The sequence below is a fragment of the Caldimonas tepidiphila genome, from assembly GCF_003569765.1.
GTDB classification, from domain to species: Bacteria; Pseudomonadota; Gammaproteobacteria; order Burkholderiales; family Burkholderiaceae_C; genus Caldimonas; species Caldimonas tepidiphila.
On record NZ_QXMG01000028.1, the window covers coordinates 1 to 55633 of the forward strand.

The window sequence follows — 55633 nt, forward strand, 5'->3', positions numbered from 1 at the left end:
GTGTTCTTGAGCTCCAGGATCTCGCCCTTGACGTCCACCGTGATCTTCTTGGACAGGTCCCCGGCGGCCACCGCCGTCGTCACCTCGGCGATGTTGCGCACCTGGCTGGTCAGGTTGCCGGCCATATCGGCCTGGCCGCCGAGCTTGCCCTCGGTGCCCACTTCCCGGGCCACGCGGGTGACCTCTGCGGCGAAGGAGCGCAGCTGGTCCACCAGCGTGTTGACGGTGTTCTTCAGCTCCAGGATCTCGCCCTTGCCGTCCACCGTGATCTTCTTGGACAGGTCGCCCGCGGCCACCGCCTTCGTCACGTCGGCGATGTTGCGCACCTGGCTGGTCAGGTTGCCCGCCATCGAGTTCACCGAGTCGGTCAGGTCCTTCCAGGTGCCGGAGACGCCCTCCACGCGCGCCTGGCCGCCCAGGATGCCCTCGGTGCCCACCTCGCGCGCCACGCGCGTCACCTCGGACGCGAAGGAGCGCAGCTGGTCCACCATCGTGTTGATCGTGTTCTTCAGCGTCAGGAACTCGCCCTTGACGTCCACCTCGATCTTCTTGGACAGGTCGCCCTTGGCCACCGCGGTAGTCACGTCGGCGATGTTGCGCACCTGCGAGGTCAGGTTCGAGGCCATCGAGTTGACCGAGTCGGTCAGGTCCTTCCAGGTGCCGGCCACGCCCTTCACGGTGGCCTGGCCGCCGAGCTTGCCCTCGGTGCCCACTTCGCGCGCCACGCGCGTGACCTCCGCGGAGAAGTCGCCGAGCTGCTCGACCATCGTGTTGATGGTCTTGGCGGTACGCAGGAACTCGCCCTGCAGCGGCCGGCCCTCGACCTCGAGCGCCATGCTCTTGGAGAGGTCGCCCTGCGCCACGGCGCCGATCACGCGCGCCACTTCGGAAGTGGGGTGCACCAGGTCATCGATCAGCGAGTTGATGCTGTCGACGGATTCGGCCCAGAAACCACGGGGTGCACGCAGTGCGGCGCGCTGCTTGAGCTTGCCTTCCTTGCCGACCACCTGGCGTAGCCGCGCGAGCTCCTGCGCCATGTCGGCGTTCTGCTCGACGACCTGGTTGAAGACCTCGGCCACCCGTCCCGCCAGCCCGGACCAGTGAAGCGGCAACCGCACGTCGGCCCGGCCATCGCGCAGCGAGGTCAATGCGCACAGCAGCGCGGCCAGTTCGTCGGCCGGTGCCAGCACGGGATGATCTTCGATGACGTTCATGGTGCTCCCTGTCAAAGTCGTGGGCGCACGACACCGCATTCCAGCGACTGTGGAAACAGGGAGACAACAGGTTCGAGACGCCGCGAACCCGCGCAAGCAGGGCAACGACGCAGCAGGATCCGTCGTCTTCGCGGTAATTTCTGCCGTCCGGCTTACCGGTTCGACGCCGCCAAACGTCTCGACGCCCCCTCTCCTCCCGGCGCGGCGCGCGCATGCCGCTTTCGAGCGGCGGAGGGGGATAGCAAGTGGTGTGCCGTTGTGGAGCAAGCCAGGTTTCCCTGCTGGCTCCAAAGGACGGGAGCGCGCGGCAGGGAGGCTGTCGCGAGGCCCGCAAGCATTTCCCGCTCGCCCATCGGCTGCCGACCTACTCTCCAACCAACAATCCAATCTTTTCAGGTAGTAGTCGTAGTGGATGCGGCCCTTTCCTGTGGACAAGTGGATTTTCTTTTGTTTATCAACAACTTACGTGGCCGCAGGCCTGTGCAGCCGGGCCTTGCGGCAGGAACGCGGAACGAGAACAACTCGCCCGCATCGGCTTTTCCTGTGGATAACTGCCCGGTTGTCCGGGATCTGTCCACAGACTTGTCCCGGGGGCACTTCACGATCCGGGATTCCGGGGAGGGGCGAAGAGGTTTCGGCGGGAAAGAGGCAGCGGTGAGGAGCCCGAGGCAACTGCTTTTCACGCAGGCAGCATTCAGATGCTGCCCCTTCAAGCGTACGCCCCTGAAAAGTTCTCCCGCACATCGGCGATGATTTCCTGGAAGTACCACTTGATCTTGGTTGCACCTTTAGGTCGGATGGTCCTGGGATGCCAAGTGCGGTAGCACCGGATGCGTCCGATGTTGAATCTCCATAGCGCTCGGGGCTCAATCACAACATCGGTCTTGTACTCCGGGAAGTACCTCTTAATGAGGTGATCGTAGTTCGGCCCGCACGCGAAGATGATGACGTCGGGCTGGAGGAGTTCGACCTCGTAGCGGAAAAGCTTATCGGAGAAAGCGTCCAGATGGTCCGAATATTTCCTGGAATTCCTTGAGCGTCCTGCGCCTCGGTCCACGTCCATCCTCTGAAGGTTGCTCCAGACGATTGAGCCCCGGATTCCTCCCCCCAGCTTCTGCTCGACGAGGCGGTACTTCTTGAGGAAAGCACTACGCCACCTCGGCATCCGCATCAATCTCGCGTAGTTCTCCAGCAGCGGGATGAGCGGCTCCTCTTTCTGGAGCGTGCTCCCCAGCTTCCCGACCCATCCGGCTGTTTCCTGTCCGACGAAGAGGATGCGTACCGGCGCCTTGAAGTACTCGTCAGAAATGTTCAGGAGGAAGGGGGAAGACAGCTTTGCCTGCTGCGCCTCCGTGAAGCCGCCGGCCTCCTTGAGTTCATGGAGGGCCTGCCGGTAGAAGGCATTGAGTTTTTCTTGGACTTCGCCCGCACTCATTCTTGACTCCCTGAGCGGCACATGCCGCACCGGGGAGCATCGCACACTTGTAAGCGCAGTTACAAATCCTGAGTACCCGGCCTCATCGTCCGCTTTGAGGGACCGCAGAAGCGCCCAGGACAAGCGCTCTGTATACCCTGCACACACCTCAGCAGGAGAAACGAAGAGGGAGCACAGAAACTCAGCGTGCGAGGCGCTCCAACTGCCCTACTGTGTCGGTCAGAGCCCTTGCCATGGGGACAGCTCGCTCGCCGAAGATCCGCGCCAGCTCGGCGTAGTACCACAGCGTTCCCTCCCGACCGGCCGTGAAGCGGTCAAAGACGGCCGGGCCGATGCCCTGCAAATCCGACAAGATCGCTCGCGCGTTGCTGAGCTTGTCGCAGCCGGACACCAGCAGCACGTCGTCGCCGATCTCAGCCAGATGGGTGAGGTAGGCTCTCTTGCGCTCAACCCACGGTGCCTTGGTGCCGTTCTCGTCGGGCATCCCGTCGGTGCAGCCGCGCACCAGCGCCAGCACTCTCCCGCCGAAGGCCGCCTCGATTTCAGGCTCGTACTGCGGCCCTCCGTCTTCCAGCACGTCATGCAGTAGGGCTGCGATCTGCTGATCCTCATCGCCGCCGTACTCGGCCACCAGGGCGGCCACGGCAACGGGATGCGTGATGTAGGGGATCGCAGTGCCCTTGCGACTCTGGCCCTCGTGGGCTCGCGCGGCCAGGGCAATGGCTTGGGTGTAGCGGGGGGTCATGTTCCTCCTCGGGGATCGTCCCAGGCAGTTTGCCTGCACGACAAGCTCCGTCGCGGCATCGCCGGGCTGGGCAGTCGGCTCTGAAACGAACTTGGAGAGTTCTGGCCGGACGGGAGGGAGGGAGGGAGGGAGGAAACCGGAAGCTCCGGGGCAGAACCGGAGCGTCCCGGAAATGGACCAGACACGCGGACTTCCGGACGCACAAAGCAAAACGCCAACCCGTGTAGGTTGGCGTTAATGCTAGGAAATTCCTGGTGGCCAAGGGCGGAATCGAACCACCGACACGCGGATTTTCAATCCGCTGCTCTACCAACTGAGCTACTTGGCCGAAGAAGTGCAACTATACATCAATTCCCGGCCGTGCGTCTAGTCCTCGAGAAATCGACGCCCAGCTGCTTGAGCTTGCGGTACAGGTGCGTGCGCTCCAGCCCGGTCTTCTCGGCCACGCGCGTCATGCTGCCGTTCTCCTTGGCCAGGTGGTACTCGAAGTAGGCCTTCTCGAAGGCGTCGCGCGCCTCGCGCAGCGGGCGGTCGAGCCCGAAGCTCTGCTCGGGCTGCGGACCGAGCAGCGGCGCGAGGTCGGGCATCGTGGCGCCGCCCGGCAGCGCCGCCACCTCCACGGCCAGCTCGACCTCCCGCACCACCGGCGCGGGGCGGGTGCTCGGACGCGCCAGGCCCTGCTCCACCGCGCGCAGCAGCTTCTGCAGCGTCACCGGCTTCTCCAGGAAGGCGAGCGCGCCGTACTTCGTGGCCTCGACCGCGGTGTCGATCGTGCCGTGTCCGGACATCATGATGACGGGCATCGTCAGCTGCGCCGTGGCACCCCACTCCTTGAGCAGCGTGATGCCGTCCACGTCGGGCATCCAGATGTCCAGCAGCACCAAGTCGGGCCGCTGCCGCTCGCGGAAGGCGCGCGCCTGCGCGGCGTTCTCGGCCAGCTCGACCTGATGGCCTTCGTCGGAGAGGATCTCCGACAGCAGCGCGCGGATGCCGTGTTCGTCGTCTACAACCAGTATCGTGGCCATGGGGCATCAACCTTCTCGGCAAGCGGCGCCTTCGATTCCGGGCTCAGAGGGCGGTACGTGAGGAATGGCAAATTTTGAAAATGATATAGAAACCTGCGCGCCCGCCGGCGCGGTGCCTTCGCCCTCGCCCAGGTTGCCGAGGCGGATGCGGGCAAAGTGCTCGTCGGCGATCTTCTTGACGACGGCCAGCCCGAGCCCGGTGCCGCGCGTCTTGGTCGTGACGTAGGGCTCGAAGGCGCGCTTGAGCACCTTGTCGGAGAAGCCGGGGCCGTTGTCGCTCAGCACCAGCCTGACGGCGCGCGGCGCGCCGTCCTCGTGGCGCGCGACCTCGGTGCGCAGCAGCACATGGCCGTCGCTGCGCTCGGCCACCGCGTCGAGGGCGTTCTGGAGCAGATTGTGGATCACCTGGCGCAGCTGGCTGGCGTCGCCGAGCACCGGCGGGACGTCCGCCCCGGGCTCGAAGCGCAGCGTGCCCGCCTCCTGCGCCGCGCCGTAGAGGCCGAGCACCTCCAGCGCGAGCGCGTTGAGGTCCACCGGCTGCATCTGCGCCGAGGGCAGGCGCGCGTAGTCGCGGAACTCGTTGACGAGGCGCTGCATCGCACCGACCTGGCTGACGATGGTCGCCACCGAGCGCACCAGCATCTGGCGGTCGACGCCCTCGAGCTTGGCCTCGAGCTTGTGCTGCAGCCGCTCGGCCGAGAGCTGGATCGGCGTGAGCGGGTTCTTGATCTCGTGCGCGACGCGGCGCGCCACCTCGCTCCAGGCGAGCGAGCGCTGCGCGCTGACGACGCCGGAGATGTCGTCGAACACGATCAGCCGCGCGTCGCCGGGCAGCCAGGCACCGCGCACCAGCAGCGTGACCGGCTCGCGCTCGCCCTTCGCATCGGGCGGCGGCTGGAGCTGGAAGGACTGCTGCCACGGCTCGCTCGCGCCCTCCCCGCGGCCGGCGGCATGCTGCTCGAACTGTTGCGCGATCTCGGCGGCGAATTCGGCGAGCCCGGGCACCAGCGCGAGCGGGCGGCCGGCCCAGGCCGACAAGGGCAGGCGCAGGATGCGGGTGGCGCCGGGGTTGACCGACTCGATCAGCCCGTCGCGGCTGAACACGATCACGCCGGCGGTCAGGTTGTCCAGGATGGTCTGCAGGTGGGTGCGCGCGGCGTCGAGCTCGACGAGGCTGCGCTGCGCGGTCGTGCGCGCCTCGGCGAGCTGCTCGGTCATCAGCGCGAACGAGCGCGTCAGGCCGCCGAGCTCGTCGCGCGACGCGAACACCTGGGTGGGGCGCAGGTCGCCGCGCGCGACCTGGCGCACGCCCTCGGCCAGCAGCAGCAGCGGCCGCGCCAGCTGGTTGCCGAGCACCACCGCGAGCAGCACCGCGCCGAACACCGCCAGGATCAGCGCCAGCGTCAGCGTGCCGATGTACATGCGCTTGAGCCCGTCGCGGGCGAGCGCGCGCTGCTGGTACTCGCGGTAGGCGTTCTGCACCGCCAGCGCGTTGGCCGCCAGCGTCGGCGGCAGCGCCTGCGTGAACTGCAGGAAGCGGTCGCCCTCGGCGAGCGCGAAGCGGGAGGACGGCAGGTGCACGAGGGCGCGGATGCGGGGCCTGCCGCCGTCCTCGTCGAGCCCCTCGATCTGCGCGACGACGCGCTGGCCGCGGGCCTCGCGCAGCTGGGCCGCGGAGGGCCGCTCGGGCGCGAAGCTCAGCCGGTTGACGCCGGCGGTGGCGAGCGTCTGGCCGCTGCCGCCGAACAGCGTCGCGTCCTGCGCGCCGAGTTGCTCGCGCAGGCGCTCGAGCACGAGCGGGTGCGCCGCGTCGCGGCTGTCGGGGAGCCGGTCCACGGCCTGGCGCGTCTTGGCGGCGAAGTCGTTGACGAGCGTGTCGAGCGTGACGCGGCCGAGGCTCAGCCCGGCGTCGAGCGCGCTCTCCATCTCGACGTCGAACCAGCTCTCGATCGAGCGCGACACGAACTGGTAGGACACGGTGTAGATCAGCAGCCCCGGCATCAGGCCGACCACTGCGAAGATGCCGGCGAGCTTGAGCAGCAGCCGGCTGCCGAACTTGCCCCGCCACACCCGCGCGAGCAGCCGCGCCGCGGCGATGCCGATGACGAGCACGAGCACCACCGCGACGCCGACGTTGACCCACAACAGCCACTCGTAGTGCTGCTCGTAGAGCTGCCGGTTGTTGGTGGCGATCGCCAGCAGGAAGGCCAGCACCAGGACACCGCCGGTGACGGCTACCAGCGAGATGATCCAGGCCCAGCGGGTCGCTTTGGTCATGGAAGGGAGGGCAGGAACAGGGGCGCCGCGCGCTCAGCGCGACACGTCTTGGAGCGGCACGGTCTCCGAGGCCTCGAGCTGCCAGTCCGCCTGGCCGCCGATGCCGATCTGGAAGGGACGCGGCAGTTGCGAGGTGTCGAGCCGGTAGTCGAGCTCGACGTAGTGGCGCTCGCCGCTCCTGATGCGCTCCGGCTCGGCGATCTTCCAGCCGATCGTACGATGGATTGCGCCGAGGGCCTCGGGCAGCGCGTCGTAGTTCTGCCCCAGGCTGCCGAAATTGACACGGTAACGGCGCGTCAGCGGCTGGTAGGACAGCCGCCAGGAGCGCATCGCGCCCGCCACCTGACGGTCGCGCCAGTACCAGCGCGAGCGGTAGACCCGCGCCTCGGCGACGAAGTACAGCGGCACGCCCTTGAGCAGTGCGTCCTCGACGACGCGCGGCAGCGCGAAGTGCGCCGCGAAGGACAGCTGCACGCCGTCCTCGCCGAGCAGCGCCCTCACCTCCCGCAGCTCCAGCGTCGCGGCGCGCACCGGCAGCGCGGCAAGAGCCGCCAGCAGCCACAGCGCCAGCAGGCGGGCGAGCCGCCCGCCGCCCGGGCCGCCCGCCCGACCGCACGCGGCAACGGGGGAAGGACGGCGGAAAACCCGGAAGGCGTGCTGCAAGGCGGGACTCTTCGTGAACGGAGCGTCAGGCGCCACCCTTCTCGAGCAGCGCGTAGAAGAAACCGTCGTGGACGGCCGCGGCGGCGGTCGCGGCCGCCTCGCCGCCATTCTCGGGCAAGGGCAGGCAGTGACCGGGTGCCGGCAGCGCCACGGCATTGGCATGACGTTGCAAAAAAGCATCGATCTGCGCCTCGCCCTCGGCGCGGAACACCGAGCAGGTGCAGTACAGCAGCCGCCCGCCGGGCTTGAGCAGCGGCCACAGCGCGTCGAGCATGTCGCGCTGGATCTGCGCGAGCTGCGCGATGTCGCTGTCGCGGCGCAGCCAGCGCACGTCCGGATGGCGGCGCACGATGCCCGAGGCGCTGCAGGGCGCGTCCATCAGGATCGCGTCGAACAGGCGGCCGTCCCACCACAGCGCCGGCTCGCGCGCGTCGGCCGCCTTCAGCTCGGCGGCGAGGCCGAGCCGCCCGAGCGTGTCGCCCACGCGCGCGAGGCGCGCGGGGTCGCTGTCGAGCGCGAGCAGGTCGAGCTCGGCGAGCTCCAGCAGGTGCGCGGTCTTGCCCCCCGGCGCGGCGCAGGCGTCGAGCACGCGCGCGCGCGGCGCAAGCGGGGCGCCCTCGAGCAGCAGCGGCGCCGCCCACTGCGCGGCGAGGTCCTGCACCGAGACCTCGCCCTCGGCGAAGCCGGGAATCTGCGTCACCGGGCGCGGCGCGGCGAGCTTCAATCCCCAGGGTCCGACCCGCTCGGCCTCGATGCCGGCCCGCGCGAAGCGCTCGGCGATGCGCTCGACGCTGGTGCGGCGCGCGTTGACGCGCAGCGTCATCGGCGGCTGGCGGTTGTTGGCCGCGAGCAGCGCCTCGGCCTCGCGCGGCCAGTCGCGGCGCAGCCGCTCGATCCACCAGCGCGGATGGTTGAAGCGCGCCACCGGGTCGCCCTCGGTGGCGGCGACGAGCGCGTCGCGCTCGCGCAGGAAGCGCCGCAGCACCGCGTTGACGAAGGAGGCGCTGGCGCGCTCGCGGCGCTTGACCGCGTCCACTGCCTGGTCGACCAGCGTGTGCGGCGCGTAGGGCGCGGCCTCGGGCTGCCACAGCAGCGCGAGCGCCGTGGTCAGCAGCGCGTCGACCGCCGGCGGCGGTGCGCGCTTGGCGAGGCGGCGGCGCAGCGCGTCGGCGCGGCCGAGCTGGCGCATCACCTGGAAGCTCAGCGCCTGCGTGCCGGGGCGGGCGGCGGCAGGGCAGGCGGCCAGCGCCTCGTTGAGCGAGCGGCCGGCGCGCACGGCCGCCAGCGCATCGGCGGTGTGTTGGAGCAACTGCCACAGCGGCAGGCTGGAAGGGGGGGAGGCAATCACGGGCGGCAGTCTAAGCGCCCGCCGCCGCTTGCAAGCGGCGAGGGGCATCGGCGCCGGGCCGCCGCGCCGGCCTCGTGTCCTTGCAGCGAGGCTTCGGACCGGCTCAGAAGGGCATGCGCGCGGCCGCCCGCCCGGCCTCCTCGTCCGCGACCTTCAGCAGGCCGGCCCTGCGGAAGCCGAACACGCGCGAGAGCAGTCGCGTCGGGAACTGCTGCGCGGCGGCGTTGTAGTCCTGCACTGCGCCGTTGAAGGCCTGGCGCGCGAAGGCGATGCGGCCCTCGGTGCCGGAGAGCTCCTCGCCGAGCCGGCTCAGCGTCTCGTCGGCCTTGAGCTCCGGGTAGTTCTCGGCCATCGCCGTCAGGCGCTCGAGCGAATTGCCGAGCGCCTGCTCCGCCACCGTCAGCGCGCCGAGCGCGGCGGCACGGGTCGGGCGGGCGCGGGCATGGTCGGCCGCGACGCTGGCCTGGTCACGCGCCGCGAGCACCGCCTCCAGCGTCTCGCGCTCGTGCTCGACATGCTGCCGCGCGGTCTCCACCAGATTCGCGATCAGCTCGTAGCGGCGCTTGAGCGGCACGTCGAGCTGCGCGAAGGCCTCGTCGATGCGGCTGCGCAGCCGCACCAGCCGGTTGTAGGCCCCGACCGCCCAGAACAGGAGCACGGCCAGCACGCCCCAGCCGATCATCTCCTTGATGCTCACATGTGTCTCCTCTCCGCTGGAGAGGCAACTATACGCAAGGGACGCGCGCTGCCCTGCCCTCTTCGGACAGGGCGCGCGCCGGGCTCAGGTCCGGCGTGCGACGAAGGCGGCGTGGCCGCGCGCGCGCAGCTCGCACGCCGGGCACTGCCCGCAACCGTAGCCCCAGTCGTGGCGCTGCGAGCGGTCGCCGAGATAGCAGGTGTGGGTGTGCTCGACGATCAGCGCGTCGAGCGCCTCGCCGCCCAGCGCATGCGACAGCGCCCAGGTGTCGGCCTTGTCGAGCCACATCAGCGGCGTCTCGATCGTCATCGGCGCGTCCATGCCGAGGCTGAGCGCGACCTGCAGCGCCTTGAGCGTGTTGTCGCGGCAGTCCGGGTAGCCGGAATAGTCGGTCTCGCACATGCCGCCGACCAGCACCGAGGCGCCGCGCCGGTAGGCCAGGGCGCCTGCGAAGCCGAGGAACAGCAGGTTGCGCCCGGGCACGAAGGTGTTGGGCAGGCCGCTTCGCGCCATCTCGATCGCGCGGCCGTCGGTCAGCGCGGTGTCCGAGATCTGGCCGAGCAGGCCGAGGTCGAGCAGGTGGTCCTCGCCGAGCTTCGCGGCCCACTGCGGGAACGCCGCGCGCAACTCGGCCAGCACGCGCTGCCGGCAGTCGAGCTCGACGCGGTGGCGCTGGCCGTAGTCGAAGCCGATCGTCTCGACGCGCGCGTAGCGGCTCAGCGCCCAGGCGAGGCAGACGGTGGAGTCCTGCCCGCCGGAGAACAGCACGAGCGCGGTGCGCGGGTCGCTCATCGCCGCCGCGCTCAGGAGCGCACCTCGCCCTGGCCGAGCACCACGTACTTCAGCGAGGTCAGGCCCTCGAGGCCGACGGGGCCGCGCGCGTGGAACTTGTCGGTCGAGATGCCGATCTCGGCGCCCAGCCCGTACTCGAAGCCGTCGGCGAAGCGGGTGCTCGCGTTGACCATCACGCTGCTGGAATCGACCTCGCGCAGGAAGCGCATCGCGCTCGGGTGGTGCTCGGTGAGGATCGCGTCGGTGTGGTGCGAACCCCAGCGGTTGATGTGCGCGATCGCCTCGTCGAGGTCGCGCACGACCTTCACGCTGATGACCGGCGCGAGGTACTCCTCGGCCCAGTCTGTTTCAAGCGCATCCACGAGCCTTGCGCCCGCCACGTCGGCGAGGATCGCCTTCGAAGCGGGGTCGCAGCGCATCTCCACGCCCTTGGCGGCGAAGACGGCGCCGATCGCAGGAAGAAAACGCGGCGCGATCGCCTCGTGCACCAGCAGCGACTCGGCCGCGTTGCAGGGGCTGTACTTCTGCGTCTTGGCGTTGTCGGTGACCTTGACCGCAAGCTGCAGGTCGGCCGTCGCGTCGACGAAGACATGGCAGTTGCCGTCGAGGTGCTTGATCACCGGCACGGTCGCCTCGCGGCTGATGCGCTCGATCAGGCCCTTGCCGCCGCGCGGGATGATCACGTCGACGTATTCGGGCATCGCGATCAGCCGGCCCACGGCGGCGCGGTCGGTGGTCTCGATCAGCTGCACGCCCGCGGCCGGCAGCCCGGCGGCTTCCAGCGCCCGCTGCACCAGCTTCCACAGCGCGAGGTTGGAGTGGATGGCCTCGGAGCCGCCGCGCAGCACGCAGGCGTTGCCGCTCTTGATGCCGAGCGCCGCGGCCTCGATCGTCACGTTCGGGCGGCTCTCGTAGATCATGCCGAACACGCCCAGCGGCACGCGCATCTGGCCGACCGTGATGCCGGTCGGGCGCCGCCGCAGGTTCGTCATCTCGCCCACCGGGTCCGGCAGCGCGGCGACCTGCGTGCAGTTCTCGGCCATCTGCTCGACCACCTTGGCGGTGATGCGCAGCCGGTCCACCATCGGCGCGGCGAGACCATTGGCCTCGGCGGCGGCGATGTCCTTGGCGTTCTCGGCCTGCAGCGCCTCGCCGCTGGCGCGGATCAGCGCGGCGAGCGCATTCAGCGCGTCGTTCTTCGCGGCGGTGGAGGCGCGCGCCATCAGCGTGGCGGCGGCGCGGGCGGCGGTGCCCACGCGGGCCATGTAGGCCGGGATGTCGGCCTGGAGATCGGAGGCAGTCATGCCCGGCATTGTCCCAAAAAGTCCCGCCGCCCGGCGCCCGCGGGGCCGCCGCGGCGGGACCCGCTCAGGCGCTCAGGCGCGCGTACTGCGCGGTGATGCGGTCCATCAGTTCGAGCAGGATCTCGCTCGAGCCGAAGACCTGCGCGGCGCGGGCGCTGCCGACCGCGCCGTCGGTGCCGCGCTCCATCGCGTTCTCGAAGAACACCCACTGCTGCTGCGCGAGGTCGAGGTCGCCGCGGATCGACGCGTTGGCCTCCGGCGCGTCGTGCAGCACCTTGAGCGCCTGCACGAACTCCGCACGCGCGTTATCGACCTCCGCCTTCGCGGTCGACACGGGCGCCTTCCAGCTCTGCGCCAGGAAGTACTTGGCGGTGCGCTGCGACAGCATGCGCTGGCGGCCGGCGATGTTGACGAGGCGGCCGACCGACTGGCCCGAATGCTTCTCGAGCTGCGTCGCGCCCTGGTTGGCGAGTTGCAGCACGCGGTTGTCGAGCGTGATCAGCGAGGGCGCGGCCGACTGCGAGGGGGCGGTCCCGACCAGCGCGGTCTTGTACTCGCCCCATGCCGCGTCGAGCGAGACATAGGTGGCCTTGATCTCCGGCGTCGGCGCGAAGGCCTTGAGCTCGACGAGCTGGCGGTCGAACAGCGCCATCGAGTCCTGCAGCACGCGCTCGGCCCGCTTGACCTCGACCCCCTGCCCCACCGCCAGCCAGGCCTTCGAGAGGCGCTGCGACAGCATGCGCTGGCGGCCGGCCTTGTTGATCGCGTCGTTCATGCTGACCACCTGCGCCTGCGACACCGGCAGCGCGGACAGCAGCAGGCCGGCGCCCCCGGCCTTCAGCAGCATGCGGCGCGAGGCGCGGGCGGAGGAGAGGTGCGTGTCGTTGTGCGTCTTGTGCGTCATGGTTGGACTCTCTGCTGGCTAATTGCTTCTTCGGGGAATAGCGGGCCGCTTCGTGCGCCGTGCCGCCGTGTCAGGCGGACCGGCGCAGGAAATGTCCCGTGATGCGGTGCCTCGGTCCGGGCAGGAGTTCTCCAGCGCCGAACAGCCGGGCGGCGTCCGCGATGCGGGCGTTTCCGGGGCTTTCATTGGCGATCTCCTTGTCCGGCCTCCCGCTCGGATCGCGCCGCGCGGGCGACGGCCTCGAACAGGATGTCGTTCTCCAGGTGCATGTGCCGGCGCAGCTCGTCCTCGAACTGCGCCAGGCCCTTGTAGAGCGTGCGCCAGGCCTCGCCGGCCTCGTGCGGCAGCCGGCCGCCGTCCAGGAGCTGCCGGACCCGCTGCACCGCGGCGTCCAGCTCCCCGTGCTCGGCATGGATCACCGCCATCGGCCCTTGGCAGACGGCGCCCGGGTTCCTCTCGAGCAGCGGAAAGAGGATCTGCTCCTCCTTCATCATGTGGCTCTCGAGTTGCTGCTGCATCGCCATCAGCAGCTCGGCGAGGCCGTGCGGGCAGTCCGCATGCGCGCCGTGCAACTGCTCGACCCGCCCCGCCAGCCGCACCAGTGCAGGCAGCTGCTCGCGGTGGCGGGCATGGAAGTGCCGCTGGATGTGCTCGATCAGCGCCGTGACCGACGCGCGGGACCAGTCGCGCTCTCCGGGCGGCAGCTCGCGCAGTTCCCGGCCCCGGTCGGGGGCCTGGCGGGTCAGGCGGGCAGTCGTTTCGTCGGGCAGGTCCACGCTCGGATTCCGGAGGTCTGTCACTGACCCCGGGAACGCAAGGGCGATGCCATCCGCAAGTGCTTGATTGATCAGGGTTGACCCGGATCAGACGGTATGCGCGACCCTCCCTGCCCGGGTTAATACCACCGTGATAAGGTGGAAATCACCATGATCCTCGACTCGCTGCTCGCCGACCTGATCAACGAGCTGCCGCACGCGGTGCGCTTCCAGCGCCTGGTGCGCGCGCTGCGCCAGCACTTCCGCTGCGATGCCGCCTGCCTGTTGCGGCTCGACAGCGAGAGCCTGCGGCCGGTGGCGGCGGAGGGCTTGGTGCGCGAGGCGCTCGGCCGGCGCTTCCTGCTCGAGCGCCATCCGCGGCTGGCGGCGATCCTCGCGAGCCGCCAGCCGGTGCGCTTCGAGGCCTGCGATCCGCGGCCCGACCCCTACGAGGGCCTGGTCGACATGCCGGGCGGCAGCGGGCTGCAGGTGCACGACTGCATGGGCGTGAGCCTGCATGTCGAGGGGCGGCCCTGGGGCGCGCTGACGCTCGACGCGCTCGCGCCCGGCACCTTCGACGCCGCGGCGCGGCAGGAGCTGCAGCGCCGCTCGCTGGTGGTCGAGGCGGCGGTGCGCGTCAGCCTGCTCGAGCAGCGCGCGCGCAGCGAACGGCAGGCGCAGGCGACGCAGCCGGCGCAGGGCCTCGCGCCCGCCGCGGACGACGAGATCCTCGGCCACAGCGCGGCGATGCGGCAGCTGCTGCGCGAGATCGACGTGGTGGCGGATTCGGAGCTGCCGGTGCTGCTGCTCGGCGAGACCGGCGTCGGCAAGGAGCTGTTCGCGCGCCGGCTGCACCGCAGCTCGCGCCGCAGCGCCAGGCCGCTGGTGCACGTGAACTGCGCGGCGCTGCCCGAGTCGCTCGCCGAGAGCGAGCTGTTCGGCCACATGAAGGGCGCGTTCTCGGGCGCCACCGCCGAGCGCGCCGGGCGCTTCGAGGCGGCGCACGGCGGCACGCTGTTCCTCGACGAGGTCGGCGAGCTGCCGCTGGCGGTGCAGGCGAAGCTTTTGCGCGCGCTGCAGAGCGGCGAGGTGCAGCGCCTCGGCGCCGACCAGCCGCGGCGCGTGGACGTGCGCGTGATCGCCGCCACCAACCGCGACCTCGGCGCCTGCGTGCACGAGGGCCACTTCCGCGCCGATCTCTACCATCGGCTGTCGGTCTACCCGGTGCACATCCCGCCGCTGCGCGAGCGCGAGGGCGACGCGCTGACGATCGCCGGTCACTTCCTGGAGCTCAACCGCACGCGGCTCGGGCTGCGCGCGCTGCGGCTCGCGCCCGAGGCGGAGGCCGCGGTGCTGTCCTACCGCTGGCCCGGCAACGTGCGCGAGCTCGAGCACGCCATCAGCCGCGCGGCGGTCAAGGCGCTGAGCCGCGGCGCGGGGCGCGGCGAGATCGTCAGCCTCGGCGTCGAGCTGCTCGACATCGAGCGGGGCGGCGCCGCCCCGGAGCCGGCGGTGGCGGCCGGCTCACCCGGGCGGCCGCCCGCCGCGCCGGCCGGCCCCCTGAAGGAGCTGGTCGAGCGCACGCAGCGCGACGCGATCGCCAGCGCGTTGTCGCTGCACCACGGCAACTGGGCCGCCGCGGCGCGCGCGCTCGAGCTCGACGCGAGCAACCTGCACAAGCTCGCGCGCCGGCTCGGGCTGAAGACAGCGGCGGCGGAGGCGCTGCCGGCCTGAGGCCGCGCCGGGCGCCGCCCGGCTCCTCGTCAGGCCTTCGCGGCGGTCTTCCTCGCCGGCGCCTTCTTGGCCGCGGCGCGCGGCGCGCGCGGCTCGAACTCGAAGCCGACCTTGCCTTCCTTCTTGTCGTAGACCAGGAAGGCCTTGAACTTGCGCCGCGTCTTGTTCGACACGAAGTTCTCGAGCAGGCCGGTCTTGCCTTCCGCGAGCAGCTTGCTCATCTGCTCGCGCTCGACCGGCTGCTGCAGGATCACCTTCCCCGTCTTGAAGTCGCAGGTGGCGTTGGTGCCGACCGCATGCTCGCAGACGTAGTTGGTGCCGTGCTCGAAGACGCGGCCGCGGCACTTCGGGCAGGCGCCGAGCGGCTGCTGCTCGCCGAAGTCCACCGTCTCCTCGGACTCGGACTCCTTCTTCGCGTCGTCGCCGAAGTCGAACTCCATCTTCCAGTTGCCGGCCTCCTCGTCGCGCACGAGGCGCAGCTCGGCGGTGAAGGGCCAGCCGGCCTTGGAGCGGAAGCCCTCGAGCGGCCCGATGCGGTGCTCGCGCAGCAGCTGCTCGGCCTCGGCGAGCTCGAAGCTGCGGCCCGCGGGAATCTTCGTCATCGAGAAGCCGCAGCCCGCGCCGTCGCTCGAGCCGTCGCGGCCGACGCAGGTGAAGCGCCGGTAGTTCTCCTTCACGGTGCCGCCGCAGTTCGGGCAGGGCGTCGCGAGCGTCGCGTAGTCGCCGGGGATGGTGTCGCGGTCGTATTCCTTGGCCTTCTGCACGATGCGCTCGGTCATGCGCGCGATCTCGTCCATGAAGGCCTCGCGCGAGAGCTTGCCGCGCTCCATCTGCGACAGCTGGTACTCCCAGTTGCCGGTCAGCTCCGGCTTCGTGAGCTCTTCCACTGCCAGCCCGCGCAGCAGCGTCATCAATTGAAAAGCCTTGGCGGTCGGGATCAGCTCGCGGCCCTCGCGCACCAGGTACTTCTCGGCGATCAGGCCCTCGATGATCGCGGCGCGCGTCGCGGGCGTCCCGAGGCCCTTCTCCTGCATCGCCTCGCGCAGCTCCTCGTCGTCGATCAGCTTGCCGGCGCCCTCCATCGCGGAGAGCAGCGTCGCCTCGCTGTAGCGCGCCGGCGGCTTGGTGCGCAGCTGCGCGACGCGCACCTCCTCGGTCGAGACCGTCTCGCCCGGCTGCACGGCCACGAGCGTCGCGTCCTCGCCAGCCGCCTCCTTGCCGTAGACCGCGAGCCAGCCCGGCTTGACCAGCACCTTGCCGTTGGTCTGGAAGTGGTGCTTCGCGCCCGCGGCCTCGACCACCGTGGTGCGCGTCGTGACCATGAACTCCGCGGCCGGGAAGAACACCGCGAGGAAGCGGCGCACCACCATGTCGTAGAGCTTGGCCTCGGCCTCGGTGAGGCTGCGGGGCGCCTGCAGTGTCGGGATGATCGCGAAGTGGTCCGAGACCTTGGCGTTGTCGAAGACGCGCTTGTTCGGCTTCACGTAGCCCTCGTCGAGCGCCTTGCGGGCGTGGCCCGCGAGCTCGCGCAGCGGGCCAGGCAGGTCCTCGTCGGCGATCATCCGGAAGGTCTTCTGGACCTCGGACACGTAATCCTCGGGCAGCGCGCGCGAGTCGGTCCGCGGGTAGGTCAGCACCTTGTGCTTCTCGTAGAGCGCCTGCGCGAGCGACAGCGTCGTCTTGGCCGAGAAGCCGAAGCGCGAGTTGGCCTCGCGCTGCAGCGTGGTCAGGTCGTAGAGCAGCGGGCTGATCTGCGTGCTGGGCTTGGCCTCCTCGGTGACGGTGCCGGACTTGCCACGCACCGCATCGGCGATCGCCTGCGCGTCCTCGGCCTTCCAGAGCCGGTCGGCGCGCGCCTCGGGGTCGTCCGGCCGCTTCTTCCACGCCGGGTCGAGCCACTTGCCCTCGTAGCTGCCGGCGGCGGCGCCGAACTCGGCGCGCACCTCCCAGTAGTCGCGCGAGACGAACTTGCGGATCTTCTCCTCGCGCTCGACGACGATGGAGAGCGTCGGCGTCTGCACGCGCCCGACCGTGGTCAGGAAGAAGCCGCCGTCGCGCGAGTTGAAGGCCGTCATCGCGCGCGTGCCGTTGATGCCGACCAGCCAGTCGGCCTCGGAGCGGCAGCGCGCGGCGTTCGCGAGCGGCATCATCTGCTCGTCCGTGCGCAGCTTGTCGAAGCCGTCGCGGATCGCCTGCGGCGTCATGCTCTGCAGCCACAGCCGCTTCACGGGCTGCTTCGCCTTCGCGTGCTGCTGGATCAGCCGGAAGATCAGCTCGCCCTCGCGGCCCGCGTCGCAGGCGTTGACGAGCTCGCTCACGTCCTTGCGCTTCATCAGCTTCGTGATCGCGTTGAGCCGCCCCTTGCTCTTGTCGATCGGGTTGAGATCGAAGTGCGGCGGGATCACCGGCAGGTGCGCGAAGCTCCACTTGCCGCGCTTGACGTCGAACTCCTCGGGCGCCTTGATCTCCAGCAGGTGGCCCACCGCGGAGGAGACGATGTAACGATCGTTCTCGAAATATTCGTCGTGCTTGTCGAACTTGCCGACGACGGGCGTCAGCGCGCGCACGATGTCCTGCGCGACCGACGGCTTCTCGGCAATCACCAATACCTTGCTCATGCGTTCCTGTCTCGCTCATGACGGCCGAGCCCGCGTGACGCGGGCTCGTGCCTGGAATTCCTGCTTGTCGCGCGTGGCGGCCGCGGCGACGGAGCGGCCCCTACAATCCGGCTCCTGTCGCGCGCGCACGCCCACGCACACACGAGCGCACGCTCGCGCGCACGCCCTCAATTCAATGTACCCAAAGCCGCCCATGACGCAAGTTCGGTCCGCCAAACCCTCCGCGCCGGCCGAGGCACAGCAAGCCGCCGCAGCGCGGCCGCGCCGGCGCCTGCAGGCCCGGCGCTCGGGCGTGCACGGCAAGGGCGTCTACGCGCAGGTGCCCTTCAAGGCGGGCGAGACCATCATCGAGTACACGGGCGAGATCATCAGCTGGGAGGAGGCGCAGCGCCGCCACCCGCACGACCCCAGCGACCCGAACCACACCTTCTACTTCCACATCGACGACGAGCACGTCATCGACGGCGCCGTGACCGGCAACATCGCGCGGTGGATCAACCACGCCTGCGACCCGAACTGCGAGGCCGACGAGGTCGAAGGCCGCATCTTCATCAAGGCCTTGCGCGACATCGAGCCCGGCGAGGAGCTGTTCTACGACTACGGGCTGATGGTCGACGAGCGCTACACGGCAAAACTCAAGAAGGAATACGCCTGTTACTGCGGCAGCACGAATTGCCGCGGCACGATGCTCGCCCCGAAGCGCCGCCAGCGCTGAAACGAGCTTCTTCCACCCGTTCCCGCACGCGACCGATGCCGATGCCCGCCGCCCCCCTGCACTGGCCCGCCGAGGCGCTCTGGGAGCAGCTCGAGGCGCTGCTGCCCGGCCTGAGCGTCGAGGTGGTGGCCGAGACCGACTCGACCAACACGCGGCTGCTCGAGCGCGCGCGCGCCGGCGACGCCGCGCCCTGCCTGATGGTGGCCGAGCACCAGCGCGCCGGCCGCGGCCGGCTGGGGCGCGACTGGAGCTCGCGCGCCGGGGCGTCGCTGACCTTCTCGCTCGGGCTGCCGCTCGCGCCGCGGGACTGGTCGGGGCTGTCGCTCGCGGTCGGCGTCGCGGTCGCCGAGGCGCTGCACCCCGCGATCCGGCTGAAGTGGCCGAACGACCTGTGGCTCGTCGACGCGCAGGGCGCCGGCCGCAAGCTCGGCGGCATCCTGATCGAGACGCTGCTGCCGCCCGCGGGCAGCGCTCCGCAGGCGGCCCGGCCCGCGGTGATCGGCATCGGGCTGAACATCCTGGCGGTGGACGACCCGGCGCTCGCGGCGCAGAGCGCGGCGCTGGTCGAGCTCGACCCGGCGGCGAGCGCGCCGGCGGCGCTCGCCGCGCTCGCGGCGCCGCTGGTGCGGGCGTTGCAACGCTTCGAGCGCGAGGGCTTCGCCCCCTTCGTCGAGGCCTATGCCGCGCGCGACCTGCTGCGCGGCCGGGCGGTGCGCACGACCCAGGCCGACGTGCCCGAGGGCGTGGCTTGCGGCGTCGACGTCGACGGCACGCTGCTGGTGCGTACCGAGACCGGGGTGCAGCGCGTCTCCAGCGGCGAAGTGAGCGTGCGTCCATGCTGAGGTGGCTGCTCGCGGTGCTGCTGGCCGCGAACCTCGGCTTCCTCGCCTGGAGCCAGGGCTGGCTCGGCGCGCTGCTGCCGGGTCCGGACGACCAGCGCGAGCCGGAACGCCTGGAGCGGCAGGTGCAGCCGGAGTTGATCCGCCTCGGCAAGGCGCAGCTGCGCGTGGTCGAGCCGGGCCGCAGCGCCACGCCGGCACCGGCCGCCTCCCAGCCCGCCCGGTCGGCCGCCCCGGCGAGCGCGCCGGCTGGCGCCGTGGCGGCGTCCGCAGTGGCGGCTTCTGCAGCGCCGCCCGCGCCTGCGCCCGCCTCCGTACCGGCACCGGCACCGGCGGTGCCTGCCGTCGCCGCGGCCGCCCCGGCCCGTGCCGACACCGCCTGTTTCGAGGCGGGCTTCTACAGCGAGGCCGAGCTGGCGCGGCTGGAGCCGGCGCTGCAGCGCGCGCTGCCCGCGGGCAGCTGGCGCGTGCAGGACAGCGAGCGGCCGTCGGGCTGGGTGGTCTACACCGGCCGCTACCCCAACCGTGAGGCGCTGCTGCGCCGCCAGGACGAGCTGCGCCAGCTGCGCGTCGAGTTCATCGAGATGCGCAGCCCGCCGGAGCTGGCGATGGGGCTGTCGCTCGGGCGCTTCCGCCAGCGCGAGAACGCCGAGCGGCACCTGGAGGACATGGAAAAGCGTGGCGTGCGCAACGCCCGCGTCGTGCCCGTGGGGCCGCCCGTCACGGTCTACCGCGTGCAGGTGCCGGCCGCCGACGCGGCGCTGCGGCAGCGCCTGGCCGACCTCCCCTCGCGCCTGCTGATCGGGCGCGAGTTCGAGCCCTGCACGGGGACGGCACGGCCGGCGCCCGGCCGCTGAGCAACACCTTCTTTCGCGTCCTCCGCCGCGACGACCGCCGCAGCGGGAAACAGCGAAGCCCTTTCAGCGGCCGCCGGCGTTGCGGCGTCGGCGCAACCCGCCCGCGGTCCCGGCAGCCAGCGCAAGCAGGGCGAGCGATGCGAGGTCCGCTGCGCCGCCGCCGCTGCTCTCCTGCGGCGGCTCGTCCCCGGGGGCCTGCCCGCCTTCGGGGTTGCTGCCGACTCGCGCCGCGCAGGTGCTGATGGCCGCGTTGTCGATCAGCACGGGGCTGCGGTCAGGCGCCTGGTAGAGCTGCCCGTTGCGCAGCGTCTCCGCATAGGCCAGCGCCTGATCCGCGTCCAGGATGCCGGCGCCGCAGGTGCTCTCGGTGCAGCTGCAGCGTCCGGCGTTGGTCGGGCTGCAGGTGCCGAGCTTGGGCACCTGCACATGCGGCTGCACGGTCCGCACCAGCCCGTCGCGCAACTGGTCGATGGTCAGGTTCGGATGGATCGACAGCATCAGCGCCGCCACGCCGGAGACCACCGGGGTCGAGAAGCTGGTGCCGCCCACCGGCGCGTAGCTCGCGCTGCCCGGCCCCCGCTCGCCGGTGTTGCTCAGCGTCAGCAGGCCGTCGTCGGCCAGCCAGCGGTCGCAGGCCCCGCCGGTGGCGCCGTCGCCCCCGACGGTGGACAGCGTGACCTCGGGACCCAGGTTCGAGTAGGTGGCCTTGAAGCCCTCGCGGTTGAGCGCGCCGACCGAGATCACGCCGGCACAGTTGCCGGGCCGCGTCACCTTGCCGCGCTCGTTGCCTGCGGCCGTGACGAGGATCGCGTCCCGCGCCCGCACGCTCGCGATGGCGCTCGCGTACTCCGCATTGCACTCGCCGCTGCCGCCGAAGCTCAGGTTCAGGATGCGCGCCCGGTTCTGCACCGGGTTGTCCGGCACGCCGGCCACCGGCAGCCCGACCGCCCACAACATGCCGTCGACGATGTCGGCCACCGCGGCGCCGCACTTGCCCGACACGCGCACCGGCAGGATGCGCGCCTGCCAGACGATGCCGGCCACGCCGACCCGGTTGTCGCTGACGGCCGCGATCTGCCCGGCGATGCGGGTGCCGTGCCACGAGCTGCTGCCCACCTCGCAGCTGGCGAAGGCCGGGTTCGACGCGTCCTGGCTGGTGACGAAGTCGCCCGGGTCGCTCGGATCGCTGTCGCGACCGTTGCCGTCGTTGGCATAGACGACACCGTAGCGCGGGTGCTCAGAGACGAAGTCGTAGCCCGGCAGCAGCTGCCCGTTGAGCTCCGGATGCGAGGTGATGCCAGAGTCGAGCACCGCCACCACCGTCCCGTTGCCGCGGCTGCCCCTCGCCCAGGCGGCGGGGAAGTCCGGCACCCCGAGCGAGCCGGCGACGCGCGACTTCAGCCACCACTGGCCACTCGCGCCGTATTCGGGATGGCTGCGGTAGTAGGGGTCGTTCGGCACGACCTGCTGGAGCTGCTCCCGCACATTGGGCACCACGTACTCCACCCGCGGGTCGGCAGCGAGCCGCTCGGCCAGCGCGCGGGCCTCGGCGGCATCGAGCACGCGATCGTCGTCGACCAGGTGCGAGCCGGTGGCGAGCGTGCGGCGCAGCTGCATCGACGGCACGCGCTCGCCGAGCACCTGCGCGAGCCGCTCGCGCGCCGCCTGCGGAGTCTCGGTGGGAGCACCCTTGGGGCTTTCGCGCCCGGCCGCGTCACCGGCACCGGCCGGCTTCAGCTTGACGATCAGGCCCCAGGCCGGCCCCTCGGCGGCCCGCGCCAGGCTCGACGCCGCGAACAGCGAGAGGATCAGCAGCAGCAGCGGCAGCAGCCAGCTTCGCCAGCGTGAAAAACGGGGGTTGTAGTGCATGGTCGCCATGTTGGCATCTCCGGACTTGCAAGGTCGCGTGCCTGAAAACGCGTGTGTTGGGGAAGTGCTGCCGATGTAAGGAGTCTTGTCCTCCCGCCGCTCGACCCATTCCCTTGGCAAGTATCGATCCGGAAATGAAAAACGCCCCGCGGGCGGGGCGTTCCTGGTGCGCTGGGCGGCCCTGTGGGCCGCCGGGGATCAGCGGATCCTCACTGGGCGGCGATGACGCGCGCCATCTCCAGCACCTTGTTGGAGTAGCCCCACTCGTTGTCGTACCAGGCCACGACCTTCACGAAGGTCTTGTCCAGCGCGATGCCGGCCTCGGCGTCGAACACCGAGGTGCAGGACTCGCCGCGGAAGTCGGTGGCGACGACCTTGTCCTCGGTGTAGCCGAGCACGCCCTTCATCGCGCCTTCGGACGCCGCCTTCATCGCGGCGCAGATGTCCTCGTAGCTCGCTTCCTTGTTCAGCTCGACCGTCAGGTCCACCACCGACACGTCGGAGGTCGGCACGCGGAAGGCCATGCCGGTCAGCTTCTTGTTGAGCTCGGGGATCACGACGCCCACGGCCTTGGCGGCACCGGTCGACGAGGGGATGATGTTCTCGAGGATGCCGCGGCCGCCGCGCCAGTCCTTGTTCGACGGGCCGTCGACGGTCTTCTGCGTCGCGGTGGCGGCGTGCACGGTCGTCATCAGGCCGCGCTTGATGCCGAAGGTGTCGTTCAGCACCTTGGCGACCGGCGCCAGGCAGTTGGTGGTGCACGAGGCGTTGGAGATGATGGCCTGGCCGGCGTAGGTCTTGTCGTTGACGCCGTAGACGAACATCGGCGTGTCGTCCTTCGACGGCGCCGACATGATCACCTTCTTCGCGCCCGCCTTCAGGTGTTTCTCGGCCGTCTCCTTGGTCAGGAACAGGCCCGTGGACTCGACGACGACGTCGGCTCCGACCTCGTCCCACTTCAGCTCCGCCGGGTCCTTCACCGCGGTCAGGCGGATGGGCTTGCCGTTGACGATCAGGGTGCTGCCCTCGACCGACACGTCGCCCTTGAAGCGGCCGTGCACGCTGTCGTACTTGAGCATGTAGGCCAGGTAGTCGGGCTCGAGCAGGTCGTTGATGCCGACGACCTCGATGTCCGAGAAGTTCTGCACCGCGGCGCGGAACACCATGCGGCCGATGCGGCCGAAGCCGTTGATGCCGATCTTGATGGTCATGTCTGTCTCTCCTTTTGCTTGACGAAACCCGTGACGGCCGCCGCCGCCGAAGCGGCCGGCAGCCGCTTCGGGCGACGCGGCGGAGCGATTATTTCTTCTTGCTGCGGCCGAGCGCCGCGCGCACCGTGTCGGCGACGTTCTCGGCGGTGAAGCCGAAGTGCTTGAACAGCACGCCCGCCGGTGCCGATTCGCCGTAGGTGTCGATGCCGACCACCGCGGCGCAGCCGTACTTCCACCAGAAGTCGGTCACGCCGGCCTCGACCGCGACGCGCGGCAGGCCGTCGGGCAGCACGCTGCGCTTGTAGGCCTCGTCCTGGCGGTCGAACACCGTGGTGCTCGGCACCGAGACCACGCGCACCGCGATCTTGTCCTGCGCGAGCAGCGCCTGCGCATGCAGCGCGAGCTGCACCTCGGAGCCGGTGGCGAGGATCACCGCCTGCGGCTTCTTCAGGCCGACTTCCTCGGCCTCGGCGAGCACGTAGGCGCCGCGGCTGATCTCGTCGAGCCCGGCCTTCGGGGCGTAGGGCAGGTTCTGGCGCGACAGCAGCAGCGCCGTCGGGCGGTTCTTCGTCTGGATCGCGCAGGCCCAGGCCACCGCGGTCTCGGCGGTGTCGGCCGGGCGCCAGACGTCCAAGCCCGGGATCAGGCGCAGGCTCGCGGCGTGCTCGATCGACTGGTGCGTCGGGCCGTCCTCGCCGAGGCCGATCGAGTCGTGCGTGAAGACGTGGATGACGCGCTGCTTCATCAGCGCAGCCATGCGGATCGCGTTGCGGCTGTAGTCGCTGAAGGTCAGGAAGGTGCCGCCGTAGGGGATGTAGCCGCCGTGCAGCGCCACGCCGTTCATGATCGCGGCCATGCCGAACTCGCGCACGCCGTAGTTGATGTGGCGGCCGGCGTTGGGCGCGCCGTTGTCGTCGAAGCGCAGCGGCGGGGTGCTCTTGGTGTTGGTCAGGTTGGAGCCCGTCAGGTCGGCCGAGCCGCCGAGCAGCTCGGGCAGCGCCGCGGTGAAGGCCTCGAGCGCGAGCTGGCTGGCCTTGCGCGTGGCGACCGTCTCGGCCTTGCCGTGCGCGGCGACCACGGTGTCGACCGCGATCTGCGCGAAGTTGGCGGGCAGCTCGCCCTTGACGCGGCGCTCGTACTCGACGGCGAGCTCGGGGAATTCGGCGCGGTAGCCGTCGAACAGCGCCTGCCAGGAGGCCTGCTGCGCCGCGCCGCGGGCGTTGCCGTTCCACGCGGCATAGGCTTCCTGCGGGACCACGAAGGGCTCGTGCGGCCAGCCGAGTGCCTCGCGCGTGAGCTTGATCTCCTCGTGGCCGAGCGCCTCGCCGTGGGCCTTCGCGGTGCCGACGCGGTTGGGCGAGCCCTTGCCGATCTGCGTCTTGCAGATGATGAAGCTGGGCTTGTCGGTGCTGAGCTTGGCCTGCGCGATCGCGGCGTCCACCGCCGCGACGTCATGCCCGTCGACCGGGCCGATCACGTTCCAGCCGTAGGCCTCGAAGCGCTTCTTCGAGTCGTCGATGAACCAGGGCGTGACCTCGCCGTCGATCGAGATGCCGTTGTCGTCGTAGAGCGCGATCAGCTTGTTGAGCTTCCAGGCGCCGGCGAGCGCGCAGGCCTCGTGACTGATGCCTTCCATCAGGCAGCCGTCGCCCAGGAAGACGTAGGTGCGGTGGTCGACGATCTCGTAGCCGGGGCGGTTGAACTCGGCGGCGAGCAGCTTCTCGGCCAGCGCGAAGCCCACGGCGTTGGTGATGCCCTGGCCGAGCGGGCCGGTGGTGGTCTCCACGCCCGGGGTGATGCCGACCTCGGGGTGGCCCGGGGTCTTGCTGTGCATCTGGCGGAAGGCTTTCAGATCATCGATCGACAGCGCGTAGCCGGTCAGGTGCAGCAGCGCGTAGATCAGCATCGAGCCGTGGCCGTTGGACAGCACGAAGCGGTCGCGGTCGGGCCAGGCCGGCTGCTCGGGATGGTGCTTGAGGTGGCGGCTCCACAGCGCCACCGCGATCTCGGCCATGCCCATCGGGGCGCCCGGGTGGCCGGAGTTGGCTTGTTGAACGGCGTCCATTGCCAACGCGCGAATCGCGTTGGCCATCAGGGAAGTGTTGGCCATGGGAGCCTGCTGCATGCGTGTATGGGGAGGACCGGCGATTGTAAAGGGCGGCCCGATAATGCCCGACGGCGCCTGCGCCCGCCGGCGCGCCGCGCACAGTGCCCCCCTCCTCCATCCTGACCCACTTCCTCCTCGACCGATGCCCAACCTGCCCGCGATGATCCTGGCTGCCGGCCGCGGCGAGCGCATGCGCCCGCTGACCGACGCCACCCCGAAGCCGCTGCTGAAGGTGCGCGGCAAGCCGCTGATCGAGTGGCACCTGGAGGCGCTGGCGCGCGACGGCGTGCGCGAGGTCGTGATCAATACCGCCTGGCTGGGCGATCGGATTCCGGCCGCGCTCGGCGACGGCGCGCGCTGGGGCCTCGCGATCCGCTACTCGATGGAGGGCCGCGAGCACGGTGGCGCGCTCGAGACCGCCGGCGGCATCGCCACCGCGCTGCCGCTGATCGGGAGCGAGCGCTTCTGGCTGCTCGCCGGCGACGTGTTCGTGCCCGGCTTCCGCTTCGACGCGCAGGCCGCCGAGCGCTTCGCCGAAAGCGAGCGGCTCGCGCAGCTGTGGCTGGTGCCCAACCCGGAGCACAACCCGCGCGGCGACTTCGCGCTCGGCGCCGACGGCCTCGCGCGCGCCGACGGCGAGCCGCGCTGGACCTATTCCACGATCGCGCTGCTGCACGCCGGGCTGCTCGCGGGCGTCGCTGCGGGGCAGAAGGCGGCGCTGCGCCCCTGCCTGGAGCGCGCGATGCAGGCCGGGCACGTCGCGGCGCAGGTGTACGAGGGCGCCTGGACCGATGTCGGCACGCCGCAGCGGCTGGCGCAACTGCAGGACTGAGCAAGGTCAACCGGTCCGGGGCCGCTCTCGGGAGCAGGGGGCGTTTGCGCGCATGCAGATCTTGACGCAGCGCAAGCCCCTCCCCGCCGCTCGCGCCGATGCTGCAGCGACCGACTGCCACAGGAGGAGACCGAACATGAGCCGCACCGCCCTTCGGGTGATCCGCGAGGAGCACCGCGCGCTGGCCTCGATGCTGCGCTCGCTCGAGCTGCTGGTCGAGCAGCTCCACCGCCACCGCACGCCGCCGGACTTCGGCCTGATCCGCGCGATGCTGTTCTACATCGACGAGTTCCCGGAGCGGCTGCACCACCCGAAGGAGTCGCAGCTGCTGTTCCCGCTGCTGCGCGCGCGCTGCGCCGAGATCGTCGAGGTGCTCGACCGGCTCGACGCGGACCACGACAAGGGCGAGCAGGCGGTGCGCGAGCTCCAGCACGCGCTGCTCGGCTACGAGATGATGGGCGAGAGCCGGCGCGAGGCCTTCGAGCAGGCGCTGCACCGCTACGTCGAGGCCTACCTCGAGCACATGTCGATCGAGGAGGACGTGGTGCTGCCGATGGCGCAGCGCGTGCTGACGCCCGAGGAGTGGCAGCGGCTCGACGCGGCCTTCGAGGCCAACCGCGACCCGCTCGCCGGCCACGAGCCCGACGCGGCCTACCACGCGGTGTTCCAGAAGATCCTCAACCGCGCGCCGGCGCCGATCGGCCTGGGCAGCGAGACCGGACGGCTACAGCCGCAGCGCTGAACCCGGCAGCACGGGCGGCGACGGCGGGCTGCCGAAGCGCCGCTCGATCCATGGCTGCAGCGGCCCGAGCAGCGGCAGGAAGACCAGTGCCACCGCGAGGTTGAACAGCAGGTGCGCCCACGCCACCGCCAGGTCGGCCGATCCGGCATGGGTCAGCACCGCGGCGCTGAAGGCGTCGAGCACCGGCAGGAAGACCAGCAGGCTGACGGCGTTGAACAGCAGGTTGGCCACCGCCGCGCGGCGCGCCTGCAGCCCCATGCGCGCGCTCGCGATCAGCGCGGTGGCGGTGGTGCCGACGCTCGCGCCGAGCGCCACGCCGATGGCCGCCGGCGCCGGCATCAGGCCCTGCTGCACCAGCAGCACCGCCAGCCCCACCGTGACGCTGCTCGACTGCACCAGCGCCGTCATCGCCATGCCGGCCGCCACCGCCAGCAGCGGCTCGGCGGCCTGCGTCATCCACGCCTGCCACAGCGCGCTGTCCTTGAGCGGCGCGAGCGCCAGCCCGATCAGGTCGAGGCTGAAGAACACGAACCCGAAGTAGAACAGCGGCCGCCCGATCCAGCGCCCGCCCAGCGCCGACACGAGCGCGCCGAGCACGATCACGAAGGGACCGATGCCGGTGAGCTTGAAGCTCACGAGCCAGGCCGTCACGGTGGTGCCGACCTTGGCGCCGAGCAGCACGCCCAGGCTGTTGCCGAAGCCGAGGGTGCCGGCGTGGACCAGCGCCACCACCAGCGAGGACACCGCGCTCGAGGACTGCACCAGCGCGGTGGCGCCGGCGCCGAGCAGGAAGCCCTTCCAGCGGTTGGCGGTGGCGCGCGTCAGCCAGCGGCGCAAGCGCTCGCCGCCGCGGTCCTGCACCTCGCGCGAGAAACCCTCGAGCGCGTACAGGAACAGCAGCACCGCCGCCGCGACGCCGACCCCCCAGCGAAATGCATCCATGCGCCGATTGTCGCCAGTTCGCACGCCCGTCCCGCCCCGGCCGCGCGCCGGCGCGCCGCTGCAGCGGGCGCCGCGGCCCGATAGACTGGGGCGCACGCCACCGAACGCCAGACAAGACCCGCACCGCCCATGACCGATTCCCCCCACGCCGCGCGGCGCGCCCGCGTCGCCCGCGCCCTGCAGGCCGGCCGCGGCCTCGCGCTCGTGCCCACCGCGCCCGAGACGCTGCGCAACGGCGACGCCCACCACCCCTACCGCTTCGACAGCCACTTCTGGTACCTGAGCGGCTTCGCCGAGCCCGAGGCCTGGCTCGCGATCTCGCACACCGGGCGCTGCGAGCTGTTCTGCCGCGCCCAGGACCCGGCGCACGAGATCTGGGACGGCGCGCGGCTCGGGCTGCAGGCCGCGCCCGCGGCGCTCGGCGTCGATGCGGCGCACGACGTGCGCACGCTCGACGAGCTGCTGCCGAAGCTGCTCGCCGAGCACGACTCGGTGTGGTTCCCGTTCGGGCTGCACGAGGGGCTGGCGGCGCGCGTCGAGGGCTGGCTCGCGAAGCTGCGCCAGCGCGAGCGCAGCGGCGCGCGCGCGCCCGCGGCGCTGCACGACCTGCGCCCGCTGCTCGACGAGATGCGGCTCGTGAAGGACGAGGCCGAGATCGCGCTGATGCGCCGCGCCGGCGAGATCTCGGCCGCGGCCCACGTGCGCGCGATGCAGGCCTGCCGGCCGGGCCTGCGCGAGTACCAGCTCGAGGCCGAGCTGCTGCACGCCTTCCGCTGGGCCGGTGCGGCCGGCCCGGCCTACCCGAGCATTGTCGCCGCAGGCGCCAACGCCTGCGTGCTGCACCACCCGGCCGGCGACGCCGAGTTGCGCGCGGGCGAGCTGTGCCTGATCGACGCCGGCGCGGAGTTCCAGGGCTACGCGGGCGACATCACTCGCACCTTCCCGGTGGACGGGCGCTTCAGCGCGCCGCAGCGCGAGCTCTACGCGCTGGTGCTCGCCGCGCAGCAGGCGGCGATCGGGCAGACGCGGCCGGGGGCGCGCAAGATCGACGCGCACTGGGCCGCGGTGCGGGTGCTGTCGCAGGGGCTGCTCGACCTCGGCCTGCTGTCAGCCGAGCGGCACGGCGGCGTCGACGACGTGATCGAGAGCGCCGCCTACCGCGCCTTCTACATGCACGGCACCGGCCACTGGCTCGGGCTCGACGTGCACGACGTCGGCGAGGTACTGCAGCGCGACGAGCCGGCGGTGGAGCAGCCCGACGGCAACGGCGGCCGCGTCGTGCGAGCGCCCTCGCGCGTGCTGCAGCCCGGCATGGTGGTGACGATCGAGCCGGGGCTCTACGTGCGGCCGTCCGCCGAGGTGCCCGAACGCTTCTGGAACATCGGCATCCGCATCGAGGACGACGCGCTCGTCACGCCCGCGGGTTGCGAGCTGCTCACGCGCGGCGTGCCAGTGGCGCCCGACGAGATCGAGGCGCTGATGCGCGGCTGAGGCGGACTCGGCCGAAAAGCGCCGCGGCCCGCGGCGCTCAGCCCCGCGCGGCGGCGTTGAGCTGCTCGCGCGTGGCGAGCGCGGCGCGGCGCGCGGCCTCGACCCAGTCGGCTCCGCTGCTGGCGTAGAGCACCGCGCGCGAGGAGTTCACGGCGATCGGGCCGGTGACGGCGCCCGCCGCGTCGCGGCGCAGCCCGGCGCGCACGGTGGCCTCGGCGTCGCCACCCTGGGCGCCCACGCCCGGGATCAGCAGCGGCAGTGTCGGCGCGAGCTCGCGCACGCGCGCGATCTCCTCGGGATAGGTCGCGCCCACCACGAGGCCGAGCTGGCCGTTGCGGTTCCAGTCGTTCTGCGCCAGCGCCGCGAGGTGCTCGTAGAGCCGCGGCTGGCCGGGCACGTCCGCGAGGCGCTGGTTCTGCCAGTCGCTGCCGCCGGGGTTCGAGGTGCGGCACAGCAGGATCACGCCCTTGTCGGGGTAGCGCAGGTAGGGCTCGATCGTGTCGAAGCCCATGAAGGGCGACAGCGTCACCGCGTCGGCCTGGTAGCGCTGGAAGGCCTCCTTCGCGTACTGCTCGGCGGTGGCGCCGATGTCGCCGCGCTTGGCGTCGAGGATCACCGGCACCTCGGGCGCGACGCGGCGGATGTGCGCCATCAGGCGCTCGAGCTGGTCCTCGGCGCGGTGCGCGGCGAAGTAGGCGATCTGCGGCTTGAAGGCGATCACCAGGTCCTTGGTGGCGTCCACGATGCGCGCGCAGAAATCAAAGATGCGCGACGCGTCGTCCTTGAGCTCGGCGGGGAATTTCGCCGGTTCCGGGTCCAGGCCGACGCACAGCAGCGAATCGTTGCGCTGCTGCGCGCGCGTGAGCATGTCGAGGAAGTTCATCGGGAGATTGTAGGAGGCCGCCGCCGGCGGCCGACATGCGCCTGTCACGGTTGACGAGGATCATCCGCGACGTCGTCCAGGGGCGGCCACCTAGCCCGACCCTCTGGCCTTTTCCGCGTTCCTTCAACCCGATTCCGCGCCATCCGACCATGCCTGCCGCCTCCGCTGCCCCCACCTGCCGGCTGACCCGTCGCCGGCTGCTGAAATCCGCCGCGGCGCTGGCCGCCCTCGCGCCCGCCGCCGCCGTGCATGCCGCCCCGTCGTCGCGCCCGACCGTGGTCCAGCTGCTCGACATGTCGGTGCAGCAGCAGGAGGTGTCTCGCAGTTACGCGGCCGGTTTCCGCGCCGCCTGGGCGGAGGCCGGCACGCCGGGGGTCACGCTGCTGCCGGTCGAGGTCAACGGCGGCGCCGGAACGCCGCTGTCGCTGGACGCGGCGATGCAGCAACTCCGGCGCGAACCGAACGTGCTGGCGCTGGCCGGCACCGCTGGCGAGCAGCTGTCGCTCGATTGCATCGACTGGTGCCGCCAGCAGCGCCTGGAGATTGCGCATGTCGCGCCCTGGCTCGCCGACAGCCGCCACGACGGCCACGCCGGCCTGTTGCCACTTTTCGCCTCGCGCGACGCGCAGTTGCAGCGGGCCATCGAGGCGCTCGCCGTGGTGGGCCACCGCAACCTGCAGGTGGTCTATCCGTCCCGCCTGGAGGAGATGCGCTATGCGCCCGGGATGCGCGAGCTCGCCTCTCGCATGAAGCTGCAGCTCGTCGAGCAGACCGGCCGGCCCGGCGAGGACGCCGCCGCGCTCGGTGCGCGGCTGCCCGCCGAGGGGCCGGCGATGGTGCTGTTCGTCGGCGGCACGCTGGAGCTGGTGGGCTTCGCGCAGCAGCTCCAGGCGCGCCGCCTGACCCGCTACCTGATCTGCCTGGCCGACGTGGACCTGTCGGTGGTGCAGCAGCTGGGCTTCGGCGGCGCGGGCAAGGTGTCGCTGATCCTGACGCAGGTCGTGCCCGACCCGGCCAGCGCGCTGCCGGTGGTGCTGCGCTACCGGCAGAGCCTGCACCGGCTGTTCGAGGAAGAGCCTTCTCCGATCAGCCTCGCAGGCTACCTGGCGGGGCGCTACACGCTCTCGCTACTGCAGCGCGCGCCCGCTCGCGCCACTCTGCTCGCTGCCGCGCAGGAGCGCCCCCCGGCCGCGCTTGACGGCTTCGAAGTGGCCTTTCGCAACAGCCCACGCGGTAGTCAGCGGGTCAGCCACGCACTGCTGACCCCTGAGGGCCGGCTGCTGCGCTGAACCGCACGGCGGGCATGCAAAAGGGCGCCGCATGCGGCGCCCTTTCTTCTTCGTTGGGGAAGGACGGGGCCTCAGTCGCCGATGCGCCGCGCGAGTTCCGCCGCCTTGCCGGTGTAGTTGGCCGGCGTCATCTGGCGCAGGCGCGCCTTCTCCGCCTCGGGCAGCTCGAGCGTGTCGATGAAGGCGAGCAGCGTCTCGCGCGTGATCGCCTTGCCGCGCGTGAGCTCCTTCAGGCGCTCATAGGGGTTGGGCAGCGCGTAGCGGCGCATCACCGTCTGGATCGGCTCGGCGAGCACCTCCCAGGCGGCGTCGAGGTCGGCGGCGAGCGCCGCTTCGTTCACTTCCAGCTTGTCGATGCCGCGCGCCAGCGAGTCGTGGCCGAGCACCGCATAGCCGAGCGCCACGCCCATGTTGCGCAGCACCGTGGAGTCGGTGAGGTCGCGCTGCCAGCGGCTGATCGGCAGCTTCTGCGACAGGTGCGTGAGCACCGCGTTCGCGAGGCCGTAGTTGCCCTCGGCGTTCTCGAAGTCGATCGGGTTGACCTTGTGCGGCATGGTCGAGGAGCCGATCTCGCCCGCCTTGGTCTTCTGCTTGAAGTAGCCGAGGCTGATGTAGCCCCAGACGTCGCGCGAGAAGTCGATCAGGATCGTGTTGGCGCGCGTCACCGCGTCGAACAGCTCGGCCATGTAGTCGTGCGGCTCGATCTGGATCGTGTAGGGGTTGAAGGCGAGGCCGAGCTGCTGCTCGATGACGCGGCGGCTGAAGGCCTCCCAGTCGAAGTCGGGGTAGGCGGCGAGGTGCGCGTTGTAGTTGCCGACCGCGCCGTTCATCTTCGCCAGCAGCGTGACGCCGGCAATGCGCGCGCGAGCGGTCGAGAGCCGCGCCACGACGTTGGCGATCTCCTTGCCGACGGTGGTCGGGCTCGCGGTCTGGCCGTGCGTGCGGCTGAGCATCGGCATGTCGGCGAGCTGCGTCGCGATCGCGCTCAGGCGCGACAGCAGCCCGTCGATCGACGGCAGCAGCACCTGCTCGCGCGCGCTCTTGAGCATCAGCGCGTGGCTGGTGTTGTTGATGTCCTCGCTGGTGCAGGCGAAGTGCACGAACTCCCCGGCTGCGGACAGCTCGGGGCTGCCCTCGAACTTCGACTTGATCCAGTACTCGACCGCCTTGACGTCGTGGTTGGTGGTCTTCTCGAAGTTCTTGATCGCCTGCGCATCGACCTCGGAGAAGCCTTCGACCAGCGCGCGCAGGTGCGCGCGGGCGGGCTCGGAGAGCGGCGCGAACTCGGCGAAGCCGGCGTCCGACAGCGCGATGAACCACTCCACTTCGACCTGCACGCGGCGGTGCATCAGGCCGAATTCGGACAGCAGCGGCCGCAGCGCGGCGACCTTCGCGGCATAGCGGCCGTCCAGCGGCGACAGGGCGGTGAGGGGAGACAGATCCATGGCAGGCAGCGGACCGCTTTCGCGCCCCGCGGGAGAGACAGAGGAGGGGTCGCGATTTTAGTCGGCCCGCGCGCGGCGGCCGGGCACGGCGGCCCGGCCGACATCAGGGGCGTGCCGCGTCGCGGAAGGCGCGGATGCGCTCCGCGTCGGCCGGATGGCTTGCGAAGGCGATCGCAAGGCCGCCAGCGCTCGCGTCGCGCTCCGTCGCCATTCCCTCGAAGAAGCGCCCCAACGCCAGCGGCGACAGGCCCGCGGCGCGCAGGATGCGGATCGCCGCCCGGTCGGCCTCGCGCTCGGCGTCGCGCGAATAGCCCGCCTGCCCGAGCAGCACCGGCGCGGCGGCGAGCCAGCTGCTGAAGTCGCCGAAAGCGAGGTTCGCGGCGGCGGCAAGCAGCGCGCCCTGCACCAGCATGCGCATGCCGTGGCGCTGCTCGACATGGCCGAGTTCGTGGGCGAGCACGCCGACCACTACCTCGGCGTTCCCGTCCACCCGCTTCACGAGCTCGTCGGTCATCACGATCGTGCCGCCCGGCAGCGCGAAGGCGTTCGGCCCGATGCGGCCGGCGTGGAACAGCACCCGGTGCGGCGGTGCGTCGCCCCCCGGGTAGGCGCGGCGCAGCGCGGCCTCGAAGGCCTCGCGCAGGCGCTGCTGCTCCCCGGGCGGCAGCCGGCTCGGCCCGAGCAGGCGCGCCGACAGCGAGCGGTAGGCCGACTCGCCGAGCGCCGCGTCCACCGATGCCGGTACCGCGTGCACGAGGGCGCGCGCCGCCCACGGCAGCCCCCACAGGTAGCCCGCCGCCGCCACGCCGGCGAGCAGCAGCACCGCGAGCGCCAGCGCACGCCAGCTCTGCTGCGCGCGCACCACCCAGGCGTCGCGCTGCCCGATCGAGTCCGCCCACGCATCCCAGGCGGCGGCCTCGCACGCATGCAGCGAGCCGCCGCCGTCCAGGTGCGCCACGCAGGCGCCGTGGCGGCTGCGCTCGGGCCAGCGCACGGAGCCGAGCGGCACGGCGCGCGCCACGCCCTCGCCCCGCAGGTGGAGCGCGCCATCCGCGACATGCAGCGCCACGCGCCGCGCGCGCGCCGAGCGGCCGTCGAAATAGTCGGCCACCGGCGCCCCGGGCGCCGCCGGAGAGGCGCCGCGCGGCTCAGACACCGAGGTCCAGCCCGAGCAGCTCGCCCGCCGCCTCCGCGGCGGCGTCGCCGCGCCCGGGCTGCAGGATCTGCGTGATGTCGTCGAGGTCGACGCGCGAGACCAGCGTCACCGCCTCGATCCGCATGCGGTGCTGGGCCACCGCGGCCCAGGGCCAGTAGAGGCCGAGCGTCGCGACGAGCAGCAGCAGGTTCTTGAGCTGCAGCAGCAGGTAGGGCGGCAGCGACAGCTCGCTGCGCAGCCTCAGGTAGCGGTTGCCGGTGCGGCTCCATACCAGGTTCTGCAGGCCGACCTTGAAGTAGGACCAGACCACCAGGTAGAGATAGAGGTAGGCGCCGGCGACGGCCGCCAGCGCGAGCGCGGCCGGGACCGCGCCCCGGCCGGCGAGCGCCGCGCCGCCGGCGAGCAGCAGCGGCGCGAGCAGCGCGAGTCCCAGCGTGCGCAGGTAGAGGCCGTACATCCGGCCGACGCCGAGGCGCAGCTCCGAGCGCAGCGTGCCGAGGCGGAAGTTGTCGTGCCGGTAGTGCAGCAGTCGCCAGTGGAGGTAGGGCAGCGCCAGCAGCGAGGCCCCCACGACGGCGCTCAGCCACAGGCCCGCGCCGGGCGGCAGCCGGCGGGTGCCGGGTGCCGCCCCGGCGTCGAAGAAGGCGCCGATCACGAGCGGCTGCAGCACCAGCAGCAGCGGCAGCCCCACCGCCGCGTAGGCGCCGGCGATCGAGCCGCCGAAGCCGAAGCGCAGCCCGCGCCAGCTGGTGTGGCCGAGGCGGAACTGCAGCGCCGCGCGCAGCATCGGGGGCCACAGCACGAGCGCGGCGGCCACCGCGCCGAGCACCGCGACGGGCGAGGCCGATCCGGTGGCATGCATGTAGAGCAGCAGCAGCACGCCGCCGAGCAGCATGCCGCGCAGCATCTGCCAGGGGCGGCCATGGAAGTCCAGGCCGTGGCCCGCGACATGGGTGTTGTTGTAGAAGTAGCGCAGCCGCCGCACCTTCGCCCAGGGGCGGTAGAGGCCGAGCGTCACCACCGACAGCAGCAGGTTGACGATCCAGAGACGGAAGTACTCGCCGCCGGTGCCGGAGAACTGCAGCGTCGCCCGGTAGGCGTCGCGCGGGTCGCGCAGCCGGCCGAACGACGCCGCCTCGGACGGCGGCCGCGCCGGCGCCGGGGGGACGGGAGGGGCGGGCCGTGCCGCGTCGGCCGCCGGTGCCTCGGTGCCGGTCGTCGCGGCATCGAGCGTGAGTAGGGTCGTGTTCATGCGGCTGCCGCTTCTCCTGCCGTGTTGCGCCTCGCGCCGGTGCGGCGCCGGGCCCCGGCGTCTTCCCGGGTCCCGGCCCAATGGTAAGCACATGTTTCTTGCGCAAGCAGGCAAAACTGCAAACACCGGCGTCCTTGCGCCGGGCCGGCGGAGCACGGGCCGGGGGCCGGGACACTAGAATCGACCCCATTTCCATCCACGCCATTCCATGAGACTCATCGGTTCACTGACCAGCCCCTACGTGCGCAAGGTCCGCATCGTGCTGGCCGAGAAGAAGCTCGACTACAAGCTGGAGCTCGAGGATGTCTGGGCGCCGGGCACGACGATCACCGACGTGAATCCGCTCGGCAAGGTCCCCTGCCTGGTGCTCGACGGCGGCGAGGCCCTGTTCGACTCGCGCGTGATCGTCGAGTACGTCGACACGCTGTCCCCGGTGGGCAAGCTGATCCCGCCGTCGGGACGCGAGCGCGTCGAGGTGCGGACCTGGGAGGCGCTGGCCGACGGCCTGCTCGACGCGAGCATCGAGGCGCGCATGGAGCAGACCTGGAGCGGTCGCGCCGACGGCGAGCGCAGCCAGAAATGGATCGACCGCCAGATGCTCAAGGTGAGCAACTGCCTGCGCGTGATGAGCCTCAACGCCGGCGACCGCACCTGGTGCAGCGGCAACCACTACACGCTCGCCGACATCGCCGTCGGCTGCGCGCTCGGCTACCTCGATTTCCGCTTCCCGCAGATCGAGTGGCGCCGCGACCACCCGAATCTCGCCAAGCTGCACGACCGGCTGGCGCAGCGCCAGAGCTTCATCGAGACCGCGCCGCCGCCTCCGGCCTGAGGCGCGCCGGCCCGTCCCCGCAAGGCGCCCGCGTGGCGCCTTTTCCTTTTTCCGCGCTCGTCTGCGCGCTCAGGCGGCGCGCTGCTGCGCGTCCCCCTGCGCCAACGGCAGCTGCAGCGTCACCGCCCAGCCGAGCGGCTGCGGCCCGAGGGTCAGCCGCCCGCCCAGGGACTGGGCGCGCAGCTGCATGCTGGCGAGGCCGCGGCGGCCGCTGGGCATGCCGCTCGCCGATTCCGCGCCGGGCGCCAGCGGCGGCGGCGCGCCGTTGTCCAGCACCTGCAGCTCGACCTGCCCGGGCGAGCACTTCAGGCTCAGGCGCACCATCGTCGCGCCGGCATGCTTGATCACGTTGGTGAGCGCCTCGCGCACGATGCGCAGCACGTGCAGCGTGTCGGCGCCGGGCAGCGACAGGTCCATCGCGCCGTCGTCCACGTCCCACACCAGCCGCACGCCCGCGGCGCGCAGCGAGGGCTCGACGCGGAAGCGCATCTCCGCGAGCGCCTCGCCGAGGCTGCGCTCGTCGACCTCGAGCGAGTCGAGCGCGAGGCGCAGCTCGATCAGGCAGTCGTCGAGCGTGTGGCGCAGCTCGGCGACGAGCTGCGGCGCCGGCGGCGCCGCCGGCTGCGCGTCGAGATGGCGCGCCAGCGCGATCGCGCCGACCAGCCGGCCGCCGAGCCCGTCGTGCATCTCGCGCAGGATGCGGTCGCGCTCGTCGAGCGCGGCCTGGCGCCGCTCGTGGTCGCGGCGCAGCTCGAAGGCCTGCTGCAGCTCGCGCTCCTTGGCTTCGATCGTCGCCTGCTGCGTGCGCGCGAGCTCGCGCAGCTGCTGCAGGATGCGCGCGTAGTCGGCCACCAGCAGCCAGGTCAGCACCGCCACCAGCGGCAGCGTGACGAAGCGCGCCCAGGTGTAGGCGTCGTAGTCGTGCAGCAGGCGGAACACCACCCAGTCGCGCGCGCCGACCGCCACCGCGGTCGCGGCGCACACGCTCAGCAGCGCCGCCGACAGCGAGCGCTCGCGCCAGGCGATGCGCGCCAGCACCAGGGTGCAGGCGCTCACGACGCCCAGGATTAGCAGCAGCAGCAGCGTGCGCAGCAGCGGCAGGTTGAGCCACCAGTTGCCGCTGGCCAGCAGCACCGACAGCGCGACGAAGATCAGCATCGGCCGCCCGATGTGCGTGCGGCCCTCGGGGCGCATCATGCGCGCGCAGAACATCATCAGCGACGCGACGAAGAGGCTGTAGGAGAGCTGGAAGAACCAGACCTGCAGCCCTGGCCACGTCACCGGCTCGTGGGCCGACAGGGCCGTCACGCGCCAGGCCCAGATCAGGTTGGCGGCGGCGAACCAGCCGTAGGCCGGCTGGCGGGTGCGCAGCGCGACGAGCACCGCCACCACCGCGATCGTCGCGCACACCGCCGACACCACCCAGCCGCCGAGCACCTGCAGGTTCTCGGCGCGCTCGAACATCGGCCGCACCTCGTGCTCGGGCCCGACCCACACGCGCGACAGCCCGGCCTCGCGGCGCGGCTCGCCGATCACGTCGATCACCAGCTCGTTGCCCGAGGCCTCGAGCAGCGCGCGCGGCAGCCGCACCAGGTGCGGCTCCTGGCCGTAGTTGGGCAGCGGGCGCAGCTCGCGCCCGACCTCGAGCACCGGCTGGCCGTTGAGCCGCACGCGGAAGACGTTGCCGACGCGGCGCAGGAACAGCACCGGCTGGCCCTCGCGCAGCGCCTCGTCCGGCAGCGCGAAGCGGTAGCTCGCGCGCCCGTCGCGCCCGGGCGCGCTGAACTCCCAGGAGTCGGGCAGCGCCACCTCGCGGGGCCGGGGATCGGGTGCGGTGTGATCGGTCAGCAGCGCGGCGTCGAGGCGCACGGCCGCGGCGTGCGCGGCAGCAATGCCGCCGGGCAGCCACAGCCCCAGCAGCAGCAGCAGCGGCAACAGCAGCAATGCGCGCATCCAGGCGCCCGGGCGCCCCGACATCAGCCCAGCGAGTCCGAGAGCGCGAGGCGGTGGCGCTGCTGGAGCTTCTCGTAGACCTGCCGCACGCGCACGCAGACGCCGTGGGCACTGGAAGCGATGCGCTCGGCGATCTCCTCGGGCATGTAGCCCTGCGCGAAGAGCTTGAGCACCTGCTGCTCGTCGGCGGAAAGCGCGGCGCCCGCGGTCCCGCCCGCCGCGAAGTGCCGCAGCAGGTGGCGCGCGATCGCCGGGGAGATCGGCGACTCGCCGAGCGCGGCGGCCTGCACCGCACGCACCAGCTCGCGGTCCGGGCAGCCCTTGAGGAAGTAGCCGTCGGCGCCGGCCTCGATGGCGTGGATCACGCGGGACTCGTCGCCGAAGACCGAGAACACCAGGATGTGCGGATGCCATTCGCCGTCGCGCCCGCCAAGCTCGCGGATCAGCTCGGTGGCGTCGCCGTCGGGCAGCCCGAGGTCCGACAGCAGCACCTGCGGCCGGCGCTGCGGCAGCTCGGCGCGCGCGTCGGCAAGGCAGTCGGCATGGCCGACGCAGCGGATGCCGGGCGCGGCGTCGAGCGCCTCGCGCACGTGGCGTGCCAGCAAGGGATCGTCTTCGACCAGGTAGACCGACAGTTCGGGCGGCATCTGCATTTCTTGAGGTTTTCGGCAATCCTAGCAGGCAGGGGGGGCGACACACCCCCTGAACGAGGGGTGAGGGCACGCCTTCTGCGCCGGACCATGATGCATGTCTCGGCGCGCGCCTCGCTCCCCGGCCGCCGGGGTCGAGGGGCGGCACGCGACAATCGGGTTTTTGCCGCGCGGCGTGAAGCCCCGGCGCATCGACCGGAGTTGCATCTGCCATGAGTGTGTCCCCCACTTCCCTGTCCGACGAGGACCTCGACCGATTCGAAGACCTGCTCGACGGGCTGCGCGACCGCCATGGCGACGCGCCGCAACTCGAGGAGATCGACGGCTACCTCACCGCGCTGGTGTGCGGCCCGCGCACCGTGGGGCCCGACGAGTACCTGCCCAAGCTGATGGGCGAGCCGCTGCCCTTCGGCGACGCGGCCGAGCGCGACGAGTTCATGGCGCTGCTGCAGCGGCGCTGGGCCGAGATCAAGCGCGCGCTCGACGCGCCGGTCGAGCGGCTCGACGACGACCGCGCGCTCAACCCGCTGCTGACCGACTGGGAGGCGATGCGCGAGCAGCTCAGCGAGGAGACGCTCGCCGGCATGAGCGCCGAGGAGCGCGCCTCGCTCGACGAGCTGCCCAAGCTCGGCGCGGTCTGGGCCGCCGGCTTCCTCGAGGCGGTGGACCAGTGGGAGGACGACTGGCTGCTGTCGGTCGAGGACCCGGGCAACGATTTCGTCGACGGCAGCCTGCGTGCCTTCGAGGTGCTCGCGGCACCCGACGAGGACCTCGCTCCCGAGGAGCGCGAGATGAGCCGCGACGAGCGCCTCGCCGACGCGCTGTGGGCGGTCTACGACCTGCGCGACTTCTGGCGCGAGCGCGCCTCGCGCAAGCCGGTCAAGCAGGCCCGGCGCGAGAACAAGCCCGGGCCGAACGAGCCGTGCTCCTGCGGCAGCGGCAAGAAGTTCAAGAAGTGCTGCGGCGACCCGGCCAAGCAGATGCATTGAGCCGGGCCGCGGCCCCTTGGCAGCGCCTCAGCGGCCGCCGCCGAGGAAGCCGCGCAGCTCCGCCGCCGTCTCGGCGGGCAGCTCCTCAGGAATGAAGTGGCCGGCCGGCAGCGCCCGGCCGCTCACCGGCGCGGCGCTCGCCTCGCGCCACAGCCGCAGCGGGTCGAACAGCCGCGCGACGACGCCGCGCTCGCCCCACAGCAGGTGCAGCGGGCAGCCGATCCTCTCGCCGGCCGCGCGCGAGGCGCGGTCGTGCTCCAGGTCGACGCCGGCGCTCGCCCGGTAGTCCTCGCAGGCGGCGTGCACGCCCGGCGGCAGTCCGCCCTCCCCGGCCGGCGCGCAGTACCAGCGCTCGTAGTCCGCCAGCGCCTCGGGCTCGATGTGCGCGAGCCCCTGCGAACCCCAGCCTCCCAGCTTCTGGTGCAGGTAGAAGCGCGGCTCGGCGCCGATCAGCCGCTCGGGCAGCGGCGCCGGCTGGATCAGGAAGAACCAGTGGTAGTAGGCCCGTGCGAAGGCCATGTCGGTGGCCTCGTACATCGCCAGCGTCGGCGCGATGTCGATCAGGCAGAGCTTTTCCACCACCGCCGGGTGGTCGAGCGCCATGCGGTGCGCGACGCGCCCGCCGCGGTCATGGCCGCAGACCGCGAAACGCTCGCGGCCGAGCGCGCGCATCAGCGCGACGAGGTCGGCGGCCATCGCGCGCTTGCTGTAGTTGGCGTGGTCCGGCTCGCCCGGCGGCTGCGACGAGCGGCCGTAGCCGCGCAGATCCGGCATCACGAGGAAGAACTCGCCGGCGAGCTCGCGCGCGACGCGCTGCCAGATCGCGTGCGTCTGCGGATAGCCGTGGATCAGCAGCAGCGGCGCGCCATCGGCGCGGCCGCCGGTGCGCGCATGGATGCGCACGTCCCCGAGCTCGAAGTCGCGTGCGTGAAATCCGTCGAACCAGCCCATCGTCCCGTCTCCTCGTGAATGTGCATGCGCGGCTATACTGCCCGCAAAGCGCCGATTTGTTCCGGATTGCGGGCGCTCTACAAATGCCGCTAAAGAGGGACATGGAAAGCCCCCACGCATTCCCGGTCTCGCTGCAGCGGCGCGAACCGGGTTTTTCATTTGCGGGCTCCATGGCATCCCTCGGACACGTCACCCCCCAGTCGATGCACTTCGCGACGCCGCTGCCGCTGCGCTGCGGCGCGCGGCTTGCCGACTACACGCTGGTCTACGAGACCTACGGCGAGCTCAACGCCGACAAGAGCAACGCGGTGCTGGTCTGCCACGCGCTCAACGCCTCGCACCACGCCGCCGGCACCCACGAGGGCAAGCCCAGGAGCGAGGGCTGGTGGGACAACCTGATCGGCCCGGGCAAGCCGCTCGACACCGACAAGTTCTTCGTCATCTGCATCAACAACCCCGGCTCCTGCTTCGGCTCGACCGGCCCGATGCATGTCAGCCCCGCCACCGGCCGGCCGTACGGGGCCGACTTCCCCGTCGTGACGGTCGAGGACTGGGTGGACGCGCAGGCGCGCGTGCTCGACGCGCTCGGCATCGAGCAGCTCGCCGCGGTGCTCGGCGGCAGCCTCGGCGGCATGCAGGCGCTGTCGTGGACGCTGCAGTACCCGGACCGCATGCGGCACTGCGTCGCGGTCGCGACCGCGCCGAACCTGTCGGCGCAGAACATCGCCTTCAACGAGGTCGCGCGCCGCGCGATCATCACCGACCCCGATTTCCACGACGGCCACTACTACGCGCACGGCGTGGTCCCGAAGCGCGGGCTGCGCGTGGCGCGCATGATCGGCCACATCACCTACCTCTCCGACGACGTGATGGCCGAGAAGTTCGGCCGAGAGCTGCGCGCCGCCGAGCTCGCCTACAGCACGCAGCAGATCGAGTTCCAGATCGAGAGCTACCTGCGCTACCAGGGCGACAAGTTCAGCGAGTACTTCGACGCCAACACCTACCTGCTGATCACGCGCGCGCTCGACTACTTCGACCCGGCGCGCGCGCACGGCGGCAGCCTCACGCGCGCGATGGCGCAGGCGAAGGCGAAGTTCCTGCTCGTGAGCTTCACCACCGACTGGCGCTTCTCGCCGGCGCGCTCGCGCGAGATCGTCAAGGCGCTGCTGTGCAACCGGCGCGACGTCAGCTACGCCGAGATCGACGCGCCGCACGGCCACGACGCCTTCCTGCTCGACGACGCGCGCTACCACGGCGTCGTACGGGCCTACTTCGAGCGCATCGCGCAGGAGTTCCGCGCGCCCTCCGCGCTGCGCGGCACCACAACCTTGGAGAAGGCAGCATGAGTGAGCGTCGCGACATGGAGCGCATCGCGGAACTGGTGCCGCACGGCTCGCGCGTGCTCGACCTCGGCTGCGGCACCGGCGAGCTGCTCGAATACCTGCAGAAGCACCGCGGCTGCAGCGGCTACGGCATCGAGATCGACGACGCCAACGTGCTCGCCTGCACGCAGCGCGGCGTCAACGTGATCCAGCTCAACCTGGAGGAAGGCCTCGCGATCTTCGAGGACCAGAGCTTCGACGTGGTGCTGCAGCTCGAGACCCTGCAGCACCTGCGCAACACCGAGGCGATGCTGCGCGAGACGGCGCGCGTCGGGCGCCTCGGCATCGTCAGCTTCCCGAACTTCGCGCACTGGCCCAACCGGCTGCGCGTCGCCTTCGGGCGCATGCCGGTGACGCGCACGCTGCCCTACGAGTGGTACGACACGCCCAACATCCGCGTCGGCACCTACGCCGACTTCGAGGTGCTCGCGCGCAAGAACGGCCTGACGGTGCTCGACTCCTTCGGCGTGCAGAAGGGGCGGCCGGTGCGCCGGCTGCCCAACCTGCTCGCCAGCGTCGCGGTGTTCAAGTTCAGCCGCGGCTGAGGCGCGCGCCCGGGCCGGCTCGCGCAGAATGCATCTTCCCAACAATCCGATTCCAGGAGAGATGCGCATGAGGAACGCGACGGGTCGCATGACGAGGTTCTGGGCCGCGCTCGGCTGCACGCTGCTGATGGCCGGCGCGCAGGCCGCCGGGCCGGTGCAGACCACGCAGGTGCCGGGCTACTACCGGCATGCGGTGGGCGGCTTCCAGCTCACCGCGCTGCACGACGGGCAGCTCGAGATCGACCCGAAGCTGCTGAAGAACGCGTCGCCGCAGCAGCTGCAGGCGCTGCTGAGCGAGAGCTTCCGCAAGTCGCCGACGCCCACCGCCGTCAACGCCTACCTCGTCAACACCGGCGACAAGCTGGTGCTGGTGGACACCGGCGCCGGCCGGCTCTTCGGCCCGACGCTCGGCCGCGCCTTCGCGAACCTGAAGGCGGCCGGCCACGAGCCGGCGCAGATCGACGCGGTGCTGCTCACGCACCTGCACGGCGACCATGTCGGCGGCCTGATCGACGAGCAGGGCGGCATGGCGCTGCCGAACGCCGAGATCCACGTCGCGAAGAAGGAGGCCGACTTCTGGCTGAACCCGGAAGTGATGGCCAAGGCGCCGAAGGAGGCGCAGCCCTTCTTCCAGGCGGCGCAGAAGGCGGTCGCGCCCTACCGCGAGGCCGGCCGGCTGAAGATCTTCGACGGCGAGGCCGAGCTGCTGCCCGGCGTGCGCGCGGTCGCGACGCCCGGCCACACGCCGGGCCACACCAGCTTCCTGTTCTCGTCGAAGGGCGAGCAGGTGCTGGTCTGGGGCGACATCATCCACAGCGCCGCGGTGCAGTTCGCGCGCCCGAAGGTGACGATCGAGTTCGACACCGACGCGAAGACCGCCGCCGCGACGCGCGAGCGCGTGCTGGCCGACACCGCCAAGCGGCGGCTGCTCGTCACCGGCGCGCACCTGCCCTTCCCCGGCATCGGCCACGTCCGCGCCGAGCGCGGCGCCTACACCTGGGTGCCGATCGACTTCTCGTCGATGCCCTGAACGCCGCGGCCGCAACCGCGGCCGCTTCCCCGGGCCGCCGCACGCGGCCCCTCCTCACCCCCCCCTGCCATGCCCCGCTTCGCCGCCAACCTCTCGATGCTCTACGGCGAGCACGCCTTCCTCGACCGTTTCGCCGCCGCGGCGCGCGACGGCTTCGAGGCCGTCGAGTTCCTGTTCCCCTACGAGCACGCGCCGGCCGAGATCGCCGCGCGCCTTGCCGACCACGGGCTGCGGCAGGTGCTGTTCAATGCGCCGCCGGGCGACTGGGCGGGCGGCGAGCGCGGGCTGGCCTGCCTGCCGGGCCGCGAGGCCGAGTTCCGCCGCGGCATCGAGCAGGCGCTCGACTACGCCGAGGCGCTCGGCTGCCCGCGCATCCACGTGATGGCCGGCCTGCTGCCGCCGGGCGCGGAGCGCGCGCAGCTGCAGCCGCTCTACGTCGACAACCTCGCCTGGGCCGCCGCGCAGGCCGCGGCGCGCGGGCGCGAGATCACGATCGAGCCGATCAACCTGCGCGACATGCCGGGCTACTTCCTGAACCGCCAGGACCACGCCCACCAGATCCTCGACGCAGTCGGCGCGCCGAACCTGAAGGTGCAGATGGACCTCTACCACTGCCAGATCGTCGAGGGCGACCTGTCGACCAAGCTGCAGCGCTGGCTGCCGAGCGGGCGTGTCGCGCACCTGCAGATCGCGGGCGTGCCGCAGCGCCACGAGCCGGACCTCGGCGAGCTGAACCATTCCCACCTGTTCGAGCTGATCGACGCGCTTGGCTGGGACGGCTGGATCGGCTGCGAGTACCGGCCGCGGCGCGGCGCGCTGCCCGGTGGCACGAGCGCGGGGCTCGGCTGGATGCCGGGGCGGGGGCAAGACAAATCCGCGGCACCTGCCTAAGATCGGACCATGGATTCGATGCGATTTCCCCGCCCGCTGCGGCGCCCGGTGCTGGCGCTGCTGTGTGCCGCGCTGAGCGCCTGCGGTGGCGGCGTCTGGATCGGCATCGGGGACGGCATCGACGATGGTGGCGTGCCGAGCGTGTCGCTCGCGGTGTCGCCGTCGGTCGCCGCGCCCGGGCAGTTCGTGCGCCTCGCGGCCGCGGCCACCGACACGCACGGCATCGAGCAGGTGCTGTTCTACCGCGTCGACAACGGCGCCCCGGTGCTGCTCTTCGCCGACAACCAGTACCCCTACGAGATCGACACCGCGACGCCGCAGGACGGCCGTGCCGGGGTGCAGTACTTCGCGCAGGCCGTCAACCACCGCGGCCGGCGCAGCGACAGCGCCTGGCAGACGGTCACGCTGCGCCGCCCCTGAACGGTGCCCCGAGGGGGTGTCAGTGCACCGAGCGCAGCAGCTGTGCCTTCGCGATCGCGATCAGGCGATCGACCTCCGCGGCCGCGCGCTCGCGCAGGCGCTCCTCGGTGACGACGCCCTGCATCGCGCGGCTCAGGATCTGGATCGAGGGGCTGGCCTCGTCGAGGCCGGCATGGTGCCTCAGGTAGTCGGAGACGCGCCGGGCGGTCTCGGCGGTGGGGAATTCGCCCTGGCTGCAGCCACGGACGATCTTCCAAGCGGTGCGCAAGGTGCAGCTGTCTTGGGGGTCTTGTAATTCTGCGCGCATGTTCTTCCTTTTCTGGCTCCCTGCATGAGTCCTCTTTCGGGGAGGCAGAAAACGGATGCAAGCCCCATGCCACAAGCCGGAGGGTAAACCCGCAGCTCACCCGGACCGAGCGTCCCGGACGGCGGGCTACAGTAGCGTGCCCCCCGGCAAGCCCCTCCCATTCACTCCCTCCGCCCAGGAGATCGCGATGACTGCTGCCGTGCTCTCGGTGAACGCCGGTTCGTCCAGCCTGAAGTTCGGCCTCTATGCGCGAGATGCCGCTGGTGCGCTGCTCGGGGGCAGCATCGAAGGGCTGCAGCCCGGCGGCACGCCGCTGCTGCGCCGCGGCGGCGCGCCGGCCGAGGCGCTGGCGGGGGACGCGGGCGAATCGCCCTTCGACGCGGCGTTGCGCGCGCTCGCCGCGCTGATCGAGCGCGAGGCCGGCGGCCACCGGCTCGTCGCGGTCGCGCACCGCATCGTGCACGGCGGCGAGCGCTGCACCGCGGCGCAGCCGGTGGACGACGCGCTGCTCGCGTACCTCGAGACGCTCTGCCCGCTCGCGCCGCTGCACCAGCCGCACAACCTCGCCGGGCTGCGCGCCTTCCGCCGCGCGCTGCCCGCCGTGCCGCAGGTCGCCTGCTTCGACACCGCCTTCCACGCGACGATCGCGCCGCTGGAGCGCGAGTTCGCGCTGCCGCCGGAATTCGCCGCGCAGGGCATCCGCCGCTACGGCTTCCACGGCCTGAGTTACCAGTATCTCGCCGGCGTGCTGCACGAGAAGACGCGCCGTGCCGCCGGCCGCGTGCTGATGGCGCATCTGGGCAACGGTTCGAGCGCCTGCGCGATGCGCGGCGGGCGCAGCCTCGCGACCTCGATGGGCTTCTCGGCGCTTGACGGGCTGATGATGGGCACGCGCTGCGGCAGCATCGACGCCGGGGTCCTGCTGCACCTGTTGCGCCAAGGCTGGGACGCGGACCGGCTCGAGGACCTGCTGTACCGGAAAAGCGGCCTGCGCGGCGTCTCGGGCCTGTCGGCCGACATGCGCACGCTGCGCGCGAGCAGCGAGCCCGCCGCCCGGCATGCGATCGAGCTCTACACGCACCGCGTGGTGCGCGAGTCCGGCGCGTTGACGGCGGTGATGGGCGGGCTGGACGTGCTGGCCTTCACCGGCGGCATCGGCGAGCACGACGCGGCGCTGCGCTCCGCGGTGTGCGAGGCGCTCGCGCCCAGCGGCGTGCGGCTCGACGCGGCAGCGAACGCCGAGGCGGTGGGCGAGGAGGTCTGCGCGGTGCATGCGCCCGACAGCGCGGTCGAGGTCTGGGTGGTGCCGACCGACGAGGGCCGGGTCGCCGCGAACGAGGCGTGGCGGCTGCTCGGCAGGCCCGTCGCCTGAGCGCGGGCCGCGCCGCTCAGCTCTCCAGCACGCGCAGGATCTCGCGCCCGTAGGCCTCGAGCTTCTTCGCGCCGACGCCGGTGATGCCGGCCAGCGCCTCGAGCGAGTCGGGGTTCTCGCGCGCCATCTCGATGAGCGTCGCGTCGTTGAACACCACGTAGGCCGGCAGGTTGTGCTCGCGCGCGACCTCCGAGCGCCAGGCCTTCAGCGCCGCGAAGCGCTGCTGCGCATCCGGCTCCAGGTCGGCCGGGCCGTTCCTCGGCACGCCGACGCGCGTGCCGCGCGAGGCCTTGCCGCGCCGCGGCGCCTCGCTCGGCTGGCGCAGCAGCAGCCGCACCTCGCCCTTGAGCACGCTGCGCGCGCTGTCGGTGAGCGCCAGCGTCCCGTACTCGCCCTCGGCGACGACGTAACCCAGCGCGACGAGCTGGCGCAGCACGCCGCGCCACTGCGCCTCGCTGACGTCGGCGCCGATCGCCCAGGTGCTCAAGGCGTCGTGGCCGTACTGCGCCACCTTGTCGGTGCGCTTGCCGCGCAGCACGTCGATCAGGTGCCCGGCGCCGAAGCGCTGGCGGTTGTTCTGGTGGAAGCGGTAGATGCACGACAGCGCCTTGCGCGCGGCCTCGGTCGCGTCCCAGGTCGCCGGCGGGTTCAGGCAGTTGTCGCAGTTGCCGCAGGGGCGGCTCGCCTCGCCGAAATAGTCCAGCAGCCGCACTCGGCGGCAGTCGTGCGCCTCGGCCAATGCGAGCAAGGCTTCCAGCTTGCTGCGCTGCACGCGCTTGAAGTCCTCGGTCGCCGGGCTCTCGTCGATCATGCGGCGCTGGTTGACGACGTCGGCGAGGCCGTAGGCCATCCAGGCCTCGGCCGCCAGCCCGTCGCGGCCGGCGCGGCCGGTCTCTTGGTAGTAGCTCTCGATGTTCTTCGGCAGGTCCAGGTGCGCGACGAAGCGCACGTCGGGCTTGTCGATGCCCATGCCGAAGGCAATCGTCGCCACCATCACAAGACCCTCCTCGCGCAGGAAGCGGTCCTGGTGGCGCTGGCGCATCGCGGCGTCCAGCCCCGCGTGGTAGGGCAGCGCCAGGATGCCTTGCGCGGTGAGGAACTCGGCCGTCTCCTCGACCTTGCGCCGGCTCTGGCAGTAGACGACGCCGGCCTCGCCCTCGTGCTCGTCCTGGACGAAGCGCAGCAGCTGTGCGCGCGGGTTGTCCTTCTCGACCACGCGGTAGCGGATGTTCGGGCGGTCGAAGCTGCTGACGAAGAGCTCGGCGTCCTCGAGGCGCAGCCGCTCGACGATGTCGGCGCGGGTGTGCTCGTCGGCGGTGGCGGTCAGCGCGATGCGCGGCACGTCCGGATAGCGCTCGTGCAGCACCGACAGCCCGAGGTACTCGGCGCGGAAGTCGTGCCCCCACTGGCTGACGCAGTGCGCCTCGTCGATCGCGAACAGGCTCAGCAAGCCCCGCTCGTGCAGCGAGTCGAGCTGCGCGAGGAAGCGCGGCGTGGTGATGCGCTCGGGCGCGGCGTACAGCAGCACGAGCCGCCCGCTCATCATCTCGCGCTCGACGCGCTGCGCCTCCGCGAGCTCCAGGGTCGAGTTCAGGAAGGCGGCGTGCACGCCGGCCTCCTCGAGCGCGCCGACCTGGTCGTGCATCAGCGCGATCAGCGGGCTCACGACCACCGCGACGCCCTGGCCGCGGCGGTGGCGCGCGATGGCCGGGATCTGGTAGCACAGGCTCTTGCCGCCACCGGTGGGCATCAGCACCAGCGCGTCTCCGCCTTCGGTGACGCGCTCGACGATGGCCTGCTGCTGGCCGCGGAAGGCCGGATAGCCGAACACCTCCTGCAGCAGCGCAAGCGGTTCGGACGAGGGGGCGGAGGAGGAGGGGTGGGCGGACATGGGCGAAGCGGACAATGGTACGCGAGGGGAAGTCCCCGCGCTTCAGGGACCCCTCGGCCGCGTCAGTCGCTCCCGGCCCGCGTCGGGACGCGCGGCAGTGATTCGCCCCGCACCCCGGGCCGGCGGCCCCGATCGGTGAAAATCCGCGGCGCCATGCACACCCCGTCCCCGGCGCCTGCCGTCGCTCCCCCCGAGTCCCTGCCGTCCACCCGCTTCACGCCGGCCGAGCGCCGCGCGAGCGGCTGGCTCGCGTCCATCTTCGCGCTGCGCATGCTCGGGCTGTTCCTGATCCTGCCGGTGTTCGCGGTGCATGCCCGCGGGCTGCCCGGCGGCGAGCAGCTCGCGCTCGTCGGCATCGCGATCGGCATCTACGGCCTGACGCAGGCGCTGCTGCAGATCCCGCTCGGCCTCGCGTCGGACCGCTTCGGCCGCAAGCGCGTGATCGTGTTCGGGCTGCTGCTGTTCGCCGCCGGCTCGCTGATCGCGGCCTTCTCCGAAACCCTTTACGGCGTGATCGCGGGCCGCGCGATCCAGGGCGCCGGCGCGATCAGCGCCGCGATCACCGCGCTGATCGCCGACAGCACGCGCGACGAGGTGCGCACCAAGGCGATGGCGATGGTCGGCGGCTCGATCGGCATCACCTTCGCGCTGTCGCTCGTGCTCGCGCCCTGGCTCTACGCCTGGGTCGGCATGCCGGGCATCTTCGGGCTGACCGCGCTGCTGGCGCTCGCCGGCATCTGGGTGGTGCTGCGCCGCGTGCCGGACGCGCCCCCGCTGCCGCCGCCGCCCTCGCGCGAGCCCTGGCACCGCGTGGTGCTGGCGCCCGAGCTGCTGCGGCTGAACCTCGGCATCTTCACGCTGCACCTGGTGCAGATGGCGATGTTCGTCGCCATTCCCGTCGCGCTGGTCGAGCATGGCGGCATCCCGGTGCGGGAGCATGGCTGGGTCTACCTGCCGGTGGTGCTCGGCTCCTTCGTGCTGATGTTGCCGCCGATGCTGTGGGGCGAGCGGCGCGGCCACCTGCGCGCGGTCTTCCTCGGCAGCGTCGCGTTGCTGCTCGTGACCGAGGCGCTGCTGGCGCTATGGTGGCGCGAGCCGGTGGCGTTGATCGCGCTGCTGCTGGCCTTCTTTGTCGGCTTCAACGTGCTGGAGGCGACGCTGCCCTCGCTGGTGTCGCGCATGGCGCCGCCCGAGTCCAAGGGCCTCGCGCTCGGCGTCTACAACACCACGCAGGCGCTCGGCCTGTTCGCCGGCGGCTGGATCGGCGGGCGCGTCGCGGGCGCCTTCGGCTACGGCACGGTGTTCGGGCTGTGCGCGGCGCTGCTGTGCCTGTGGCTGGTGCTGGCCTGGCCGATGCGGCCGCCCGCGCGCCGCGCGGCGAACGCGCCGACCCCCGGGAAGCCGGGCTGAAGCGCCGGGCACGGACATCCGGGGCGCCGCGCTCGCGGCGTCCGGGCGCCTGCGCGGTCCCCGGGCGGCGCCACCCCTCTCAGCGGCGTGGCGTGGTGTCGCCGCCGCCCGCCTCCGCCCCCGGGACCTCGGGCGGCGCGCCGCTGCCGGCCTGTGGCGGCGCCGGCTCCCCGGGCGGCGTCGCGTCGCCGCCCGGCTGCGAGGGCTTGAGCCGCAGCAGCTGCAGGTCCGCCATCGCGGTGTAGAGCGGCCGGCTCACCTGCCTGGAGATCAGGCTCGCGAGCAGCGCGGCGGCCATCAGGCTCAGCACCATGCGCTGGCCCTCGACCATCTCCATCACGATGATGAAGGACGTGATCGGCGTCTGCGTCACCGCGGCGAGGAAGGCGGTCATGCCCATCGCGATCAGCGCGGTGGCGAGCTCCGGGCGCTCGAGCAGCCACGCCACGTCGCTGCCCACGCCCGCGCCGATCGACAGCGAGGGCGCGAAGATGCCGCCCGGGATGCCCGACCAGGTCGAGATCCAGGTCGCGCCCATCTTCAGCAGCACGTAGAGCAGCGGCGTGTTCTGGTGCTCGCCCTCGAGCAGGCCGCGCGTCTCGGCGTAGCCGCTGCCGAAGGTCTGTCCGCCGCTGGCGGTGCCGATCACCGCCACCGCGAAGGCGCAGCCCGCGGCGAAGCGCACCGGATGGCGGCGGCGCCACTCGCTGAAGCGGTCGGTGCCGCCCGCGGCGGAGGCCACCAGCAGCCGCGCGAACAGGCCGCCGAGCAACCCGCAGGCCACCACCACGATCATCCCCGGCGCGAGCAGCCCCCAGTCGAGGTCCGGCACCTTCACCACGCCGAAGTAGGCGAGGTTGCCGAACACCGACACCGACACCAGGCCCGCGAGCACGATCGACGCGATCAGCAGCCCGCTGCTGCGCTGGTTCAGGTTGCGCGACAGCTCCTCGATCGCGAACAGCACGCCGCCGAGCGGCGTGTTGAAGGCCGCGGCGATGCCGGCCGCGCCGCCGGCCACCAGCAGCCCGCGCTCGTCGATGCCCGAGCGCGGCGACAGCCAGTGCCGCACCGAGTGCATCACGCCGGCGGCCACCTGCACCGACGGCCCCTCGCGGCCGATCGACAGCCCGGCGAGCAGCCCGCCGGACGACAGCAGCACCTTCGCCACGCTCAGGCGCAGCGACACGAACAGCTCGCGCTGCTCGCGCGGCGTGGCCGGGTGGAGCGCCGCGAGCACCTGCGGGATGCCCGAGCCCGCCGCGCCGGGAACCCAGCGGCGCGTCAGCCACACCAGCGCCGCGACGCACAGCGGCGACCAGACGAAGATCGCCCACGGCGCGCGCTCGCGCAAAGCGCCGAAGAGCACCAGCGCCTCCTCGGTGAGGATCGTGAAGCCGACGACCAGCAAGCCCGCCGCCACCGCGGCGGCGAGCACCAGCGCGCGGTCGCGCCACTGCCGCCACTCCACCAGCTCGGCGCGCAACTTGCCCAGGACGTCGGGTTCTTGATTCATTGTCTGAGGGTCTCCAGCAACTCCGTGGCCGCGCCTCTTGCCTGCGCCGGCCGGGAGGAAGGGCCGGGTGCAGAGGCTGCGCACGTCCCGTGCAAGATACGGGCCCTGCCCCCGCGACGCGCCGGGCGGCGCATTCCATCGACTTCCTGGAGCAGGCATGGCGGAGTGGATCATCGGCTTCATCTCGCAGCACGGCTACCTCGGCATCGCCGCGCTGATGCTGCTGGAGAACGTGTTCCCGCCGATCCCGTCGGAGCTGATCATGCCCTTCGCCGGCTTCGTCGCCGCGCGGGGCGAGCTGCACCCGGCGGGCGTCGTGCTCGCGGGCCTCGCCGGCTCGCTGGCCGGCACGCTGCCCTGGTACTGGGCGGGCCGGCGCATCGGCAGCGAGCGGCTCGAGCGCTGGGCGCGCCGCCATGGCCGCTGGCTCGCGGTGTCGGGCGAGGACATCGTGCGCGCCGACGAATGGTTCGACCGTCACGGCACGAAGTCGGTGCTGTTCGGGCGGCTGGTGCCGGCGGTGCGCAGCCTGGTCTCGGCGCCGGCCGGCATCTCGGGCATGCCCTTCGGTCGCTTCCTGCTGTGGAGCGCCGCCGGCTCGGCGCTGTGGACCTCGGCGCTGGCCGCGACGGGCTACCTGCTGGAGGAGCGTTACACGGCGGTCGCGGGCTGGGTGGAGCCGCTCAGCACGGCGGTCGTCGCCGGCGCGCTGCTGGCCTACGTGTACCGCGTCGCGACCTTCCGCCGCGGCCCGTGAGGCCCGCATCGCTGCCGCGGCGGGAAGCCCCGTGCGGCACCCGGCCGCCGGCGCGGCCCGGGACGGCGTCGCGGGCTCTTCGGCATAATTCCAAGCCCCCGCCTGAATCCCAGCGCCCCCTTTCCCTCTTTCTCAACCGCCACACAGGAGCCGCGCCATGGCCTCGATCAACAAAGTGATTCTCATCGGCAACCTCGGCCGCGACCCCGAGGTGCGCTATGCCCCCAGCGGCTCGGCGATCTGCAACGTCACCATCGCCACCACCCGCAACTGGAAGGACAAGAACTCCGGCGACAAGGTCGAGGAGACCGAATGGCACCGCGTGGTGTTCTACGACCGCCTTGCCGAGATCGCCGGCGAATACCTGAAGAAGGGCCGCCCGGTCTACGTCGAGGGCCGCCTGAAGACCCGCAAGTGGCAGGACAAGGACGGCGTCGAGAAGTACACCACCGAGATCATCGCGGAGAACATGCAGCTCCTCGGCGGCCGTGAAGGCGGCGGCGGTGGCGACATGGGTGGTGGCGGCTATGGCGACGAGGGCGGCAGTGGTGGCGGCGGTGGTGGCCGCGCGCCGCGCCCGGCCGCACCGCGCCCGGCCGCCCGCCCCGCGGCGCCCGCGCCGGCCCCGAAGTCGTCCACCGGCTTCGACGACATGGACGACGACATCCCGTTCTGAGAGCCCGGACTTCCGCCCCGCGCAGCGCGGGGCGCCGCGTCCTCGAGCCCGGCCCGCCTCGCGCGAGCCGGGCTTTGTGCTTTTCGGGCCCCCGCCGGGACGGGCGCGGCCGCTACGCCGGCAGGTCCGACAGGCTCGCGCCCGGCTGCGGCCCGCTCCCGCTGCCGGCGGCCCCCGGCCGCGGCAGCTCGACGATGCGGAAGGCCGGCTGCTGCGGGTAGCTGTGCCGCAGCAGCGGCATTGCGACGTTGTAGACCGGCGTGCCGTTGACGGTGCGGCCCTCGGGGCTGCCGCGGTGCGCGTGGCCGTGCAGCACCACGCTCACCGGGTAGCGGATCAGCGGCTCCTCGAGCCGGCTGGTGCCGAGGAAGGGGAAGATCTCCAGCGGCTCGCCCTGCACCGTGCCGACGATCGGCGCGTAGTGCAGCAGCGCGATGCGCTCGCTCGTGCGCAGCTTGGCCAGCGCCGACTCGAGCTTGAGCGCCTCGTGGAGCGCCTCCTGCACGAAGGCCTTGATCGCCTGCTCGCCCCAGGGCCCGAGCGCACCGCGGCCGTAGCCGCCGGCGAAGCCCTTGACGCCGGCGATGCCCACGCCGTGGATCTCGCAGATGTCGCCGTCGAGCACCTGCGCGCCGGCCTCGGAGAGGATGCGGCACACCTCCTCGGGTGCACCCGACTCGTGATCGTGGTTGCCGAGCACCGCGACGATCGGCACCGACACCGCAGCCAGCTCCTCGGCCAGCACCCTTGCCTCCTCGGCGGTGCCGTGGTCGGTCAGGTCGCCGCACAGCAGCAGCGCGTCGGCCGCCTCGGAGGCCTGTGCGAGGAAGGCGCGCAAGGTGCCGCCCGAATCCTTCCTGCAGTGGAGGTCGCCGACGGCGGCGAAGCGGATGGTGTCCTGCGATGACATGCGCTGATTCCTTTCCCTGTGATGGATCGATGGCGTGGCCGGGCCGGCGGCCGCGCCTCGTGGCGGACCGGAGCAAGGCACGCGCCTTGCCCGGGTCCTGCATGGAACACCCGCCCGCAGAGACCTTCGCCGCCGCGGCACCGGTCGTGCTCGATCCGCAGGCCGCCGCGATCTACCGCAACGTGCTCTCGGCGCTCGCCGCGGAAGGCGTGCCCTTCCTCGTCGGCGGGGCCTATGCCTTCGCCCGCTACACCGGCATCGAGCGGCACACGAAGGATCTCGACCTCTTCGTGCGCCGCGCGGACTACGGGCAGCTCGCCCGCGTGCTCGGCGACGCCGGCTACGCGACCGAGCTGGTGTACCCGCACTGGCTCGGCAAGGCCCGTGCCGGCGAGGTGTTCGTCGACCTGATCTTCAACTCGGCCAACGGCCTCACGGAGGTCGACGAGGACTGGTTCGCGCACGCGGTCGAGGCCGAGGTGCTGGGCGTGCCCGCCCGGCTCGTGCCGCCGGAGGAGATGCTCTGGTCCAAGGCCTTCATCATGGAGCGCGAGCGCTACGACGGCGCCGACGTCGCGCACCTGCTACATGCCTGCGCCGCGACGCTCGACTGGCCGCGCCTGCTCGCACGCTTCGGCGCGCACTGGCGCGTGCTGCTGAGTCACCTCGTGCTGTTCGGCTTCATCTACCCCGACGAGCGCGAGCGCGTCCCGCAGGAGATGCTGGAGCGGCTGCTCGAGCGGCTGCGCGACGAGACGCAGGCGCCGCCGCCCGCCGACGGCCTGTGCCAAGGCACGCTGCTGTCGCGCGCCCAGTACCTGCACGACGTCGAGCGCGAGGGCTACGGCGACGGCCGCGAGGCGCCGCACGGGCCGATGAGCGCGCAGGACATCGCCGCCTGGACCGACGCGATCCCCGACCGGCAGCCCCCTGCGCCGCCCCCGGCCTGAGCTCGGCCCATTATTCACGCCGCGTGCACGGCCGATTCACGATCGGCACGATTGTGCTCGCCGGCCCGCCCCCCTAGCATCGTGCCATCGCCCCAAGCAGCGGCCCAGGCGCCGCACGGAAGTCCGCCATGAACACTCCCCACAGGATCGCGGTGATCGCCGGCGACGGCATCGGCCAGGAAGTGATGCCCGAGGGCCTGCGCGTGCTCGACGCGGTGGCCCAACGCTTCGGCATCGCGCTCGAGTACAGCCACTTCGACTGGGCGCACTGCGGCTACTACGCCAAGACCGGGCAGATGATGCCCGACGACTGGAAGCAGCAGCTCGCCGGCCACGACGCGATCTACTTCGGCGCGGTCGGCTGGCCCGCGACGGTGCCCGATCACGTCTCGCTGTGGGGCTCGCTGCTGAAGTTCCGCCGCGAGTTCGACCAGTACATCAACTTCCGGCCGGTGCGCCTGTTCGAGGGCGTGCCCTGCCCGCTCGCGGGCCGCAAGCCGGGCGAGATCGACTTCGTCGTGGTGCGCGAGAACACCGAGGGCGAGTACACCAACCTGGGCGGGCGCATCTTCGAGGGCACCGAGCGCGAGCTGGTGATCCAGGAGTCGGTGTTCACGCGCCACGGCACCGAGCGGGTGCTGAAGTTCGCCTTCGATCAGGCGATGCAGCGCCAGCGCCGCCACGTGACGGTGGCGACCAAGAGCAACGGCATCGCGATCAGCATGCCGTGGTGGGACGAGCGCGCCGAAGCGATGGCCGCGGGCTACCCGGACGTGACGATGGACAAGCAGCACATCGACATCCTGTGCGCGCGCTTCGTGCTGCAGCCGCAGCGCTTCGACGTCGTGGTGGCCTCGAACCTGTTCGGCGACATCCTGTCGGACCTCGGCCCCGCCTGCACCGGCACGATCGGCCTGGCGCCGTCGGCCAACCTGAACCCGGAACGAAAGTTCCCGTCCCTCTTCGAGCCGGTGCACGGCTCGGCGCCGGACATCTTCGGCCGGAACATCGCCAACCCGGTGGCGATGATCTGGTCGGGCGCGCTGATGCTGGACTTCCT

At 71.7% G+C, this 55633-nt stretch carries 49 protein-coding genes, 1 tRNA gene and 1 riboswitch (1 of these 51 cut by a window edge); of the genes, 21 read left to right on the forward strand and 29 right to left on the reverse strand.

Features of this window, described 5'->3' with window-relative positions; genetic code table 11:
- The 13 genes from D3A59_RS15600 to D3A59_RS15660 form a co-directional block, all read right to left on the reverse strand.
- On the reverse strand, nucleotides 1–1214 hold a 1214-nt coding region (locus D3A59_RS15600; RefSeq protein ID WP_157991544.1), incomplete at its 3' end, for a HAMP domain-containing protein.
- Nucleotides 1215–1923: 709 nt separating this feature from the next.
- Nucleotides 1924–2649, reverse strand: coding sequence for a hypothetical protein (locus D3A59_RS15605; RefSeq protein ID WP_119155892.1), 726 nt, complete (start codon nucleotides 2647–2649; stop codon nucleotides 1924–1926).
- Nucleotides 2650–2830: 181 nt separating this feature from the next.
- Nucleotides 2831–3394 (reverse strand): HD domain-containing protein, encoded by a 564-nt coding sequence (locus D3A59_RS15610; protein WP_119155894.1) that lies wholly within the window; start codon nucleotides 3392–3394, stop codon nucleotides 2831–2833.
- A 252-nt stretch (nucleotides 3395–3646) separates the two neighbouring features.
- Nucleotides 3647–3722 (reverse strand) — tRNA-Phe (locus D3A59_RS15615).
- Between the two features lie 19 nt (nucleotides 3723–3741).
- On the reverse strand, nucleotides 3742–4419 hold the full coding sequence (locus D3A59_RS15620; protein WP_119155896.1) for a response regulator: 678 nt from the start codon (nucleotides 4417–4419) through the stop codon (nucleotides 3742–3744).
- Between the two features lie 6 nt (nucleotides 4420–4425).
- Nucleotides 4426–6696, reverse strand: coding sequence for a sensor histidine kinase (locus D3A59_RS15625; RefSeq protein WP_119155898.1), 2271 nt, complete (start codon nucleotides 6694–6696; stop codon nucleotides 4426–4428).
- A gap of 33 nt (nucleotides 6697–6729) precedes the next feature.
- Nucleotides 6730–7359 (reverse strand): DUF4390 domain-containing protein, encoded by a 630-nt coding sequence (locus D3A59_RS15630; protein WP_240636078.1) that lies wholly within the window; start codon nucleotides 7357–7359, stop codon nucleotides 6730–6732.
- 25 nt (nucleotides 7360–7384) lie between these two features.
- On the reverse strand, nucleotides 7385–8755 hold the full coding sequence (gene rsmB / locus D3A59_RS15635) for a 16S rRNA (cytosine(967)-C(5))-methyltransferase RsmB (protein WP_119155902.1): 1371 nt from the start codon (nucleotides 8753–8755) through the stop codon (nucleotides 7385–7387).
- 55 nt (nucleotides 8756–8810) lie between these two features.
- On the reverse strand, nucleotides 8811–9404 hold the full coding sequence (locus D3A59_RS15640; protein WP_119155904.1) for a LemA family protein: 594 nt from the start codon (nucleotides 9402–9404) through the stop codon (nucleotides 8811–8813).
- A gap of 84 nt (nucleotides 9405–9488) precedes the next feature.
- Entirely contained in the window at nucleotides 9489–10196 is a 708-nt protein-coding gene (gene queC, locus D3A59_RS15645; RefSeq protein WP_119155906.1) for a 7-cyano-7-deazaguanine synthase QueC, read from the reverse strand.
- A gap of 11 nt (nucleotides 10197–10207) precedes the next feature.
- On the reverse strand, nucleotides 10208–11500 hold the full coding sequence (locus D3A59_RS15650; RefSeq protein WP_119156019.1) for a glutamate-5-semialdehyde dehydrogenase: 1293 nt from the start codon (nucleotides 11498–11500) through the stop codon (nucleotides 10208–10210).
- 64 nt (nucleotides 11501–11564) lie between these two features.
- Nucleotides 11565–12404 carry a type IV pili methyl-accepting chemotaxis transducer N-terminal domain-containing protein gene (locus D3A59_RS15655; RefSeq protein ID WP_240636079.1) on the reverse strand — a complete coding sequence of 280 codons (840 nt, stop codon included), beginning with the start codon at nucleotides 12402–12404 and terminating at the stop codon, nucleotides 11565–11567.
- 182 nt (nucleotides 12405–12586) lie between these two features.
- Complete coding sequence (locus D3A59_RS15660; RefSeq protein WP_157991545.1) at nucleotides 12587–13180, reverse strand: hemerythrin domain-containing protein; 594 nt, start codon at nucleotides 13178–13180, stop codon at nucleotides 12587–12589.
- A 150-nt stretch (nucleotides 13181–13330) separates the two neighbouring features.
- On the opposite strand from D3A59_RS15660, the gene norR reads away from it, so the two are divergent.
- Nucleotides 13331–14893: a nitric oxide reductase transcriptional regulator NorR gene (gene norR, locus D3A59_RS15665; RefSeq protein WP_119155911.1), complete on the forward strand. Its 1563-nt coding sequence runs from the start codon at nucleotides 13331–13333 to the stop codon at nucleotides 14891–14893.
- A 29-nt stretch (nucleotides 14894–14922) separates the two neighbouring features.
- On the opposite strand, the gene D3A59_RS15670 is transcribed toward norR, so the two are convergent.
- Nucleotides 14923–17511, reverse strand: coding sequence for a DNA topoisomerase III (locus D3A59_RS15670; RefSeq protein ID WP_119155913.1), 2589 nt, complete (start codon nucleotides 17509–17511; stop codon nucleotides 14923–14925).
- A gap of 193 nt (nucleotides 17512–17704) precedes the next feature.
- Between D3A59_RS15670 and D3A59_RS15675 the strand changes: the two genes are divergently transcribed.
- The 3 genes from D3A59_RS15675 to D3A59_RS15685 are packed head-to-tail and all read left to right on the forward strand — an operon-like array spanning nucleotide 17705 to nucleotide 19922.
- Nucleotides 17705–18226: an SET domain-containing protein gene (locus D3A59_RS15675; RefSeq protein WP_119155915.1), complete on the forward strand. Its 522-nt coding sequence runs from the start codon at nucleotides 17705–17707 to the stop codon at nucleotides 18224–18226.
- Nucleotides 18227–18267: 41 nt separating this feature from the next.
- Nucleotides 18268–19068, forward strand: coding sequence for a biotin--[acetyl-CoA-carboxylase] ligase (locus tag D3A59_RS15680; RefSeq protein ID WP_205665212.1), 801 nt, complete (start codon nucleotides 18268–18270; stop codon nucleotides 19066–19068).
- Nucleotides 19062–19922, forward strand: coding sequence for a hypothetical protein (locus D3A59_RS15685; RefSeq protein ID WP_119155918.1), 861 nt, complete (start codon nucleotides 19062–19064; stop codon nucleotides 19920–19922). The genes D3A59_RS15680 and D3A59_RS15685 overlap by 7 nt, the downstream gene beginning before the upstream one ends.
- Before the next feature lie 63 nt (nucleotides 19923–19985).
- Here D3A59_RS15685 and D3A59_RS15690 read toward each other — a convergent pair whose 3' ends face one another.
- From D3A59_RS15690 to tkt, 3 genes are all read right to left on the reverse strand, one after another.
- Complete coding sequence (locus D3A59_RS15690) at nucleotides 19986–21800, reverse strand: S8 family peptidase (RefSeq protein WP_119155919.1); 1815 nt, start codon at nucleotides 21798–21800, stop codon at nucleotides 19986–19988.
- Between the two features lie 200 nt (nucleotides 21801–22000).
- Nucleotides 22001–23002, reverse strand: coding sequence for a type I glyceraldehyde-3-phosphate dehydrogenase (gene gap, locus D3A59_RS15695; protein WP_119155920.1), 1002 nt, complete (start codon nucleotides 23000–23002; stop codon nucleotides 22001–22003).
- A gap of 88 nt (nucleotides 23003–23090) precedes the next feature.
- Nucleotides 23091–25112: a transketolase gene (gene tkt / locus D3A59_RS15700; RefSeq protein WP_119155921.1), complete on the reverse strand. Its 2022-nt coding sequence runs from the start codon at nucleotides 25110–25112 to the stop codon at nucleotides 23091–23093.
- Between the two features lie 139 nt (nucleotides 25113–25251).
- Here tkt and murU point away from each other — a divergent pair, with 139 nt between their 5' ends.
- On the forward strand, nucleotides 25252–25941 hold the full coding sequence (gene murU / locus D3A59_RS15705; protein WP_119155922.1) for an N-acetylmuramate alpha-1-phosphate uridylyltransferase MurU: 690 nt from the start codon (nucleotides 25252–25254) through the stop codon (nucleotides 25939–25941).
- 136 nt (nucleotides 25942–26077) lie between these two features.
- Nucleotides 26078–26683, forward strand: coding sequence for a hemerythrin domain-containing protein (locus tag D3A59_RS15710; protein ID WP_119155924.1), 606 nt, complete (start codon nucleotides 26078–26080; stop codon nucleotides 26681–26683).
- Here the strand turns inward: D3A59_RS15710 and D3A59_RS15715 are convergent.
- On the reverse strand, nucleotides 26666–27625 hold the full coding sequence (locus D3A59_RS15715; RefSeq protein WP_119155926.1) for a Na/Pi symporter: 960 nt from the start codon (nucleotides 27623–27625) through the stop codon (nucleotides 26666–26668). The two genes, D3A59_RS15710 and D3A59_RS15715, sit on opposite strands and share 18 nt — an antisense overlap.
- Before the next feature lie 129 nt (nucleotides 27626–27754).
- On the opposite strand from D3A59_RS15715, the gene D3A59_RS15720 reads away from it, so the two are divergent.
- Nucleotides 27755–29116, forward strand: a complete 1362-nt coding sequence (locus D3A59_RS15720; RefSeq protein ID WP_119155928.1) for an aminopeptidase P N-terminal domain-containing protein — start codon at nucleotides 27755–27757, stop codon at nucleotides 29114–29116.
- Between the two features lie 37 nt (nucleotides 29117–29153).
- On the opposite strand, the gene pyrF is transcribed toward D3A59_RS15720, so the two are convergent.
- Complete coding sequence (gene pyrF, locus D3A59_RS15725; RefSeq protein WP_119155930.1) at nucleotides 29154–29999, reverse strand: orotidine-5'-phosphate decarboxylase; 846 nt, start codon at nucleotides 29997–29999, stop codon at nucleotides 29154–29156.
- A gap of 149 nt (nucleotides 30000–30148) precedes the next feature.
- On the opposite strand from pyrF, the gene D3A59_RS15730 reads away from it, so the two are divergent.
- Complete coding sequence (locus D3A59_RS15730; protein ID WP_157991546.1) at nucleotides 30149–31288, forward strand: ABC transporter substrate-binding protein; 1140 nt, start codon at nucleotides 30149–30151, stop codon at nucleotides 31286–31288.
- A 71-nt stretch (nucleotides 31289–31359) separates the two neighbouring features.
- Here D3A59_RS15730 and purB read toward each other — a convergent pair whose 3' ends face one another.
- From purB to D3A59_RS15745, 3 genes are all read right to left on the reverse strand, one after another.
- Entirely contained in the window at nucleotides 31360–32733 is a 1374-nt protein-coding gene (gene purB, locus D3A59_RS15735; RefSeq protein ID WP_119155934.1) for an adenylosuccinate lyase, read from the reverse strand.
- A gap of 103 nt (nucleotides 32734–32836) precedes the next feature.
- Nucleotides 32837–33889, reverse strand: coding sequence for a M48 family metallopeptidase (locus D3A59_RS15740; RefSeq protein WP_119155936.1), 1053 nt, complete (start codon nucleotides 33887–33889; stop codon nucleotides 32837–32839).
- Entirely contained in the window at nucleotides 33882–35141 is a 1260-nt protein-coding gene (locus tag D3A59_RS15745; protein WP_157991547.1) for a YjgN family protein, read from the reverse strand. Before D3A59_RS15745 ends, D3A59_RS15740 begins: the two co-directional genes overlap by 8 nt.
- 208 nt (nucleotides 35142–35349) lie before the next feature.
- Between D3A59_RS15745 and D3A59_RS15750 the strand changes: the two genes are divergently transcribed.
- On the forward strand, nucleotides 35350–35973 hold the full coding sequence (locus D3A59_RS15750; protein WP_119155939.1) for a glutathione S-transferase N-terminal domain-containing protein: 624 nt from the start codon (nucleotides 35350–35352) through the stop codon (nucleotides 35971–35973).
- Between the two features lie 69 nt (nucleotides 35974–36042).
- Here the strand turns inward: D3A59_RS15750 and D3A59_RS15755 are convergent, their stop codons facing one another.
- Together D3A59_RS15755 and D3A59_RS15760 are read right to left on the reverse strand one after the other, a co-directional pair.
- Entirely contained in the window at nucleotides 36043–37926 is a 1884-nt protein-coding gene (locus tag D3A59_RS15755; RefSeq protein ID WP_170162354.1) for a sensor histidine kinase, read from the reverse strand.
- Between the two features lie 23 nt (nucleotides 37927–37949).
- The gene (locus D3A59_RS15760) at nucleotides 37950–38573 is read right to left on the reverse strand and encodes a response regulator (RefSeq protein ID WP_119156023.1); all 624 of its coding nucleotides are present in this window, start codon (nucleotides 38571–38573) and stop codon (nucleotides 37950–37952) included.
- Nucleotides 38574–38788: 215 nt separating this feature from the next.
- On the opposite strand from D3A59_RS15760, the gene D3A59_RS15765 reads away from it, so the two are divergent.
- Nucleotides 38789–39565, forward strand: a complete 777-nt coding sequence (locus D3A59_RS15765; protein WP_119155943.1) for a UPF0149 family protein — start codon at nucleotides 38789–38791, stop codon at nucleotides 39563–39565.
- Nucleotides 39566–39592: 27 nt separating this feature from the next.
- On the opposite strand, the gene D3A59_RS15770 is transcribed toward D3A59_RS15765, so the two are convergent.
- Entirely contained in the window at nucleotides 39593–40516 is a 924-nt protein-coding gene (locus D3A59_RS15770; RefSeq protein ID WP_119155945.1) for an alpha/beta fold hydrolase, read from the reverse strand.
- A gap of 38 nt (nucleotides 40517–40554) precedes the next feature.
- Nucleotides 40555–40631, forward strand: a riboswitch (SAM riboswitch).
- 55 nt (nucleotides 40632–40686) lie between these two features.
- On the opposite strand from D3A59_RS15770, the gene metX reads away from it, so the two are divergent.
- The 5 genes from metX (at nucleotide 40687) to D3A59_RS15795 (ending at nucleotide 44784) form a co-directional block, all read left to right on the forward strand.
- Nucleotides 40687–41862, forward strand: coding sequence for a homoserine O-succinyltransferase MetX (metX, locus tag D3A59_RS15775; protein WP_119155947.1), 1176 nt, complete (start codon nucleotides 40687–40689; stop codon nucleotides 41860–41862).
- A complete protein-coding gene (metW, locus tag D3A59_RS15780) occupies nucleotides 41859–42443 on the forward strand; it encodes a methionine biosynthesis protein MetW (RefSeq protein WP_119155949.1) in 585 nt (194 codons plus the stop codon). Before metX ends, metW begins: the two co-directional genes overlap by 4 nt.
- Before the next feature lie 67 nt (nucleotides 42444–42510).
- The gene (locus D3A59_RS15785) at nucleotides 42511–43473 is read left to right on the forward strand and encodes an MBL fold metallo-hydrolase (RefSeq protein ID WP_119155951.1); all 963 of its coding nucleotides are present in this window, start codon (nucleotides 42511–42513) and stop codon (nucleotides 43471–43473) included.
- 69 nt (nucleotides 43474–43542) lie between these two features.
- Nucleotides 43543–44364 (forward strand): 2-oxo-tetronate isomerase, encoded by an 822-nt coding sequence (gene otnI, locus D3A59_RS15790; protein ID WP_119155953.1) that lies wholly within the window; start codon nucleotides 43543–43545, stop codon nucleotides 44362–44364.
- 9 nt (nucleotides 44365–44373) lie between these two features.
- Nucleotides 44374–44784 carry a hypothetical protein gene (locus D3A59_RS15795; protein WP_119155955.1) on the forward strand — a complete coding sequence of 137 codons (411 nt, stop codon included), beginning with the start codon at nucleotides 44374–44376 and terminating at the stop codon, nucleotides 44782–44784.
- Nucleotides 44785–44803: 19 nt separating this feature from the next.
- On the opposite strand, the gene D3A59_RS15800 is transcribed toward D3A59_RS15795, so the two are convergent.
- Entirely contained in the window at nucleotides 44804–45052 is a 249-nt protein-coding gene (locus D3A59_RS15800; protein ID WP_119155957.1) for a hypothetical protein, read from the reverse strand.
- A 226-nt stretch (nucleotides 45053–45278) separates the two neighbouring features.
- Here D3A59_RS15800 and D3A59_RS15805 point away from each other — a divergent pair, with 226 nt between their 5' ends.
- Entirely contained in the window at nucleotides 45279–46463 is a 1185-nt protein-coding gene (locus D3A59_RS15805; RefSeq protein WP_119155959.1) for an acetate/propionate family kinase, read from the forward strand.
- Between the two features lie 16 nt (nucleotides 46464–46479).
- Here the strand turns inward: D3A59_RS15805 and recQ are convergent, their stop codons facing one another.
- Nucleotides 46480–48354, reverse strand: coding sequence for a DNA helicase RecQ (gene recQ, locus D3A59_RS15810; protein WP_119155961.1), 1875 nt, complete (start codon nucleotides 48352–48354; stop codon nucleotides 46480–46482).
- 153 nt (nucleotides 48355–48507) lie between these two features.
- Between recQ and D3A59_RS15815 the strand changes: the two genes are divergently transcribed.
- The gene (locus tag D3A59_RS15815; protein WP_119155963.1) at nucleotides 48508–49764 is read left to right on the forward strand and encodes an MFS transporter; all 1257 of its coding nucleotides are present in this window, start codon (nucleotides 48508–48510) and stop codon (nucleotides 49762–49764) included.
- A 79-nt stretch (nucleotides 49765–49843) separates the two neighbouring features.
- Here the strand turns inward: D3A59_RS15815 and D3A59_RS15820 are convergent, their stop codons facing one another.
- A complete protein-coding gene (locus D3A59_RS15820; protein WP_119155965.1) occupies nucleotides 49844–51280 on the reverse strand; it encodes a chloride channel protein in 1437 nt (478 codons plus the stop codon).
- A 157-nt stretch (nucleotides 51281–51437) separates the two neighbouring features.
- Between D3A59_RS15820 and D3A59_RS15825 the strand changes: the two genes are divergently transcribed.
- Together D3A59_RS15825 and ssb are read left to right on the forward strand one after the other, a co-directional pair.
- Complete coding sequence (locus D3A59_RS15825) at nucleotides 51438–52037, forward strand: DedA family protein (protein WP_119155967.1); 600 nt, start codon at nucleotides 51438–51440, stop codon at nucleotides 52035–52037.
- A 157-nt stretch (nucleotides 52038–52194) separates the two neighbouring features.
- On the forward strand, nucleotides 52195–52713 hold the full coding sequence (ssb, locus tag D3A59_RS15830; protein ID WP_119155968.1) for a single-stranded DNA-binding protein: 519 nt from the start codon (nucleotides 52195–52197) through the stop codon (nucleotides 52711–52713).
- A 112-nt stretch (nucleotides 52714–52825) separates the two neighbouring features.
- Here the strand turns inward: ssb and D3A59_RS15835 are convergent, their stop codons facing one another.
- A complete protein-coding gene (locus D3A59_RS15835; RefSeq protein WP_119155970.1) occupies nucleotides 52826–53623 on the reverse strand; it encodes a metallophosphoesterase family protein in 798 nt (265 codons plus the stop codon).
- A gap of 101 nt (nucleotides 53624–53724) precedes the next feature.
- Here D3A59_RS15835 and D3A59_RS15840 point away from each other — a divergent pair, with 101 nt between their 5' ends.
- Both D3A59_RS15840 and D3A59_RS15845 read left to right on the forward strand, forming a co-directional pair.
- The gene (locus D3A59_RS15840; RefSeq protein ID WP_119155972.1) at nucleotides 53725–54573 is read left to right on the forward strand and encodes a nucleotidyltransferase; all 849 of its coding nucleotides are present in this window, start codon (nucleotides 53725–53727) and stop codon (nucleotides 54571–54573) included.
- A gap of 128 nt (nucleotides 54574–54701) precedes the next feature.
- A protein-coding gene (locus D3A59_RS15845; RefSeq protein ID WP_119155974.1) for a tartrate dehydrogenase crosses the window boundary here: on the forward strand, nucleotides 54702–55633 show its 5' portion. 154 nt of this gene lie beyond the right edge of the window; 932 of the gene's 1086 nt are visible here — the first part of the coding sequence; its start codon is at nucleotides 54702–54704; its stop codon lies off the right edge, out of view.

Bases quoted from the DNA above. Each gene is read 5' to 3' on its own strand.
- D3A59_RS15835 (WP_119155970.1), bottom strand. From the start codon at position 53,623: ATGTCATCGCAGGACACCATCCGCTTCGCCGCCGTCGGCGACCTCCAC.
- D3A59_RS15770 (WP_119155945.1), bottom strand. From the start codon at position 40,516: ATGGGCTGGTTCGACGGATTTCACGCACGCGACTTCGAGCTCGGGGAC.
- D3A59_RS15715 (WP_119155926.1), bottom strand. From the start codon at position 27,625: ATGGATGCATTTCGCTGGGGGGTCGGCGTCGCGGCGGCGGTGCTGCTG.
- rsmB (WP_119155902.1), bottom strand. From the start codon at position 8,755: ATGCCCCTCGCCGCTTGCAAGCGGCGGCGGGCGCTTAGACTGCCGCCC.
- D3A59_RS15650 (WP_119156019.1), bottom strand. From the start codon at position 11,500: ATGACTGCCTCCGATCTCCAGGCCGACATCCCGGCCTACATGGCCCGC.
- gap (WP_119155920.1), bottom strand. From the start codon at position 23,002: ATGACCATCAAGATCGGCATCAACGGCTTCGGCCGCATCGGCCGCATG.
- murU (WP_119155922.1), top strand. From the start codon at position 25,252: ATGCCCAACCTGCCCGCGATGATCCTGGCTGCCGGCCGCGGCGAGCGC.
- D3A59_RS15745 (WP_157991547.1), bottom strand. From the start codon at position 35,141: ATGAACACGACCCTACTCACGCTCGATGCCGCGACGACCGGCACCGAG.
- D3A59_RS15620 (WP_119155896.1), bottom strand. From the start codon at position 4,419: ATGGCCACGATACTGGTTGTAGACGACGAACACGGCATCCGCGCGCTG.
- metW (WP_119155949.1), top strand. From the start codon at position 41,859: ATGAGTGAGCGTCGCGACATGGAGCGCATCGCGGAACTGGTGCCGCAC.
- D3A59_RS15625 (WP_119155898.1), bottom strand. From the start codon at position 6,696: ATGACCAAAGCGACCCGCTGGGCCTGGATCATCTCGCTGGTAGCCGTC.
- D3A59_RS15690 (WP_119155919.1), bottom strand. From the start codon at position 21,800: ATGGCGACCATGCACTACAACCCCCGTTTTTCACGCTGGCGAAGCTGG.
- D3A59_RS15685 (WP_119155918.1), top strand. From the start codon at position 19,062: ATGCTGAGGTGGCTGCTCGCGGTGCTGCTGGCCGCGAACCTCGGCTTC.
- D3A59_RS15710 (WP_119155924.1), top strand. From the start codon at position 26,078: ATGAGCCGCACCGCCCTTCGGGTGATCCGCGAGGAGCACCGCGCGCTG.
- norR (WP_119155911.1), top strand. From the start codon at position 13,331: ATGATCCTCGACTCGCTGCTCGCCGACCTGATCAACGAGCTGCCGCAC.
- pyrF (WP_119155930.1), bottom strand. From the start codon at position 29,999: ATGAACTTCCTCGACATGCTCACGCGCGCGCAGCAGCGCAACGATTCG.
- ssb (WP_119155968.1), top strand. From the start codon at position 52,195: ATGGCCTCGATCAACAAAGTGATTCTCATCGGCAACCTCGGCCGCGAC.
- D3A59_RS15610 (WP_119155894.1), bottom strand. From the start codon at position 3,394: ATGACCCCCCGCTACACCCAAGCCATTGCCCTGGCCGCGCGAGCCCAC.
- D3A59_RS15840 (WP_119155972.1), top strand. From the start codon at position 53,725: ATGGAACACCCGCCCGCAGAGACCTTCGCCGCCGCGGCACCGGTCGTG.
- D3A59_RS15765 (WP_119155943.1), top strand. From the start codon at position 38,789: ATGAGTGTGTCCCCCACTTCCCTGTCCGACGAGGACCTCGACCGATTC.
- D3A59_RS15730 (WP_157991546.1), top strand. From the start codon at position 30,149: ATGCCTGCCGCCTCCGCTGCCCCCACCTGCCGGCTGACCCGTCGCCGG.
- metX (WP_119155947.1), top strand. From the start codon at position 40,687: ATGGCATCCCTCGGACACGTCACCCCCCAGTCGATGCACTTCGCGACG.
- D3A59_RS15815 (WP_119155963.1), top strand. From the start codon at position 48,508: ATGCACACCCCGTCCCCGGCGCCTGCCGTCGCTCCCCCCGAGTCCCTG.
- D3A59_RS15795 (WP_119155955.1), top strand. From the start codon at position 44,374: ATGGATTCGATGCGATTTCCCCGCCCGCTGCGGCGCCCGGTGCTGGCG.
- queC (WP_119155906.1), bottom strand. From the start codon at position 10,196: ATGAGCGACCCGCGCACCGCGCTCGTGCTGTTCTCCGGCGGGCAGGAC.
- otnI (WP_119155953.1), top strand. From the start codon at position 43,543: ATGCCCCGCTTCGCCGCCAACCTCTCGATGCTCTACGGCGAGCACGCC.
- tkt (WP_119155921.1), bottom strand. From the start codon at position 25,112: ATGGCCAACACTTCCCTGATGGCCAACGCGATTCGCGCGTTGGCAATG.
- D3A59_RS15720 (WP_119155928.1), top strand. From the start codon at position 27,755: ATGACCGATTCCCCCCACGCCGCGCGGCGCGCCCGCGTCGCCCGCGCC.
- D3A59_RS15675 (WP_119155915.1), top strand. From the start codon at position 17,705: ATGACGCAAGTTCGGTCCGCCAAACCCTCCGCGCCGGCCGAGGCACAG.
- D3A59_RS15760 (WP_119156023.1), bottom strand. From the start codon at position 38,573: ATGCCGCCCGAACTGTCGGTCTACCTGGTCGAAGACGATCCCTTGCTG.
- D3A59_RS15785 (WP_119155951.1), top strand. From the start codon at position 42,511: ATGAGGAACGCGACGGGTCGCATGACGAGGTTCTGGGCCGCGCTCGGC.
- D3A59_RS15825 (WP_119155967.1), top strand. From the start codon at position 51,438: ATGGCGGAGTGGATCATCGGCTTCATCTCGCAGCACGGCTACCTCGGC.
- purB (WP_119155934.1), bottom strand. From the start codon at position 32,733: ATGGATCTGTCTCCCCTCACCGCCCTGTCGCCGCTGGACGGCCGCTAT.
- D3A59_RS15755 (WP_170162354.1), bottom strand. From the start codon at position 37,926: ATGCGCGCATTGCTGCTGTTGCCGCTGCTGCTGCTGCTGGGGCTGTGG.
- recQ (WP_119155961.1), bottom strand. From the start codon at position 48,354: ATGTCCGCCCACCCCTCCTCCTCCGCCCCCTCGTCCGAACCGCTTGCG.
- D3A59_RS15670 (WP_119155913.1), bottom strand. From the start codon at position 17,511: ATGAGCAAGGTATTGGTGATTGCCGAGAAGCCGTCGGTCGCGCAGGAC.
- D3A59_RS15820 (WP_119155965.1), bottom strand. From the start codon at position 51,280: ATGAATCAAGAACCCGACGTCCTGGGCAAGTTGCGCGCCGAGCTGGTG.
- D3A59_RS15750 (WP_119155939.1), top strand. From the start codon at position 35,350: ATGAGACTCATCGGTTCACTGACCAGCCCCTACGTGCGCAAGGTCCGC.
- D3A59_RS15680 (WP_205665212.1), top strand. From the start codon at position 18,268: ATGCCCGCCGCCCCCCTGCACTGGCCCGCCGAGGCGCTCTGGGAGCAG.
- D3A59_RS15805 (WP_119155959.1), top strand. From the start codon at position 45,279: ATGACTGCTGCCGTGCTCTCGGTGAACGCCGGTTCGTCCAGCCTGAAG.
- D3A59_RS15605 (WP_119155892.1), bottom strand. From the start codon at position 2,649: ATGAGTGCGGGCGAAGTCCAAGAAAAACTCAATGCCTTCTACCGGCAG.
- D3A59_RS15655 (WP_240636079.1), bottom strand. From the start codon at position 12,404: ATGACGCACAAGACGCACAACGACACGCACCTCTCCTCCGCCCGCGCC.